This is a genomic window from Halomonas sp. ANAO-440, assembly GCF_019915905.1.
GTDB classification, from domain to species: domain Bacteria; phylum Pseudomonadota; class Gammaproteobacteria; order Pseudomonadales; family Halomonadaceae; genus Halomonas; species Halomonas chromatireducens.
Genome location: NZ_JAHXBV010000024.1, coordinates 1 through 57,671 on the forward strand (window position 1 = coordinate 1; position 57,671 = coordinate 57,671).

Below are 57,671 nucleotides of genomic sequence, written 5' to 3' on the forward strand. Positions count from 1 at the left end.
GCCGGCCATGGAATCGGGGGTATCTGGGCTACACGCTGACTCGGCACAAGCTGCCGAAGCTGGCGCTGGCCAAGGCCAGTTTGCAGCGCCTGATGCAGCGTGTCCGCGAGATCCTCAAGCGCGGCAGGGGACGCAACATTCGACGCGTCATCGAAGAACTGATCCCGGTCCTGCGGGGCTGGGCCAACTACTTCAGCCTCGTCGACGTGAAACGCCCCCTGGAAGTGCTGGATCAATGGATACGTCGCCGACTGCGCTGCGTAATCTGGCGGCAGTGGAAGCGCCCATGGACCCGACGCCGCAAGCTTCTGGCGCTGGGTCTGGACGAGCAGCGTGCCTGGAAATCAGCGGGGAATGGGCGAGGTCCCTGGTGGAATGCCGGCGCCTCGCACATGAACCAGGCCCTACCGCGGAAGGGGTTCGACCGGCTGGGTCTGATCTCGGTACTCGAAACGGTAAGAGGGGCTTAGTCGTTCTTCATGAACCGCCGTATACGGAACCGTACGTACGGTGGTGTGGGAGGGCGCCGGGGGTGACCCCGGCCCCTACCCGATTAATGGCAGAGGCACGAAGCCAGAGACCGGATTGACTCCCATAATGGGAGGTGCTAGGCTTCTCCCAAAAAGGGAGGTTGCATGAGGGTTATCGCAAAAAGGACTTTGCGTCAGTTTTGGCAGGGTCACTCCGATGCCGAAACGGCTCTCACTGAATGGTACAACATGATGCTGAAGGCATCCTGGGCTACGCCTCAAGAGCTGAAAGCGGAGATTCGCACGGCCAGTATCCTCAAGGGTGGTCGAGTCGTGTTCAATATCGGAGGAAACAAGTACCGGGTTATCGTAGCAATACGGTATGCACAGCAAATTGCCTGGATACGTTTCGTTGGCACTCATGCTCAGTACGATCAAGTGGATGCAGAGACGATATGAACATACAGCCTATTCACACCGAAGCGGACCTCGAGCGTGCTTTTGCCCGTATGGAAGCCCTATGGGGGGTTGAAGACGGTACGCCGGAGGCGGACGAGCTGGAAGTGCTCTCTATCCTGGTCGAGAAGTACGAAGATGCGCATTACCCTATCGGGCCGTCCGATCCCATCGAGGCGATCAAATTCCGCATGGAACAGCAGGGGCTGACACAGCGCGATCTTGAACCCTATATCGGCTCGAGCGGACGAGTCTCCGAGGTTCTCAACCGCAAGCGCAAGCTGAGCCTTCGCATGATCAAGCGGCTGCACGATGGCCTGAACATTCCTTATGAAAGCCTGATGGAGCAATCTGCAGCCTGATGCAGGACAGACAGCTGGCGGCCGTCGCTGAAACGGCGCAGCGCCCAAGCCTAAAGCTCTAGTCTTTCCGGCCGATAGATCCTCACCGGTGCCCATCGCGCCCGGAAGAGGGCAAACCCGTGGCCGTCATCAACACCAATATCCTATCCCTGATCGTGCAGGCCAACCTGCGCGGCAGCCAGCAGGCGATGCAAACCGCCATGCAGCGGCTGTCGTCGGGCCTGCGTATCAACAGTGCCAAGGACGATCCCGCCGGCCAGGCCATCGCCAACCGCATGACTGCCCAGATCAGCGGGCTCAACCAGGCGGCACGCAACGCCAACGACGGCATTTCCGTGGCGCAGACCGCCGAAGGGGCGCTGAACCAGGTCAACGACAACCTGCAGCGAATTCGCGAACTCGCCGTGCAGGCGGGCAACGGCACCCTGAGCCCGAGCGACCGCACCTCTATACAGAACGAGATCGACCAGCGTCTGGACGAGATCGATCGCATCACCGAACAGACGGCCTTCAATGGCATTCGCGTGCTGGGTGAAAACCGTGGGTTGCACATTCAGGTGGGTGCCAACGACGGCCAGACGATCCGCCTGGAGCTGCGGGCCATGGACCGGCATGCCCTTGGGCTGGGTGGCTTTCGTATCGCCGATGGCGACGAGGGCAGCGCCACGTCAGACCCGCTGACTGCCCTCGATGCGGCGCTGAACCGGGTCGACCGGCAGCGTAGTCAGCTCGGGGCGGTACAGAACCGCTTCGAGGATGTCATTACGAGCTTGCAGACTACGTCACTCAATCTCTCGGCGGCCCGGTCGCGGATCCAGGACGCAGACTACGCCCGGGAAGTCTCCAACATGGTGCGCGCCCAGATCCTACAGCAGGCGAGCTTCGCCATCCTGGCTCAGGCGAACCGAGTGCCGGAGACCGTGCTGGCGCTGCTGCGCTGAGGCGTTCTCCCTGCCTGCAGCCGCTTTCATCGCCTCGCCGGTCAACATCCGAAGAAAAATTTTTCGCCGTTTCCCTAAAGTCCTTCCGAAAGCGGCCGTTAATCAGGGTAACGGCCAACGGCGCCGTTGCGGCGGGTCCGGTAGACAGGACCGCAACACCAAGATCAGCGGGCCCGCCAATGGAGCCCCCAACACTAGGAAGGAACATCACATGTCCGTGATCAATACCAACATCACTTCCATGATTGGCCAGTCCAATCTTCAGAAGAGCCAGAACGCCCTGCAGACCTCCATGGAGCGTCTCTCCTCCGGCCTGCGTATCAACAGCGCCAAGGATGATGCGGCCGGTCAGGCCATCGCCAACCGTATGAGTTCTCAGATCAACGGTCTCAATCAGGCTCAGCGTAATGCCAACGACGGTATCTCCATTGCTCAGACCGCTGAAGGTTCGCTGAACCAGATCAACGATAACCTGCAGCGTATCCGCGAGTTGGCCGTCCAAGCGCAGAATGGCACCAATAGTCAAGCTGATCTGAACTCTATTCAGAACGAAATCGATCAGCGTATTACTGAAATTGATCGGATTTCTGAGCAGACTGACTTCAACGGCGTAAAAGTGTTGGATGATGGTGTAAAAGCAATTACCATACAGGTGGGGGCTAATGATGGTGAAACTATTTCAGTCAATCTCACGGCAATTAATTCAGAAACTCTGAACCTGGAAGATTTCAACGTTAATGGTCACGTCGGCGAGCTTGAGCAGGCTGTATCCGGTGGAACAGTTGCAGCAGGCGCAACATTTGAAGGATTGGTTGCTGCAAGTGGTGGTGCTACTGTCACTTTCTCCGATGGCCCGGATGGAGCACTGGCGGGTGCTGCGCTTCAAGTCGACGACAATGGAAACTACTTTGTTACAGATAGTGGTGGCGCTGTCTTTGCAGTTGATAATGTTCTCAAGGAAGTTAATAGTGATGGAGAACTCACTGGAGTAAGCGTTACTGTAGGCTCAGAAGTTCGAGGAGATGGTGATCGTTTCGGCAATCCAATGGCTAATTTGGATGCTGCACTAAATACAGTCGATAATTTACGATCCGAGTTGGGTGCTGTTCAAAATCGTTTTGAGGATGCAATCACCAACCTTCAAACTAACAGCACCAACCTTGCGTCAGCCCGTTCGCGGATTGAAGATGCCGACTACGCTGTGGAAGTGGCGAACATGACTCGCGCGCAGATCCTGCAGCAAGCTGGCACTTCCGTGCTGGCTCAGGCCAACCAGATTCCGCAGAACGTGCTGTCTCTGCTAGGCTAAGGTAAGACCTTAAGTCTGTACTTTGAAAGGCGACATTCCTTTTCGCAAGGCAATCGAACCGGCCCCCACTCATGGGGTCGGTTTTTTCATTAAGCCACATGCCATTCTAGAGTTTATACCTGATGATATTGCCTAGGCTCGATGGGTGATCAGCTTGAGGCGAAACCTTCAGTTCGCGAATGGGGTTCAGAATGTTTTCTGAAATTGCTCCATGTGATCGTTCAGTCGCTGAAAAAGACGCCAAAATACCAGTGCATTCCATCCTTTGCACTTGGCTCTTGCGAGGTAGGCTAGCCACATTGCCATTTTCCGCGTGAGCTGCTCATGTCCAAGACGTCACCCGCAACATCCTCTCAAAAGCGCAACCCCCGTCTACTGTGGGCCAATCCCTTCTGCCTGCTTGACAGTTCCAGTGGAGCCAGCATGACAGTGCGCCAGATGCTGCTGCAGCTGGCGGCTAGTGGCTACGAGGTGCAGGTGCTGGGTGCCACTATATTCGACGCCCCCAAGGGCATGGGAAACTTCAAGGAACAATTTCCAGATACAGGCCCGCACCTTCATCAGCTGATCAAGGCTGAGGATGGCCCGCTAACCCATCAGCTGGTGGTTACCTATAGTACCGCTCGTAGTCACATGACCACCCACGAGGAAGGCCTCTGGTACAGCCAGTACACCTACCTGCTCGATACATTCAAGCCTGATATCGTCTGGTTCTACGGTGGCCAGACCCTGGACATGCTAATTCCAGACGAGGCTCGCGTGCGCGGAATACCCTCGGCGTTCTATCTAGCCAATGGCAGTTACAAGGCGGTGCGGTGGTGTCGCGATATTGACTTGGTAATAACCGATAGTCAGGCAACGGCCGACATGTACCGAAAAACGGCTGGCTTTGCCGCCAAGCCGGTAGGCAAGTTCATTGATCCGAAAACTTTCGTCGCCGAACAGCATGAGCGCCGCAACCTGCTATTCGTCAATCCTAGTTGGGCCAAAGGTGCCAGCGTGGTGGTGCAACTGGTGGAAAAACTGGAGCGCGAGCGGCCTGATATCATGTTGGAAGTGGTGGAAGCCCGCGCCGACTGGTCGGAGGTGGTACGTGAAACCACCCGCCAGTTGGGCAAGCCGCGCGAAAATTTTAACAATGTGTGGGTCACCCCCAACACCAGCGATATGCGCGGCCCCTACAGTCGGGCTCGGGTACTGCTCGCTCCCAGCCTCTGGTGGGAAAGTTCTGGTCGGGTACTGGCGGAAGCTATGCTCAACGGCATACCGGCACTGATCACCAACCGCGGGGGCATGCCGGAAATGATTGATGATGCCGGTATAGCCTTCGACTTCCCCGAAAGCTGTTATGAAGAGCCACACCAGCACCTGCTCAGCGATGAAGTCCTGCAGTCGCTGTTCGACGCTGTGACAACTTTCTACGACGATGAAGTGTTGTATCAGGAATACGTGGAGCGAGCCAAACGCGTTGGTGAGCAGAAGCACAATATCGATCGAGCCACGGAGCGGCTGGTGACGGCTATGGCGCCCTTGGCCAAACAGCGCGCCGGCAACAAGGACTTTACCGTCAGCCTCAGGAAGCGTCATCGCCAGAACTTGTCCAGTAAATCGGTCAAACCCGAGTTCAAGGTTGATACCAGCTACTTGCACGTGGTGCAAACCAACCGTAACTTGCAGCAGCAGTCTCCATGCCTTCACACCCGAGGCTTTGACTGGCAGCTCAAAGGCAAGGTGATTGTTCTTGATAACCGCGCCAAATTGCTAAGGACAGGTGCTGCAGACGTGTTGGCCACCACCGGGGCCTTTGGCATTGTGGCATTCGATCCTGCTAGCGAAGTGATCAAGGCTAAGCAGTATGAAGGCAGTGAGGACATTCAAGTGTTCCAGCACGCCCTACTGGGAGACGGCCAGCCGGCTAACCTTCACGCGTGCATTGCTCCGGAAATGACTAGCACCTTGCCACCGCTGCCTACTGAGATGCTGCCCGAACACCACCGTCAAGGCACCCAGGTGATTGCTCAGCTGCCAATCAACACCATCGCTTTGGATAGCATTGAAGGGCTTGAAAACCTCGACTGGCTGATCCTCGATGAGCTGAGCGATTCTATGGCGGTGCTGGAAAATGGTAAGCAGGCGCTTAAGGAAACCCTGCTGATCCAAGCTCGTGTGGCCTTCTTGCCGACGCACGAACGTCAGCCCAGCCTGACCGAGCTGCAGTACTGGGCCAGCCGTAATGGTTTTCGCTTTTATCGATTTAATGATATTCACCATCACAGCCATATCCCAGACAACATCACCGCGAAGAAATGCCCTGCCACTGATCAAGAAAATGCTGATGTACTTTTTTTGCCGAATCAAGAACGCATTGCCAAGTTGGGCGATGAGCATAAAATAAAATTAGCGTTTGTTCTGAGTACAGTGTTTGAAGCAGATGATATGGCGTATAAATTACTCCTCTCCGTCGATCCACAGCGAGCCATGTTGTTCCTTGAATCGAAAGGGCTGCTTGCGAAAGATCCAGTTGGCCTAACAGCTCCTTCGAAACCTGATCTACCTTCGCCTTCCACTACTATTGCCTATGAGCCTGATAGTGTTGATGAAGGAAATGTGAAAAGCCATTTATTACTAGGTGACCTAGATGCCCCTAGCAACAAAAAGATTGTTCTAATGCTATCTTTTGGAAGGAGGCCTTGGATTGATAAAACATCTGAAGCGGCTAGGTTGTATGCGAAAAATATAGGTGCTGACTTTTTGTTAATTCAGGAGTCTCCTAGTGATGATCAATTAATGCTTCCTAGTTTTAAAGCTTCATATGGGCGTAAGAAGAAAGAGATTTATGCATATAAACTGTATTTCCCATGGCTATACATGACCAAGTATGGGTATGAAAGGGTGCTCTTGGTAGATGATTCTGCCGTGGTGTCGCCCAATTCTCCGGATATTTTCGCCGAAGTGCCAAAGGGGTATTCCGGGTATGCCTGGAGCCAGCCTGATGAGGCTCTTATTTCTCTTGCTGGTATCAGTGCTTGGCTTAGACACAAATGTGGTGCTGTAGGTCTCGCTATTGACTCATCCGAGTCTTTCTATAGATCAATAATCTTTGGAAGTATTGATTATTCGAAATTCAATAGTAAAATCAGGTTTTTAGATAATAATGATGTTTTAGAACTTGATGTGGGTCAGTATGCCAATACAGCTGTAATGATTTTTGACCGATCTTGTGTCGGGGCAATTTGCCCTGAAGAAATATGCAAAGCTAGCGAACTTTTGTATTCGGCTCAGCCAAATCAGACCTTATGGTGGTACTTGCTAAGCAAGCATAAAGCGCCAGTTTATAAGATAGACTCACGGTGGAATTGGCTGTTGGGCTGGGGGCTTTCGAGCAGTGAAAGAAGAGATATGTCACATGTCTCAGCCTGCCAAGGCAGTTCGAATGCTTATATTTCTCATGTGACATCTGCATACAAGAATCGAGATAAATTGATTGGTCAGCTAAGTGAAGCTGTATTGGGGCGGGATAAAAATGGCATCTTAAGAATTAATGATCCTGGCCTTTTTAAGCGTTTGATTTCTAAGGCGCTCCATTTATCAAAGTTGGTGTGTATCGTTCAGGTTGGTGCTAATGATGGAAAAATTAATGACCCTATATACGATTTGGTTATAAAGAATAAAGGTAAAACCAAAATTGCACTTATAGAGCCTCAAGTCGATGTTATTCCTTACCTGGAGTATAACTATAGGGCTCATCCTCAGGCTACAGTGTTTAATTGTGCTGTGGGCGAGCCTGGAACATTAATTCTTTTCAGACTTAAGCCGGAGTATTATGATGTGCTAGTTAGGACTTATTTAAAGGAGAGTCCAAGTTACAGGGTTCCTACCGGCTTCTCTTCTTTCGATAAGGGGCATGTAATAAAGCATGTGAGAGGTAAGTTGCCAGATAATTTGCGCATTGAGGATGCTATTGAGGCTATTGAAGTTCCTTGTGTTAATTTGGAGGAAATTGCTTCCAAGCTAGATTGGGAGGATGGTTATGATGTGCTTCAGATAGATACTGAGGGGATGGACGATGCTGTTATATATGCTTCCTCAATTGAGAAATTCAGGCCAAAAATTATTAATTTTGAGCATGTGCATTTGAGTCATGATTCTTATCGTGAGCTATGCGCCTACCTTGCCTCTTTGGGTTACACCTTGTATCGTTATAGTGGATCTGATACTTTGGCGACATTAGTCGGAGCTAGTGATAGGCAATTTGCAACCTGCTGAACATATTGGCGACTATTGTTAGGGTGATTGCCCGAGTACATGTATAGAAAAACTACTTTGGTGCTTTGGGAAGCCGCTTTGCGTTAGAGAATCGCTGAGCAATTTGTCGTTGGGCTTCTGATGGGCTCAGCGCTGCTAATTCAATGTCGCAGCGGCCATTTTCCGACCTATTCAAGTCGCTGATTTCTCTGCCAGCCGGGGTTTCCAGCTGGCAGGGCAAATTCAGGTCGCACTTGCCCCATCAACTCGGCCCTCGCATCGCCAGTCCCAACAGGCTGAATAACTGCGCCTTGTTCTTGGTCAGCCCCTTGTGGCGTACCTTTGGGTAGCCGAAGAGGTTCTTTTGATGACATGAAACGGTACTCGACCTTGGCGCGGATGCTGGCCTTGGTTTTCTTATAGTGGCATAGTGAATCTGGTCACATGATTTTGACTGTATGATCATTCACATAGACAGTCAGATGCAGATGATGACGAAGAAGAGAACGTGCAGTCCATAATTTCGCTTGGAGGCGGCCATGACGATAACTGAACACGAACGAGTCATCGGCGAACTGGAAAACCTGATCATCGAGACTCGCGCTACGCTTGCCCGCTTCGACGAGGCCGGCATGGACGAGCAGATGCCGGTCGATTACCAGCGACTCCATGATATCTATACCAAGGCCGTGAATGACCAGCGAGCCTATACGTTGGCGATGCTCGATCTTCCTGCGCCAATTCCGCAAACATTCCAGCGACAGGGGAGGGGGAATGAATGAACCTCAAAAGATCACATTGCATGAAGTGCTTTACGAGATCCTGCCGAAGCTGAAGGCGGCTGAGGAGATGGTCCAGAACACTCTGCTGGCGATACTCGAAGTGACCGAAGAGCCATTGGAGCAGGCGCGGCGCCGGGAACAGCAGGACGCGATGGAACTTGAGCTGTTTACCATTCGCCTGAATATCAAACACCTGCTTAATCGCTATTCGCAAGACGTTCAGGCGATGGGGGAAAGCGAGGAGAGTGGCGGGGCCATATGTGATGGGCCGGTGCTGACGCAGAATGACGGCGAGGCGCAGGCCATCGAGAAAGCGAAGCTGCTGCACGAGCGGTTACTCAGACGCTCCAAGCCGGACGGAAACGTTTCGGAGGCGTGATCGAAGGTTGATCATGAGCTGTGCCGAAACAACTTTTCCTTAAGAAATTGCTAAAGCTCAGCATCCTTTGGCCGATAAATGGAGCAATGACCCAAGGAACGGTGAGCTCCCCGCATGGCAAGCATCAATACCAACCTTCTTTCCCTCACTGGCCAGGCCAACCTTGGCCGTTCGCAGTCGTCGCTGGCTACCGCCATGGAGCGGCTCTCATCGGGGTTGCGCGTCAATAGCGCCAAGGACGATGCCGCAGGCCAGGCCATCGGCAACCGTTTGACGAGCCAGATCACCGGGAGGGCGATGGCACAGCGCAATGCCAACGATGGGGTTTCGCTCTCTAGAACCGCCGAGGGCGCCCTGGACGGGATCAACGAGAAGTTGCAACGAGTGCGAGAGCTCACTGTTCAGGGACTCAACGGTACGCTGAACCAGATTGACCGGGATGCCATCCAGGCGGAGATCAATCTCAACCTTATGGAGATCGATCGTATCAATGAGCAGGCCCGCTACAATGGCATACCGTTACTGGACGGGCAGGCCGGTGTGGTTAACCTGCAGGTAGGGGCTAACGATGCACAGACCCTGGGCATCGATTTGCGGCCCCCCGGCTTCAGTGTGAATGCGCTGGGCTTGGAAGAATTCAATATTTCAGGAATTCCCGGTAAGGTCAGCCCGGTCCATACCCTGGACAGGCTCTCCCAGAATATCGTTCTCACCAACGAGGGCACCACGGTAACCTACAGTCTTGACGGTTCCATCATGGCGGAAGGTAGCAAGCTCATGCGCCAAGGTAGTGCGGGCAGCTATTTTGTGCAGACGGAAGAAGACGGCAAGGCAATGCACTACCTGGCATCCAAGGAGGCACACAGCACCACCTTCACGCGATCCAGCACGGTAGATGTAACGGCTGACCCCAACATCTTCTACCGAGAAACCGAAACGGCCACCGGAAATAGTCTGAACAATGCGACCTATCTCGACAATAGTGGCAATTCGATCAGTGGTCAATTGGTCCTTGGGGCGGATAACGGCGACACCGATTTCTATCTGCGCACTGTAGAGGGTGGGGAGACCTTCTACTATCGTGCCGTTGTGACCAGTGAAAGCCAGCGTCAAGGCTTGTATCAAGCGGGTGATGAAGTTGTTGTGAGTATCGCTCAGGATGCCGAGCGGTTCTCGACGTTGGATTACAGCGGGATATCTGAGGTGAGAACGATTCCGCTGGCCGGAAATATCGATTTCGAGAATGCGGATGGTACTGCTTTCAATCTCGGAAGTTCGCCCGTTCTTGTAGAAGCCGATAATGGTTGTTTCGTTCGAGTCGAGGACGATGGCGGCTACCTCTACTATGCTGTCGTTACCGTAACTACGGTCCTGGAAGTTGATGAGGTAACAGTCAAGGTGGCCAGCGAGCATGCCCTGACCACCCGTTCCTTCTCGCCGCTGGACCCTGAGAATAGCGTCGATACTGATAGCTATGACCCTGACGAATATGATATCGAGGTGGCCTTCCTGAATGAGGAGGGGAGTGCGGTCACCGGCTGGACGCTTTTCGGGAGCGATGGCGAGTACTTCGTTCAGCCAGACGGTGAAAGCTTCTATTATCGTGCCACTGCGCCTGACGTCAGTAAAACGGCTGCTCCCGTCACTGACGACGAGGGAAACGTCACCCAGAAAGGCACCGTCACCGTAACGATACAGGCAAGCGACAGCCTGGCACGTCATACCGAGGAAGCTCCCAGCGGTACTATCTCTGAGCCGACGCATAGCCCAGTCATTGCCAGTGATGCCAATGGAATACGAGAAGACACAACGCTGGTGCAGGGCGCCGATAATCGCTATTATCTGTTGCGCGAAAACGCAGCACCCTCGTTCGATACCTATGAGCCTGTGAACTTGGTCACGGTGGTGGATAGCGATGGCAATCAAAGTATCAGCGTTACCAGCATTGGATCTGAGCGAGCCAGGTCCGATTTCGACACCGTCGACGAAATGACACGTACACCCGACGTCCTGCTTGCCAACGCCGAGGAAATTAACAATCTACTTGAAGACAGCGAGCTGGTGGTAGATCAGACCGGCCGCTATTACTTGCGTACCATCGAGAATGACAGCGCTGTCTTTCATTACGTCACCGTGACGACAACGCTACAGAGCAACGGTGAATATTCACTGGAGTTTTCCCCGGGGGATGTTGCCCGACGCCTTGATGATGTGCTGATGGTTGATGGCACCTCTACCGTGGCGCTTGACCCTGCTTCGCCTCCCAACGTGGAGGTGACTTATGTCGACGTCAGCGGTCGTGTACACAGCAATGTGTTGGGTCGAGATGACAACGGCAACTACATCATGCGTATCGCCGATGACGGGGCATCCGACTACAAGATAGCCACACTGGTGGAAATGGACGAGCTCGACGATACGCTGATCTCCACGGACGGCAACTATCTGATCAGGACCGTGAACGGGACGGGCGAGGTGATCATTTATTACGCCTTGAGCTTCAACAACATCATTACCCAGGCGGAAAATGACTACTACACACCTATTGTCATAACCGAAACCGGTGATGAAATCCGTCTGCGTACTCCCGAAGATCCCTTGGCTACCCTGGATCGGGCCATCGCTCGAGTTGATAAAAAGCGCAGCCATCTCGGTGCCATGGAGAATCGCCTAGGGTCGGTGATTGAGTCTCATGAAACAACTAATATCAACCTGGCGGCCGCACGCTCACGCATCATGGATACCGACTATGCGGTAGAGGTTGCCAACATAACCAAGTCTCAGATCCTGCAGCAGGCCGGCACGAGCATGCTTGCTCAGGCTAACCAGGTGCCGCAGAACGTGTTGTCTCTGCTGGATTAATCATACGCTTGTTTTATTGGAGCTGGCCGTGACGAGCCATGAATATAAGCAGGTCATCGGCGAATTGGAAAAGCTGATCCTCGAGACCCTCGCCACTCTTGCCCGCTTCGAGGAGTCCGGCATGGACGAGCAAATGCCGGCTGATTACCAGCAGCTTCACGACATCTATACCAAGGCCGTCAATGACCAGCGAGCCTATACGCTGGCGATGTTCGATCTTCTAGCACCAATTCCAGAAACATTCCAACAGTGGGAGGGGTAATGAATGAACCGCAGCGTATTACCTTGCGTGATGTGCTTTACGAGATTCTGCCGAAGCTGAAGGCGGCGGAGTCGATGATTCAGAATACCCTGCTGGCGATTCTCGAGGTGACGGAGGAGCCATTGGAGAAGGCGAGGCGCCGGGAACAGCAGGAGGAGATGGAACTCGAGCTATTTACCATTCGCCTGAATATCAAACACCTGCTTAATCGCTATTCGCAAGACGTTCAGGCGATGCGGGAAAGCGAGGAGACCGGTGCCGCAATCGGCGATGGGCCGATATTGGCACTGGATGACGGCGAGGCCCAGGCCATCGAGAAGGCCAAGATGTTGCACGAGCGCTTGGTTGCTATGCAGAAGGAATTGGCAAAGGGGTAAAGCTTTACGCCTTCCCGCTCAGCTTGCCGGTACCGCCGCTGGCGAAGGCGGCACGGGCTATGATGTCGTAGTTGGAGAGGGAGCTTTTGCTGGACTCGAGCGTGCCGCTACCACTGGCTTGTGTGCTGGCCGTTGCTTCCGTGGTATTGGGTTCGGGGCGCTCGGCGCCATGTCTTGCGCTGGCCTGCTGGGCCATTTCCAGTTGGGCGGTAAGCAGGTATTGGCGGGCCTGGGCGGCGACCTGGTGGTCCTTGGGTGAGGGGTCGGCCGGGGCGAGGGCCGCGCTGATCACCTGCTGCATCTTGCCGATGGTGGCGCGGGGGTCGCCGGGCACCGGGCCGTAGTCGATGGGGACTTCGCCGGCCACGGCATAGCGCTGGCCGTCCGGGCCGCGTTCGAACTGGTAGCTCACCGCACCGGTATACTGTCCGCCGGCGATCTGGTGGGCCAGTTCGTGCTGGCGCACTTCGCGGTCGGTGGTCTTGAGGTGTTCGAGGTGTCGCAACTCTTCCTGGCTCAGCGTTTCACCATTGGGCTTTTGTGCGGCATCGCCCTCGGCGACCTTGCCCTGGGCCGCATCCTCGGCGGCCCTGCCGGTTGCCTCGGCCTTGCCTGGTTCACCGACCCGCCGTGCGGCTTCGGCGTTGCCGACAAGGCCGGCGCCGGGCTGCCAACTGCTGGAAGAGAAGGGCACGGGGCCGATGACAGTGGATGCATGCATGGTGAATGTCCGTAGGGCGGGCCGAATTAGAGTAGAGTATTGGCGACTTTTGCGTTGACGGCAACAATGCCCAGTGGCCGATTGCGAGTGTGAATGACGAACCATGCCTACCATCGACGTGGTGATCGAGCTTTCCCATGATGCCTGCCTAGCCCATTACGAGGGCCGGGTAGGGCAGGTGCATACCCGCAGCCTGGATGGCAGAAAGGTGATCTTTCCCGCCGAGGCGCTGCGCCGCGTGGTGACCCGTGACGGGGTGCATGGCCGCTTCCGGCTGACCTTTTCCGAAGCGGGGCGATTTGTTTCGATACGGAAACTCTAGCCAGTTCATATGGCTTGATGCAGGTCAACAATACGTAACATTTTCCGCAGGCTACGCTGTTACAATTTGCACACTTGGGCACATTTTGTGCTGAATGGGCTGCTGGAGAAGCGCCTGCCAAACAGAGGTCATTCGATGCTCGTCGGTAAACTGAAGCTTAAGCGAGACTCGGAGCGCCGCACACGGCTGCTTGACAGGCTGGCCGAACCGCCCGAGGCGGGCCATGAGCTATTCGTCGGCTTCAGCTCGTTGCGCGATACCTTCAGTCGCCACCACCACTCCCGTGATTTCTCCTTCGCGCACGCCCGCTACCTGCGCAGCCGCGTGCTGGCATTGGGTATCATCTTCGCCATACTCTCCCCGCTGTGGATCGTGGTGGATGCCCTGGTGCTGCCCACCGAGCTGCTGAAGTACACCCTTGTCGGGCGGGTTGTGCTGATATTGGGCCTCGTGGCCGTGCTGCTGCTTGCGCTCTACAGTCAGGAGCGGATTCGTCGCATCCGCCTTTGTGCCGGCATGCTGCTGGCACTGCCCGCGGCGTTCTATACCCTCATCCTCGTCATGCTGCCGCCACATGAACTGCATAACCTGGTGGGGTACGGATTCATCCCCTTCCTGCTGGTGGCATCGCTCAGTGTTTTTCCCTTCACGATACTGGAGTCGCTGTTCGCCGGCATCGCCATGCTGGCCCTGCAGGTGTTTTCGCAGATGGTCGACGGCAGTTGGCTAACCGGGCGCGGTGCCGAAGCGTTCTGGCTGCTGTCGAGTCTGCTGGTGGTTTCCATGGCGGCCAACCATTTCCAGCTCAGCCTGTTGCTGCGTCTCTATCGTCAGGCCACACATGACCCGCTGACGGGGCTATTCAATCGCGGCGCACTGGAGGAACACCTGGCCAAGATCCAGGCCTGGCAGCGCGACACCGAGGGGCTGGACAGCGCCGGCAGCGTGCCCTGTTCGCTGCTGATGCTCGATATCGATCATTTCAAACAGATCAACGATACCTATGGCCACTCCGTGGGCGATGCCGTGCTATGTCAATTCGCCGAGCTGTTGATCGGGCAGACGCGCAAGCATGACTGTACGGCGCGCTATGGCGGCGAGGAGTTCGTGGTGCTGCTGCTCGGCAGCGGCCAGGCCAGGGCCATGGAGATAGCCGACCGTATCCGGTTTGCCGTGGAGACCTTCGAATTCCGCGACCGCGAGCGGCAGCGCATTTCGATTACGACCAGTATCGGTGTCACTCAGCTGATGCAGGATGAGCCCGCCCAGGAGGCACTCAAGCGGGCTGACGAGGCGCTTTACCTCGCCAAGCATGCCGGGCGCAACCGAGTCATTGCTGCCGCGCCACTCTCTCCGAGCTGACGGGTTCCCCCTGGCACCGTGTTCGGCTGGCTCTGTCGATTGGCGTCAGCCCCTTTTCTAGTGTCTCTTCACTTCTTCCCTGCTGCTTTCTATTTCCATGAAAGCCTCAAGAGTTTTGCCGAACGGCCGATAAGCCGACTATCAGGACTCATTCACGAGCAGGGGGCGATATGCCCAATAACACTCAGCAGGTGGCACTTCATACCTGGCTGATTCTGGTGCCGATATTGCTCATGGTCATGGGGGTGTTCAACGGCCTGGCGACCTGGCAGCTGCCGCTTGACTGGAACCCTTCCAAGGCAAGCCTGCCCTTGATGCTGCTTGTCGGCGGCGGTTTGCTCGCAACCATGTTGAATCGCCCCCGCTGGGCTCGGCTTTGCGGTGCCTTGCTGCTGCCTTTCGGGTTGTATGCGCCCATGCGAGCCCTGCTGCCGGAGGGGCATTGGAGCTCGCTGGAAATCTGGCCGGTGCCGGTGGCACTATCCACCAGCATTACCCTGCTGGCGGTGTCGGCGTGCCTGCTGGCTGGCAAGGCAACCCGGCGGGTACGCCTGGGCTGGGTGTTGGCAGGGCTGGTTGTGGTCTCCATCGGAGGCATCAGCCTGGCCGAGGCCCTATGGCCAGGCGTTATCATGCCCGGCCCCTGGGGTACGGCATTTACCACGCCTTTTACCGCCTTGCCGGCCCTGCTCACCGGGGTGGCCATGGTCCTTGTCGGTCGTCGCGCCTCGGCGCCGCCGGTACTCAGTCGCGTCATGGTGCTGGCGTTGGCGGGGGGGGTGATGGCGAGCGGACTCGCCTGGTATGCCCTGACCTGGCAGCAGTATGACGCCAAGCAGCGCCATGCAACGGAGCTGTTGGCCAACTTCAAGATCACGGCGGAACGAGCAATCGATACGCAGCAAGTGACGCTTCAGCGCATGTCGGAGCGCTGGGCCCACTTTGGCGGACGCCCGCCTATCCCTTTCCGCGAGACGGAATTCGACAGTTACTTTCGTGATATGCCTAGCCTGGTGTCGCTCTATTGGCAGGATGAGAGTGAGCGGTTCCGGTGGGGGCGTGACCGCAGCCATGAGCTGTTGTTTCATGGCTGGGTGCGACAGGATGACGCTTGGCTGCTGGATTGGTTGGCGGTGGGCGGCAGCTACCCGCGCTGGGTGATACCTGACCCCCTGAGCCCCGAGCTGGCAGTGGTTTCGCTGCCGCTACCCGGAGCGGGCTATGGTCAGCTGGTCAGCGTGCTGGATCTCGAGCGCCTGCTGGGGGAGGAGCTTAACGCCATCGTGACGCCCTTGATGCTCTCGCTGTACCGGCAGGACAGGCAGTTGGCTGCCAATCATGCCGCCGAGCGCGAGCTAGGCTTGAGGCTCCATCGGGGGCTGATCGTTCTGCCGGGCGGGGCCATCCTGGAAGCGCGGGTATATGACGCCGCCGTGGGGCCGTTGGCCTTCGGCGGCATGATGCCGCTGAACGTGGCGATCGGCGGGTTGATTCTCAGCTACCTGCTGGCCTTCAGCCTGGGTATGGCAAGCTTGAGCCGACGACGCTCGGTCTCCCTGGCGAGAACCCAGCGACACCTGCGCGCCCAGCAGCGTGTACAGACCCTGATCGCCCGTGATCAGCCGTTATCCGATACGCTCAGGGCGATCTGCCGAATGGTGGAGGCGCAGGCTCCCGGCTCCCTGTGCTCGATCATGCTCTGCGGTGACGACCACAACACGCTGGAGAGTATCCATTCGGTCAGTCTGCCCGAGAGCTACTGTGAAGCGGTGCGAGGGGTCGGCGTGGGACCGGAGGTGGGTACCTGTGGCCGAGCGGCTCATATTCGCGACTTTGTGGTCTGCGCCGACATCGCCCGCGATCCGCACTGGGCCGGCTATCATGACCTGGCCGCCGAACATGGGCTTCGCGCCTGCTGGTCCTACCCCGTGATTGCCAGCGATGGGCGCCTGTTGGGCGCCTTTGGCACCTACTTCAAGGAGCCGGGGGAACCGACCCGAGCCGATCGGCGACGCATCATCGAGTCGGCAGAGCTGGTCTCCCTGGCGGTGGAGCGGGAGCAGAACCGCCGTGCCCTGCGCGAGAACGAGCAGCGCTATCGTTCGCTGTTCACCTATCATCCGGATGCGGTCTTCTCGCTTGACCTGCAGGGCTATTTCCTGACCGCCAACGATGCCTGCTGCAAGATTACCGGCTATACCCTGGAGCGCCTGATCGGCTCGCACTTCTCCGACTTGATCGAGCCAAGTGAACAGGCGCGCATTGCTCAGCTCTATCAGGACGCCGGCAAGGGCGAGGCATTCCGCTATACGCTGGCTCTCAAGCGGCAGGATGGGAGTTCGGTCTACCTCGACTTGACCAACCTCCCCATCGTCGTCAACGAGCGGGTCATCGGCTTCTATGGCATCGCCAAGGATATGACCGAGCGCTATCGGCATGAAACCGAACTGCGCATCTTGCAGCGCAGCGTAGAGGCGAGCATCAACGGCGTGGTTATCGCCGACGCCCAGGCGAAGGGCATGCCCATCATCTATGCCAATGGGGCCTTCGAGCGCATGACCGGCTATACCCGCGAGGAGGTGCTGGGGCGCAACTGTCGTATCCTGCAAGGACGTGAGACCGACCCCGACTCGTTGGATCAGATTCGTCGTGCCCTGGCCGATTTCGAGGAGATAAACGTCACCCTGTGCAATTACCGCAAGGATGGCTCGCCTTTCTGGAACAACCTCTACCTGGCGCCGGTACGCGATACGGCAGGGGTGGTGACACACTTTGTCGGCGTGCAGCACGACATTTCCGAGCGCAAGGCCTACGAGGCGAAGCTCTCTTTCCATGCCAGCCATGATGCATTGACTGGCCTGGCCAACCGGTCGCTGTTCGAGGACCACCTGCTGCACGATGTGCAGCTGGCAAGAAGACACGGGAGGCACCTGGCGGTGCTGTTCCTCGATCTCGATGATTTCAAGCCGATCAACGACAGCCTGGGGCATGAAGTGGGGGACCAGGTGCTGATCGAGGTCGCCCAGCGCCTGGCCGATGAGCTGGACCCCGGCGATACGCTGGCACGGTTCGGCAGTGATGAGTACGTGATCCTGCTGCCGGAATTGAGCCGGGAAGAGGCGGCCTTGAGGCTCACTGAGCGCCTGCTGGCCTGCGTCGCCCGGCCGTTTCGTATCGCCGAAAACGAGCTCTATATCGGTGCCAGCGTGGGTGTCGCCTTCCTGTACGAGGGGCTTAAGAATCCGGTGGAACTGATCCAGCAGGCCGACATGGCGATGTACCGGGCCAAGCAGAAGGGGCGCAATGCCTGGGAGTGCTTTACCAGCGATCTCAATGACGAGGTGAGTTCTCGCATGGCCCTGCGCAATGACTTGCAGGAAGCCATCGAGGCAGAGAACTTCGAGCTGCACTACCAGCCGCTGCTGAATGCCGCCGATGGTAGCGTGGTTGGCTTCGAGGCGCTGGTACGCTGGAAGCATCCGGTCAGGGGCTATCTCTCTCCGGGGCTCTTTATCCCGCTGGCCGAGGACACCGGTCAGATCGGCCCGATCAGCGAGTGGGTGTTGAGACGCGCCTGTCTCGACATGTGCTTGCTGGCAGCCCAGGGCTACGGACACCACCGGGTTTCGGTCAATCTTTCGCCGCTGCAGTTCCATCGCCCCAACTTCATGACCAACCTCCAGCAGGCGCTATTGGAGACCGGCCTCGCGCCCGGCTATCTCGAGCTGGAGCTGACGGAAGGCATCCTGATGAACGACACCGCCGCGGCCATCGCCACGTTGCACAAGCTGCGGGATATGGGGATCGAAGTTTCCGTCGACGACTTCGGTACCGGCTATTCCAGCCTGAGTTACCTGAAGCAGTTGCCGATCGGCAAGATCAAGATCGATCGCAGCTTTATTCGCGATGTCACCACCAACCCCCATGACAGCGCCATCGTGCAGGGGATCATCTCCATGGCGCATCACCTGGGACTCATGGTGGTGGCTGAAGGGATCGAGGAGGAGGCCCAGCGTGACTTCCTCGCCGAACACGGCTGCGATGTCTTCCAGGGTTTCTATTTTGCCCGTCCCATGCCCCTGGATGGGCTCAAGCGTTACATGATCGAGCACCATCAGGTGGCTCCCGATGCTTCTGACCCACAGGCTGCGTCCCACTGATCGAGTGGAAGACGCAACGGGCAGGCAATAGGCGGACGTCATTATGCGGACGCTGTCCGTGTCACTCAGGCCTGAGCGTGGTCGGGCCGGTCGATTGACACATTGATACAGTCTTGGGCTGGCCCGGCTAGGAAGGGTTGGCCTGTACAGAAGAAGAGGCAAGGATGGCGAAGGCGCTAGATGACTTTGTTCGAGTCGGCAGTCCGGCAGAAATCGAATCGCTGCTGGAGTCGATGATTCAGCCGGGTGGAGCATCGCTGCTGCTTGACAAGCCCGAGAGTACACCGCTTCCGGTGGTGCTCATGGAGCAGGTGCCCGCGGAGTCGCTGATCGTGGATATCACCGCGGTGCGCGAAATCGGCGGTGAACTCAAGCGCGGGGTGGGATTTCGCCTGCTGGGCCAGGCTCACGGCAAGATCGTGCGCACCCCGTTGCTCAAGGTGGTGGATTCTGAAACCGTGGCCGGCAGGTTGGTCTGCCACTGCGAATATCCCCTCTATCTTGAAGAGATGCAGCGTCGAGAGGCATTCCGGGCCAGGCTGCGGTTGGGCATGGAAGTGGGTGCCATCCTGCGTGGCGATGGAGATGGCGAAGCGACCGTCCAGGGCGACCTCAAGGATCTCTCGCAGCAGGGGTGTCAGCTCGAACTGCCAGCCTCGGCCGCTTCACTGCTGTCGGCGACGCCGATGATCGAGATCGAACTCTGTTTTCCCAATGGCACACGCTTTGCGATCAAAGCGAGAGCCTGCCATACCGTGGCCGATAGCGATCGTCAAACCATACGCGTTGGTTTCAAGTTCGAGGATTGCAAGGCCGACCAGGAACGCAAGCTGTGGTTCTTCGTTCGCGAGATCGAACGGGAATCGTCTCGTCATGCGGAAGAGGCGGATGTCGGCCGCCTGCCCTCCATGCTCTTCCAGAGCCAGGCGGCTGCCTCGGCACCGGTGGGGCGGCGCAATCTGTTGAGCTATCCCACGCCCATGGCGCGCCGGCTGGCAAGGGTGGCCGGATACCTGGACGGCCAGCTGCTGGAATTGCAGCAGGGAGGGCGTATCGATGCGGTTCAGCTCTCCCGGCATGCGGATATGTTGCTGATGCTGGCCGATGAGGATATGGAGTCGCTGCTCTTCGCCACCCGCTGCCTGTCTCGGGAGCCACTGCTGGTGAGGCATGGGCTTTCGGTGGCCGCTCATATCCTGGCCCTTGCCGATGGCACCAAGATACAGCGGGATGTGCGCAAGGCGTTGGCAGCCAGTGCGATGGTGCATGACCTGGGCAAGGGGATGATACCCGGAAACCTGCTCTCGGCCACCTCGCTGGACGAGGGCGGTTACGCTCAGTTGAAGATGCATGTTGCGCTGCTTGGCAAAGCCATGAACGGATGCCAGTGGCTTTCGGCGGGCGTGGTCAAGGCGGTGGTGGGAGGAATCAACGAGCGTCTGGATGGCAGTGGCTATCCGGCCGGGCATGATGGCGACCATCTGCAGGAGCTATCCCGCATGAGTGCGGTGGTGGATGTGGTCGATGCCATGCGTCGCGACCGGCCCGACCGTCCGGCCTGGCGTATCGATGCCGTATACCGGCATCTGCTGAGCAGTCCCGGCCAGTTCGATCCGCGCTGGGTGAAGCGCTATATTCAGCATTTCGGCTTGCGCCCGATCGGTTCGCTGGTGCGCTTTGCCAGTGGCGACATGGCGTGGATACAGCGACTGGACCAGCAGGGCAAGCCATTTCAGGTGCAGCTGACCGAAGCCGTTGAACCCCCGGGCGAGGCGCTGGGCGAGGTGCTGCGCGGCAATGTGGTTGCCCGCCTGGGTGAGCCCGTCGAGGAGATTCCTGTCTCCACTTGATTCCGGCGTGGCCCTCGGGCGCCAGCTGCGGTGTGGAAATGGTGCCGGCAGCGGGATGGAAATTGGGATGCGGCCCGACACTAAAGTTATGCGCCGCTGAGCCGATACAGGGAAATAACCCCAAGGTCGCGGGCTTTTCGCCAGAACCCCTGGCGCCGGGCCTGTCAGAATAGCCGGGATGAAAAAGGAACCATCATGACCACAATCACGTCACTGGGTATCGGGTCAGGGCTCGACCTGAATGGCCTGCTGGATCAGCTCAATGCCGCTGAGCGGGGCAAGCTCGAGCCGATCAAGCTGCAGCAGAAAAGCCATCAGGCCAGAATCTCGGCGTATGGCAAGCTGCAGGGCGCCCTGTCGACCTTCCAGAGCGCGGCGGCCAAGCTCAACGACTCGAAGTTTTTCCAGAGCGTGGGCAGCAATGTGACGGGAAGTGGCGTGAAGGCGGCAGCTAGCGCCGCAGCCCAGCCCGGCCGCTTTGATGTTGCCGTCAAGGAGCTGGCGCGTGCCCAGAGCGTTGCGACGGGTGGTTTTGCCGAGGGCGCCAAGTTTGGCGGTGAACTGACGATGACCATCGGAACGGGTGACAAGGCGAAAGCAGTCTCTATTGATCTTGCACCGAACAGTTCGCTCTCCGATCTTCGTGATGCCATCAATGCCAAGAAAGCGGGAGTGACGGCCTCCATCGTCAATGACGGCGACCCTGACAGCCCCTATCGCCTGGTATTGACCGCCAATGCCACCGGTGAGAATGCGGCAATCCAGTCGGTTGCTCTGGGAGGCGAAAATGGCTTTAGCTTCGACCTTGGCGCCGAACCCGATGCAGCAGATACCATGTCTCAAGTCGTGGCAGCCCAGAATGCCGTGCTGGAAGTCAATGGTATCCGCATCACCAGCCAGTCAAACCAGGTAAAGGGCGCCATCCAGGGTGTGACGCTGGACCTTTCCGAAACGACTGCTGAAGGTTCCTCAGTCACCGTTGTTGTCGAGCGCAATACCCTGGCGATTCGCGAGGCAGTCAGCGGCTTCGTCAAGGCCTACAACGATATGCGCAGCACGATCAGCGGCTTGACGAAATTCAATGCCGATACCGGGGATGCGGGCGAGCTGCTGGGTGACAATACCCTGCGCACCGTTGAGAACCGCATGCGCAGCGTGCTGGCCGGCGGCGTGGGCGAAGGCGAGCTTCGCATGCTGTCGGATATCGGCATTTCACTGCAGCGTGACGGTAAGCTCAAGCTCGATGAGGATCGTCTGAGCAATATTGTCGCCAATCAGCCCGAGGCGCTGTCGGCCTTCTTCGCCGGGCAGAACAAGGCCGGGGGAATGGCCGGCAAGCTCAATGAATCCCTGGATCAGATGCTTGGTGATCGAGGCCTGCTGGACAATGCCAAGCGCGGCCTGGAGACACGTCTCAGCAGTTTGGCCGACCGCTTCGAGCGCATGGAGCGCAGCATCGAGAAAACCATCGATCGCTATCGGATTCAGTTCGGCCAGCTCGACAGCATGATCGCCACCATGAACCAGACCAGTGACTATCTGTTCCAGCAGTTCGACATGATGAACGCTCAGCTGGGCCGCAAGAAATAATTGGCTGGCGAGCCGGGGCACGATGCCCGGCAGGGCCGGTCTCGTGATACGACGGTCGACCACGACAGGAGAATGACTGCCATGAGTACCATGCGAGGAGCCGCCGCCTATGGCCGCGGGGCCGGAGCTTATGCCCGGGTTGGCGTGGAAAGCGGCGTGATGTCGGCAAGCCCGCATCAGCTGATCGTGATGCTGTTCGACGGTGCCCAGGGCGCTATTCGTGCCGCTCGCATCCATATGCAGGCCGGCAATGTGGCAGAGAAGGGCAAGTCCATCTCGAAGGCGCTGGATATCGTCAACAATGGCCTTCTGGCCGCCTTGGATACCGAGAAGGGCGGCGAGATCGCCGAGCGCCTCGGTTCGCTCTACGACTATGTCTCGCGACTGCTGTTGGCGGCGAATCTGCACAACGACCAGGAGAGTCTCGACCAGGCAGAGCAGCTGTTGGAGGACATCGCCTCGGCGTGGCGTGAGATCGGCGTCACGGGAGCGCAAGGCTGAATGGCCACCACCACTGCACGCGCTGTTCTGGAGGGTTATACCCAGCTCAGGCGCCAGGTCGCGATCATGCTCGAGCTGGCAAGAGCCGGAGAGTGGGACGTGCTGATTGAGCGTCAGTCCGGCTATCTCCAGTTGGCAGATCGTCTCCGGGAGCTCGACAAGTCGGCCGAGCTCGATGATGAGGGCGTTCAGCGCAAGGCCGAGCTGCTCGAGTCGATCCTGGCCGACGACCTGGCGATTCGAGAGCAGCTCCTTGCGCGTCGCAACGAGCTGGGACAGCTGATGGACAGTTCGCGTCGTCAGCGTGACCTGCACCGCAGCTACGGTAAGCAGGCATCCTCGGTGGTGAGCAGCGCGGATGACTTCGGCCAGGGAATCTCGTGAGTGGTATCACGCCGCTGCTGGATACCCTGCTCCATCAGGTGCTGGGCAAGCGCATCGATACCGCGCCGCCGCGTGACCTGAACGAACCGGTAAGGGCGGTGGACCCTGGCGAGGGGCCCAGGGCGCTGCATAGCGATTCACGGCTGGATGGCCGTCGCCCCGCCGCGGCTCCTCTGTCAGGCACCACGACTCCGTCACAGCGGGGCGATACACCTGCCGGCCAGACGGATACCGCCCGTTCGCCAGCCTCCATTCAGACCCACTTCAGCCCGTCGGCCCGTACCATTGCCGATCTGTTGGTGCGCTTCCCGGCGCCACCTTCGGTACTCACTGCCACATCACCGCTGATGGCGCTGGACGAAGCCCCAAGTGCCTCGACGCTGGCGAGCCGTCTGCAGGCTGGTGTGCGCGACAGCGGCCTTTTCTATGAATCCCACCTTTCGCGCTGGTATCGCGGAGAGGTCAGCCGCCAGCAGTTGGAGCGCGAGCCGCAGATGTGGCGAACCCTGCGCTTCTCTCCGGCATCTACGGCGCCTGGTGCAGCAGCACCGGATCCGCGAGCTGCCCCCGGGGCGACGGGGGCGGGCAGCCTGACGGCGGCAGCCGCTCCGGGTTCGCTGGCGCCTCCGCTGGCTGCCGGTAGCGGAACGCTCCAGGGCCAGGCGGCTCAGGCCGGCACATATTCCACCACCGCTGGGCTGCTGCCGGGTAGTGCAGGGGGCGGCCAAGGGGCCGGTGCTCAAGCGACAGCGCAAGGCGGAGGTGCCGCTGAGAGTTCGGCTGCTTCGCTGCGCGATACGCCGGCGCCCGGTCGTGGTGCCGCTAGCCCTCAGCAGGCTGCCGGTGATGCGGGAGCTGCTGTTCGGGAGCAGGGTGAGGGCCTGTCTCGGGCCCGGCCGGCTGGTGGCGAGGCCATCCACGAGAGTCTTCAGGGCCTGGTTCGGCACCAACTGGAGATGCTGGTGACGCCCATGCTGCGTTGGGAGGGCGATGTCTGGTCAGGCATCTTCATGGCCCTGATGGTGCAGCTGCCTGCTGGCGCCAAGCGCGAAGGTGAAGGCGAGCAGGGCGATGACGGACAGTCGGAGCAGGATACCTGGCACTCCGAGCTTCAGCTCAGGGTGCCCAGTCTAGGCGACATCCGTGTTGCGATGTGGCTGCGCGACACGGACGTCAGACTCGAGCTGAAAACGCATGATGAGGGCACCTTGGTGACGCTGCAGCGGGGTGTCGTAAGGCTCGAAGAGCGCTTGAAAGCGGCCGGCATGTCGACGGTGCTGATCGACGTTCGGCACTTGGGCGAGGAGGGACCCAGTGACGGAGAAAGGACCTGAGAAGCGTCGGCAGGCGATTGCCCTGGCGTACCGGGACGGTGATGACGCGCCCCGGGTCATGGCGAAAGGCTATGGCGATATGGCTGACCGTATTCTGGCCGAGGCGCAGCGGCAGGGAATCTATGTTCATGATGCCCCTGAACTGGTAGCGCTGCTGATGGGGCTGGACCTGGATGAACGCATTCCGCCGATGCTCTACCAGACCATTGCCGAACTGTTGGTGTGGGTCTATGAACTCTCCGACACAGCGCAAGAACGTTAAATAATGTAAAAAAATGTTACAGAATATTTTGTGAATTTTTGTTCGTCAATTTGTCAAGGGGGTTGCTGTTCTTTTTTTCCTTGGCTGGCCAAAGAGTTAACAAAAGGGTGGCAGAAGCTTATTTTTCTCATCCTCGATGTTGACATTCTAATGCTTTTGACTGGTTGGCAACGCTTTTTCAAAACGTCACAATGGAGGTCGCAGAAATAACGTCCCTTTTCGAGTGCTGTTTTGGCTTTTGCTGATGCACTATTTTTCGGCAGCCCTTGGCACTTAATGGACCAACATAAAAATATAAGGACACGCGGGCACCGCGTGCAGGGAAACGACATGAAAACCACGAATCACCTGGATGATATCCAGGAGCTCAACCTAGCTTATCTGTTGCTGGCCCAGCGCCTGCTCAACGACGACCGGCCTGCGGCGATATTTCGCCTGAAGCTCGATGATGAGACGGCAGATCTGATTCAGTCGCTGGGTGCCGCCCAGCTGACCCGCCTGGCCCGTACCAACCAGTTGCTTTGCCATTTCGGTCTCGATGGGGCCGAGCAGTTGCGTCAAGTCGTCGATAACCCCCGTGACAATGGATTGTCCCAGTTCCATGCTTCTCTGCTGATGGCAGGGCGTGGTGCGGCATCCATTGCGCGGGGGGGCGAGGCATGACACAACCGAAAAGCCTTGTTACTGAGATGCAGCAAGTCCAGCTGGCCATCGAGCTGATTGAGCTGGGTGCGCGTCTGCAGGTACTTGAAACCGAGACCGACCTGAGTCGGGCTCGTCTGATACGTCTCTTCAAGGAGGTGCGCGGCATGTCTCCCCCCAAGGGGATGCTGCCTTTCTCCACCGACTGGTTCATCACCTGGCTGCCGAATGTGCATGCCTCGCTGTTCTACAATATTTTCCGCAGCCTGCGGGAGGATCAGCAGTGCGAGCGGATGCAGGCCTTCGTTACCGCCTATCGACTCTACAGTGAGCAGGTGAGCATCGATCAGGTCGAGCCGGTACTGGGCTTGACCCGTGCCTGGACCCTGGTGCGCTTCTTCGAAAGCGACCTTTTGCAACAGTCATCCTGTACCCAGTGCAGCGGCCAATTCGTGGCTCATGCTCACTCTCCCGACCATGACTACGTCTGCGGTATCTGCATGCCGCCTTCCCGTGCCGGCAAGACCCGCAAGCGTCGCGAAAGAGAGGCGGCGCAGCTGGTACCGGTCGACCTGGAGCTGCCCGCCGCGGGTTGCGCCGGCTGACTGGGCAGTCTGAGCCCGGTTGGCGGCGGGTATTGCTCGAAAGCGGCTGCTTCAGGCCGCGCCCTGTTGTCACCGATCTTGGTCGGACTCTCTTCGCCGCCTCGGCCCTGTGCCGGGGCGGCGTTGTTTTTGTTCGCTCTTCTGTGCCTTTTTCGGGTTCTGCCCTCAAGTCGGGGCGAGCCTGGCCGATAACTGAAATATCGACAAGTCGCGTCCCTATTAAGGATATCGGTTGTGCTGATTCTGCTTGGCTACCTCGTTGTTACACTCTGCGTCTTCGGCGGCTTCGTGCTCGCCGGGGGCTTCCTGGGTCCGCTCTACCAGCCTACCGAGCTGCTGATGATCGGCGGGGCAGGAGTGGGCGCCTTCATCGCGGCGAACAATGGCAAGGCGATCAAGGCCACCTTCAAGATCTTTCCCAAGCTGAAGCGTACCAAGAACTACAACAAAGAGATGTACATGGAGCTGCTGGCGGTTCAGTTCAAACTGCTGAGCAAGATCCGCCGCGAGGGCATGCTGGGCATCGAGCGAGATATCGACACCCCCCAGGAGAGTGCCCTGTTTCAGGAGCATCCCAGGGTGCTGGCTGATCCGATGATCATGGATTTTCTGACCGATTATCTGCGCCTGATGGTCAGTGGCGGCATGGACCCCATGGAGATCGATGAGTTGATGCTCCATGAGATCGAGACCTTCGAACAGGAGGCGCATATTCCTGCGGATGCCATCGCCAAGGTGGGCGATGCCATGCCGGCATTCGGCATCGTCGCGGCGGTCATGGGCGTGGTCAAGGCTCTGACCTATGCCGATGCGGGCCCGGAGCAGATGGGTGAGATGATCGCCCACGCTCTGGTAGGTACTTTCCTCGGCATCCTGATGGGCTACGGCTTCATCAATCCGGTGGCCAGCAGTATCGAGCGCCAGATCAAGGAGGCCGAGAAGATGCTGCAGTGCATCCGCATCACGCTGCTGGCCAGCCTGCATGGCTATGCGCCGCAGCTGGCCGTGGAGTTCGGCCGCAAGGCGTTGCACACCGCCGAGCGCCCGGGCTTCACCGAGCTCGAGGAGTATGTCCGTAACGCCAAGGCGGGTGCGGTAGGCGAATGAGTGCCGCCGGCGACAAGCGCCCGATCATCATTCGGCGCAAGAAAGTGGTCCATGGCCACCATGGCGGCAGCTGGAAGATCGCCCTTGCCGACTTCATGACGGCCCTGATGGCGCTTTTCCTGGTGATGTGGATTCTGTCGGTGGCAAGCGAAGAGCAGCGCCAGGGTGTGGCTGATTACTTCAGTACGCCACTGACTACCGCTATCGGCGGCGGCGACCGGTCGGGTAGCACCCGTGTCATCCCGGGTGGCGGACCCGATCCGGTGCATAGCGAAGGTGAGCGAGCGCGGATCGATACTCGCAGCCAGACACGGCCCAGTGATCAGCAGCGGCGCTTCTTCATGGATCTGCAGCGTCGTATCGAGGCGGTGATCGAGGCGGACCCGGAACTGCGCGAGCTGCGCCAGCAGATGCGCTTTGATCTGACGCCGGAAGGGCTGAGGATCCAATTGCTGGATACCGAGCAGCGGCCCATGTTCAACATCGGTAGCGACCGCGTCGAGCCGTATATGCGAAACCTGCTGCGCACCATTGCGCCGTTGCTGAACGAGCTGCCCAACTATTTGAGCATCGGTGGGCATACCGACGGCCTGCCCTTTGCCGGCGGTTATCGCGGCTACAGCAATTGGGAGCTGTCCAGCGACCGGGCCAATGCCTCGCGGCGTGAGCTGGTCGCCGGCGGCTTCGACTCGGATAAGTTGCTGCGGGTGTCCGGTTTTGCCGACCGCGTACCGCTGCCGGATACCGACCCGTTTGACGCTGACAATCGACGGATAGAGCTGCTGGTCCTGCTGCCCGAAGTGGCGGAGTACATTCGGCGGCCCAGTGTACTCAATGGCCCTGGCGTACCCAGCCCCATGAGCTCGCGTCTGGAAGGCGAGGTGGAACTGGCACCAGTGGAACAATTTACGGAAAGCCTGCGCCGTTCGCTCAATCCGGAGTGAGCGGTGCTTGGAACACATTCTGACACCAGGTGGTAATGCGCATGGATATCACGGATTTCTATGACACTTTCTTCGAAGAAGCCGAAGAGCTGTTGGCCGACATGGAACGCTACCTCCTGGAGCTTGACGTGGACGAGCCGGATACCGAAGAGCTCAATGCCATCTTTCGTGCCGCTCATTCGATCAAGGGGGGGGCGGGTACCTTCGGCTTCGATGCGTTGCAGAAGACGACCCATCTGTTCGAGAACCTGCTCGATCATACCCGCAAGGGAGAGCTCACCCTGCGCCGGGATATCGTCGATACCTTTCTGGAAACCAAGGACATGCTCAGTGATCAGCTAGACGCCTACCGTAATGGCGACGAACCCGATCAGGAGGCCTTCGAGCGCATTTGCCAGACCCTTCAGCAGCTGGCACTCGAGGAGATCGGACAGGACCTGGACGAAGGGGGGGGTGCGGCACCGGCCGTGAAAGCCGAGCCCGAGCCCGCCGCCACGCCAACCTCTGTGCCGGAAGCGGAGACTGCCGCCGGTGCCGGGCAACGCATCGTGACCCTGCTCAATGTGGGGGAGAAAGATCGTCAACTGCTCGTCGAGGAACTGGGACAGCTGGGCGAGGTGGTCTCCCATCAGGGTGATGAGCAGCGCTACGAGGTGGTTCTCGCCTCCACCGACAGTGACGACGATATCGAAGCCGTCATGTGTTTCATCATCGATGCCGAGCAGTTTCAGATCAGGCCTGTCGATGCCGCTCAGCCGGATGTCCCGGCCGATTCGCGTGTCTCTGCTGAAGAGGGGCAGCGGGTCATCACGTTGCTGAACGTGGGAGAAAAGGATCGCCAGCTTCTCGTCGAGGAGTTGGGGCAACTGGGCGACGTGGTCTCCCAGCAGGGTGACGAAGCCCGCTACGAGGTCGTTCTGGCTTCCTCGGTCAGCAATGACGATATCGAGGCGGTGATGTGCTTCATCGTCGACGCCGATCAGCTGCAGATCACCACGGTTGGCGGGGCCGCCTCCCCCGTGGTGGATAAGGCAAAGGCAGGCGCGGCGACGGTCCCGGCTGAGGCCGCCCCCAAGGCGGAACACACGCCCAAGCCGGCCGCCAAGGCGCCGGCGAAAGCCAGCAAGCCCAAGGCCAAGGGCCCCGAGACCTCTTCCATCCGCGTTTCCGTCGACAAGGTCGACCAGATCATCAATCTGGTCGGTGAGCTGATCATTACCCAGTCGATGCTCGACCAGACGGTGAGCGACATGGATGCCGTTGCCGATAGCGCCCTGCTCAACGGCATGAGCCTGCTGCAGCGCAACGCCAGGGATCTTCAGGAATCGGTGATGTCGATTCGCATGATTCCCATGGATTTCGTTTTCAGCCGCTTCCCGAGGGTTGTTCGCGAGACAGCCGGCAAGCTGGGCAAGGAGATCGAACTGGTCACCGAAGGCGAGTCCACCGAGTTGGACAAGAGCCTGACCGAGCGGATCATCGATCCGCTGACGCACCTGGTACGAAACAGCCTCGATCATGGTATCGAGATGCCGGAGGATCGTGTGGCCGCGGGCAAGCCCCGTACCGGCCGACTTACCCTCTCGGCTCAGCATCAGGGCGGGAACATTCTCATTGAGGTGATCGATGACGGCGCCGGCCTGAATCGTGACCGACTGCTGGCCAAGGCGCGTGAGAACGGTCTGCCCGTCTCGGACTCCATGAGCGATGACGAAGTCTGGCAGTTGATCTTTGCGCCAGGCTTCTCGACTGCCAAGGCGGTCACTGACGTTTCCGGCCGCGGTGTAGGCATGGATGTGGTAAAGCGCAACATTCAGGGCATGGGCGGCCACGTCGAGATCATGTCCAAGGCCGGTGAGGGCACGCGAATTCGTATCGTGTTGCCGCTGACCTTGGCGATCCTCGACGGCATGTCGATCAAGGTGGGTGGCGAGATGTTCATCCTCCCGCTATCGGCGGTGCTTGAGTCACTGCAGCCAGCCAAGGAGGATCTCTATGCCATGGCGGGCGACGACGTCGTACTCAAGGTCCGCGATGAGTACCTGCCGGTGGTGGCCGTTCATGAAGCCCTCGACGTGCCCGATGCCAAGACGAAGCTGACCGAGACCATTGCGGTCATCGTTCAGGGCGAAGGGCGTCGCTATGCCCTGCTGGTCGATGATCTGGTCGGCCAGCAGCAGGTCGTGGTCAAGAACCTGGAAACCAACTATCGAAAGGTGCCGGGCGTATCGGCGGCAACCATCCTGGGTGACGGCAGCGTGGCCTTGATCCTGGATATCACCGGCCTGCATCGCCTCAGCCGTGCCAAGAAGGAGGTGCGCCGTCCCGAGCGTACCTATCAATCTCTCGAAGCCTTAACCGACAAAGAGCTGGAGACTTCCTCATGAACCAGACGACCGAAGCAGCCATGACTGCGGCCGAAGCCCACAACCGTGAATTCCTGGTGTTCTCGCTGGGCGAGGAGGAATACGCGGTCGATATCCTGAAAGTGCAGGAGATTCGTGGCTACGAAAACGTTACGCGAATCGCCAATGCGCCGGACTTCATCAAGGGTGTGACCAATCTGCGCGGCGTCATCGTGCCGATCGTCGATCTGCGCATCAAGTTCCACCTCGACAAGGTGGAATACGGCGGCCAGACCGTGGTGATCGTGGTCAACGTCGAGGATCGGGTCGTGGGCATCGTCGTCGATGGCGTTTCCGACGTGATGACGCTCTCGCCGGATCAGATCAAGCCGGCGCCGGAATTCGGCGTCACACTGTCCTCCGACTTCCTCAGCGGGCTCGGCAGTCTCGAGGATCGCATGTTGGTGATCGTGGATATCGACAAGCTGCTCACCAGCGATGAGATGGAACTCGTCGAGCGCGTGGCCGAATAGCCTTGACGCCACTCCAGTTTTTTCCATCTTGGCCGATAGCTCTTGATGAGACGGGGCTATCCGGGCGGCCTGGTTTGGCTTGCCAATAACGATAACCGGGCTTAGGCCCTGCCGATCACGAGGGAATGAAGTGAAGCTTCTCGACAACCTGACTGTGCGAGCCAGCTGGACTCTGGTGCTGCTGTTCTTCGGCGGCATGATCGTCGCTCTCAGCGCGTTGGGGCTGTATGCCCTGCAGCAGGGGCAAGCCGCGGTCACCGAGATGGCTCCCCATGCCGGTGAGTCTGGCGCCTTGCTGTTGCAGGGCTTCGACGTGGTGGCCGGCTGGATGCGTTTGGCCATCATGGCGGTACTGGTCGGCTCGGCGCTGGTGATGGCGGTTGTGATGTGGGGTATCACGGTCAATGTGCTGCAGCCGCTCGCCAGGCTGGTTGGCTATTTCGAGGGGCTGGCCCGGGGCGATCTCTCCCAGCCTGTGGAGAACCGTGGCAACAATGAGATCGGACGGTTGTTCACATCGCTCAAGCATATGCAGGATGGCCTCTCTGCCACAGTGGGGACCGTGCGCAGCAGCAGCGAAGGCATCTACCAGGGAGCCCATGAAATCGCCCGGGGTAATGGCGAACTCTCATCCCGCACCGAGCAGCAGGCTGCTTCGCTGGCCGAGACCGCTTCCAGCATGGAAGAGCTCGCCTCCACCGTGGAGCAGAACGCCGACAATGCGCGCCAGGCCAGTCAATTGGCGGCCGAAGCATCACGTACCGCTGCCCAGGGTGGCGAAGTGGTCAGCGATGTGGTGTCGACCATGCACGACATCAGCGCCAGCTCGCACAAGATGGCGGACATCATCAGTGTGATCGACAACATCGCCTTCCAGACCAATATCCTGGCCCTGAATGCCTCGGTCGAGGCAGCCAGGGCCGGTGAGCACGGTCGTGGATTCGCGGTGGTCGCCCAGGAGGTTCGCAGCCTTGCCGGTCGCAGTGCCTCTGCCTCTGGCGAGATTCGCGCCTTGATCCAAGCATCCCGCGAGAAAGTGGACGTGGGTACCGCTCGCGTCGACCAGGCCGGCCAGACCATGGAAGAAATCGTTGCCGCCGTTCAGCGTGTCAGCGACATCATGGATGAAATTGCCTCGGCGTCGCTGGAGCAGAGCAACGGCATAGGCCAGGTCAACCAGGCCGTTACCCAAATGGACCAGGTAACCCAACAGAATGCCACGCTAGTACAGAACGCAGCCGCCGAAGCCACACAGCTGGAAGCCGAGGCCGGTCGCCTGCGTGAAGCGGTACTGCGCTTCCGCTTGGCGGGAGAGTCGGGTGCTGCGGCGCAGCCTGCAAAGCCCGCTTCCAATAAGGAGCGCGCGGACAAGGTGCTTCCCTCCCCATCGGTGCGCGACCCCCTGCCAGCCTCTCGGCGCAATGCCCAAGCGCCGTCAACTCAGGCATCTCGTAAGACCACGTCACCAAAAGAGGAAGAGGAGTGGGCCTCCTTTTGATGGGGCGTGCCAAGAAGGTTGAACAGGTTCATTTCTGGGATTTAGGCAGTGGATTATGCACGAGGAGCTTGGACTCTCCGGGCGTGGCTAGGTGACAAGGGAAAATAACTATGCGCGACAATCAGCCGGTAACACAGCGTGAATACAAGCTGAGCGATCAGCACCTTTTGATCACTCGAACTGACCTCGAGGGGCGAATCACTTATGCCAATGCGGCATTCGTGGAGGTCAGTGGCTTCACCCATGAGGAACTGATTGGGGCGCACCATAATCTCGTCCGTCACCCCGATATGCCGCAGGAAGCCTTTGCCGACCTGTGGCAGACCCTCAAGCAGGGAGAAACCTGGCAGGGGGTGATAAAAAATCGTCGCAAGGGCGGCGATCATTACTGGGTGCAAGCCACTGTCACTCCGATTCTCGAAGAGGGGAAGTGTCTCGGCTACACCTCGGTACGCGTCAAGGCCGATCCGGCGACAGCCGAAAAGGCCGCGCACGATTACGCCCGCCTGCGCGAGGGGCGTGCAAGGCACCTGGCCTTCCGCCAGGGGCAGCTGGTTCGGCGCGGTCCGCTTGGGCTCATCGCACGGCTCAATCTGCATACCATCCGCGCCAAGCTGGTCATGATGACTCTGGTGCCCGTTCTGTTGCTTATGCTCAGCGGCGCGGCCGGTCTCTATGGCCTGCAGGTATCGGGGGACCGGGTTGCTCAGCTCAACAATAATGGCGTGCAGGATATCGCCGACCTCCAGCGTATCGATCAGCTGCTGAATCAGCTGATGATCGACCTGGAGCGTCCGGTGCGTAACCCGCGTGCGCTGCGTCTGGAGCAGATCCATGAGCTCGACGATGAGGTCAATGCCGTGGTCGAGCGTATTCAGAGCTCCTGGCAGAGCTTCCTGGAGGGCGAGGATGCCACCCAGCCGGAGATAGCCGCACTTGACGGCCAACTCGATACTGCCATCGAAGCGGGTATACGCCCGACCATGGTGGCGCTTATCGAGGGCAGCGGCTTTGCCGCCTATGAAGCTTTCAACGATGTGCTGAGAGCGGAAGTCGATCAAATTGGGCAAAGCATCAATGTGCTGGTGGAGGACAAGCTGCTCTTTGCCAACGAGCTGGCCGAAGAGGCAGCCCAGGGTCAGGCGCTGATGCTCAAGGGGCAGGTCATTGCCGTATCGCTCGGCGTTGCCTTCCTTATCATGCTGGGACTCTGGACCATGGCCTCCATTACCCGGCCGCTGCGTCGGGCCGTGGACTTCACCCTGCAGGTCGCCTCCGGCAACCTGGCGGTGCGCTCGCCGGAGCAGCGGCGCGACGAAGTCGGGATACTGCTCAAGGCGCTGAATATGATGCGCAAGAGCCTCTACACCACGACCCATAGCGTCCAGCAGGGCATTGATGTTGTGACACCGGCCTCGCGCTCCATCGCCCGCGGCAACGAGGATCTCTCGGCCCGAACCGAGCAGCAGGCTGCCTCGCTGCAGGAAACCGCCTCCAGCATGGAGGAGATGACCACTACCGTGCAGCAGAATACCGACAACGCCCGCCAGGCCAGCGGACTGGCCCTGGACAACGCCGGACGCGTGCGTGACACCGGCGAACTGATGCACGGCGTGGTCAAGACCATGGAGAGGATCACCGCCAGTTCCAACAAGATGACTGACATCATCAATGTCATTGACGGAATCGCCTTCCAGACCAATATTCTGGCCCTGAATGCCTCGGTGGAGGCGGCTCGGGCCGGTGAGCAGGGCCGCGGTTTCGCCGTGGTGGCCGGCGAGGTTCGCAGCCTGGCGGGACGCAGCGCGGATGCCGCCAAGGAGATCCGCCAGCTGATCGATGGCTCCTCCAGTGAAATCAAGGAGGGCGCGGCCCAGGTGCAGAAGGCAGAAAGTGCCATGGCGGAAGTGGTGTCCGCGTCCACGCGGGTCAACGACATCATGGGCGAGATCACCGCGGCCTCCGAGGAGCAGAGCAGTGGTATCGGCCAGATCAACCAGGCGATCACCGAGATGGACCAGGTGACCCAGCAGAATGCCGAGCGTGTCCAGCAGAGTGCCCGAGCGGCCAGTGACCTGCAGTATCAGGCAGAGCAGTTGGCCCAGGCAATCCGGGTGTTCCGCTTGCGAGGTGCAGGGCCTGAGCAGGTTGAGGCAATTGAATCGGTGCAGCCAGCGGCCAGGGCGGAAGCCCCCCGTGCCAATGTGCCGCCTCTGCAGCATGATCCCCGGCCGGTGAAGTCGTCACCATCGAAGCAGGGCAAGGCTGCGTCATCCATGGATGAAGAGTGGGAAACGTTTTGACGACAACAGAGCCAGGCTCCGGCGCAGACTCGGGTCAGTGGTCCGGTCTCGGTCAACTGGAGCGTGATTTGGTCCTGACCGACGAGGACTTCACCCAGATTCGCAAGTTGATCTATCAGCGAGCGGGCATCGTGTTGGCCGAGCACAAGCGCGAGATGGTCTACAGCCGTCTTGCAAAACGCTTGCGTCATCACGGCCTGACCCGCTTCAGCGATTATCTTGCCAGGCTGGCGCGCCAGCCTGATGCAAGGGAGTGGGAGGAGTTTACCAACGCCTTGACCACCAATCTCACCGCGTTCTTTCGGGAGATGCACCATTTTCCGCTACTGGCCGAGCATGTCCGCCAGTCCAGTGGGCCGGTGCGGCTCTGGAGTGCCGCTGCGTCATCGGGGGAGGAGCCTTACTCGCTTGCCATGACCCTGCTGGAGAGCCTTGGTCCGAAGGCAACCGATGCCCGCGTGGTGGCCACCGACATCGATACGGAAGCCCTTGCGAGGGCCAGGGCGGGGGTCTATCCCATCGAGCAGGTACGCAAGCTCGATGAGGCTAGAGTCAAGCGGTTCTTCCAGAAGGGCAAGGGTCGACATGAGGGGTTCGCCAGGATTCGGCCCGAAGTCTCGTCGCTGGTGGATTTTCAGTCGATGAATCTGCTGGCGCCCCAGTGGCCGGTCAAGGGCCCCTTCGATGCGATCTTCTGTCGTAACGTCATGATCTATTTCGACAAGGAGACCCAGGCGCGGATACTCGAGCGTTTTGCCCCTCTGCTCAAGCCCAACGGACTGCTGTTTGCCGGCCACTCCGAGAACTTCTCTTATATCAGCAAGGTTTTCCGGCTGCGGGGGCAGACTGTCTATACCCTGGCCAGCCACCCTTGAACTGTTGTCTCACCCTCAAAGCCTGCCAACGTTTGCTACCTGAGCGCTAAAGTTCTGGCTGGCGAGGCCGATGGTAGACCTATACGTCATTCGCCTTGGGTCGTGTCGAGCGGCCCTTGAAATTAAGGAGGCCTCCTCTTGGGATCGAACAGGATCAAAGTGCTGTGTGTCGATGATTCAGCCCTGATTCGCGACCTGCTGAGCGAGATCATCAACTCCCAGCCGGATATGGAAGTCGTGGCCGTGGCGCCGGATCCCTTGGTGGCACGTGATCTCATCAAACGTCACAATCCGGATGTGCTGACGCTGGACGTCGAGATGCCGCGCATGGACGGCCTCGATTTCCTCGAGCGCCTGATGCGCCTGAGGCCCATGCCGGTCCTGATGGTGTCTTCGCTGACACAGGCTGGGTCTGAAGTCACGCTTCGAGCCCTGGAGTTGGGGGCCGTTGACTTCGTCGCCAAGCCGGCGCTGGGGATTCGCAACGGCATGATGGATTATGCCAACGATATTGCCGAGAAGATTCGCGCCGCCGCCAAGTCACGACCAAGACAGGCCAGGCGACCGGAGGCGGCCACACGGCCAACGCTGAAGGCGCCGCTGGTTTCCAGTGAAAAGCTGATCATCATCGGGGCTTCGACGGGTGGCACCGAGGCGATACGCGCCGTACTGGAACCGCTGCCGGCCAACAGTCCTGCCATCCTGATCACCCAGCACATGCCGGGTGGCTTTACCCGTTCCTTCGCCGAACGGCTCGACCGGCTGTGCCAGATCACGGTCAAGGAGGCCAGCGACGGTGAACGCGTGCTACCGGGCCACGCCTATATCGCCCCGGGGGACTCCCACCTCAAGCTGGCTCGCAGTGGAGCCAACTATGTCGCTCGGCTGGACGACGGCCCTCCGGTCAACCGTCATCGTCCATCCGTGGACGTGCTCTTCCATTCCGCCTCGACCCAGGCGGGGCGCAATGCCATCGGTGTGATTCTGACCGGCATGGGCAAGGACGGTGCGGCCGGGCTGCTCGAGATGCGTCAGGCAGGGTCTGCCACGGTTGCCCAGGACGAGGCGAGCTGTGTTGTGTTTGGCATGCCGCGTGAGGCCATCGCCTTGGGTGGGGCAGCCGAGGTGCTCGGCCTTGACGACATACCGGAACGCTTGATGGCTCTGGTGGCGGCCTCTGGCCGTGCACAGCGGGTCTAATCATAACAATCAAGACTGAAGACACTAGCGTCACAGAGCGCGAGGAACTGCCGATATGAGTCGATTCATCCGCAACATCAGCATTCACGTATCCGTGATTGTCGCACTGATCAGCTTTGCCGTCTTGATTGGCCTGGTGGCGACGCTGTCGGCACTCTCGGATCGCCAGGCGGGCCTGATACTGGCCGATCTGGACCGGATCAACGTGCAGCAGCTCAATGAAATCAATCGGGCCGATGCATTGCTTAATCAGGCACGGGTGAGCCTCGAGATTGCCTCCAACCAGGTCATGCTGGGACGTATGGCCCAGGCCAACGAGCAGCTTGCCCAGGCGGACGATTATCTCAACCGCTCGGAGCGGCGCCTCAGCAACTTCGCTGACGCTCCCAAGTCCTCCCAGGGCGTGGCCCTCGCTGGTGAGGTGGAATCGAACTTCACCAACGTGCTGGAGCTGGTGCGTCAACAGCATGTTGCTCTCGATGAACTCAATACCCCGGAGTTCGGGAATCTGCGCGATGAGCTGATCGAGCCGGCAGAGGCCCTGAGCGCCAGCATGGCGGCTTTCGTCGCCTACGGGTTCGATAGCGCTTCAGCGATGGTGGCAGACTTCCAGCAGCAGGCGGATCGCTTCGAGCTGATCAAGCTTGGGGCTCTCCTGCTGGCCGCCGCGGTGCTGCTGCTTGTCTATCTGGGGCTGCGGGCAACGGTCGTCCGGCCCCTGAACACGGCGGTCCAGCACCTGCAGACCATTTCCAAGGCCGACCTGACCGGGAAGATCCCGCAGGGGAGCCAGAACGAGATCGGCAAGCTGTTCAACGCCATGCGCAATATGCAGCAGAGCCTGGTGCGTATCGTCGGGCAGGTGCGAGACAGCAGCGGGTCGATACATATCGGCACTCGCGAGATCGCCGGTGGTAACGCCGATCTCTCGTCGCGCACCGAGCAGCAGGCCGCATCGCTGCAGGAGACGGCGGCAAGCATGGAGGAGATCACCGCAACCGTTCGCCAGAACGCCGACAACGCCCGCCAGGCCAGCGGCCTGGCCCTGGATGCCTCAACCACCGCAGAGCGCGGCGGCGAGGTGGTCGATCGTGTCGTGCAGACCATGGGTGGTATCTCGGCCAGCTCGAAGAAGATCAGCGATATCACCAGCGTGATCGACTCCATCGCCTTCCAGACGAACATTCTGGCGCTGAATGCCTCCGTGGAAGCGGCAAGGGCCGGCGAACAGGGTCGAGGCTTTGCCGTGGTGGCCGGCGAGGTGCGCAATCTCGCCAGCCGCAGTGCCACTGCCGCCAAGGAGATCAAGGAGCTGATCGATGGTTCGGTCGCCCAGGTCAAGGAGGGCTCGACGCTGGCCGAACAGGCCGGGGAGACCATGGATGGGGTGGTGGCGGCGGTTCGTCGTGTCACCGACATCATGGATGAGATCTCCGCGGCCTCACAGGAGCAGAGTGACGGCATCGAGCAGGTCAGCCAGGCGGTGGGGCAGATGGATCAGGTGACTCAGCAGAACGCGTCGCTGGTCCAGCAGGCCACCGTGGCGGCTTCCTCACTGGAGGAGCAGGCCAGTCGACTGGAGCAGGCCGTGGCGGTATTCCGCCTGGCTGGAGACGCCCTTCAGGCCTCACACCAGACGCAACCGGCGGAGAATGCCAAGGTCGGTACGGACCAGAGCCGTGCCGACCTGGCGGCCCGCACCCGCGTGCCGGCACTGGCGCAGCCTGCACAGCGACAGGTCGCTGAGGTGGACCCCAAGCCGCAGCGCAAGGCACGCAACGAGCCTGTGGCCGAGGGCGAGTGGGAAGAATTCTGAACTATGGCGGCGGAGAGTCCCGCCGTCAGTCAACTATTGCATGACACAAATGAGGAATCCCGATGGCTGACAAGAACATGAGCTTTCTGGTGGTCGATGACTTCCCGACCATGCGGAGGATCGTTCGGAGCCTGCTCAAGGAACTGGGTTACACCAACGTCGAGGAAGCCGAGGATGGCCAGGAGGCGTTGAGCAAACTCCGTTCGGGTGGCTTTGAGTTCGTGGTGTCCGACTGGAACATGCCCAATCTCGACGGACTGGAGATGCTCAAGCAGATTCGTGCCGACGACGGTCTCAAGGAGCTGCCGGTACTGATGGTCACTGCCGAAGCCAAGAAGGAGAATATCATCGCCGCTGCCCAGGCAGGCGCCAGTGGCTATGTGGTCAAACCCTTCACGGCCGCAACCCTGGAAGAAAAACTCAACAAGATATTCGAGAAAATGGGCAAGTGATTGCCGGGGATAGTTACCTGGCGAAGGAGACGACAAGATGAGCGCAAACGAGCAGCCCGGTGAGGCGCAGCCGTCCAGCGCCGCCGGTGAAGACCTGGTGCAGCGTATTGGTCAACTGACGCGCATGCTCAGAGAGAGCATGCGCGAGCTGGGCTTGGACAAGGAGATTGAAAAGGCTGCGGAAGCCATACCCGACGCCCGGGATCGTCTCAGCTATGTGGCGACAATGACCGAGCAGGCCGCCGAGCGGGCGCTGAATGCCATCGACCGGGCGCAGCCGCTGCAGGATTCCCTCAGCGATGATGCCGGGGCGCTGGACAAGCGCTGGGCAGAGTGGTTCGCGGAGCCCAAGGAGCTCGATGAGGCGCGCGAGCTGGTCAACGAGACGCGTTCCTACCTTGCTGGCGTGCCTGACAAGACCCAGGCAACCCAGAAGGAGCTGCTCGAGATCATGATGGCCCAGGATTTCCAGGACCTGACGGGCCAGGTCATCAAGAAGATGATGGATGTGATTCGCGAGATCGAGCACCAGCTGGTGCAAGTGCTCATCGACGCCGTTCCCGAGAACATGGACCGGGAAACCATGCAGCAGAAGGCCAACGATCAGTGGGAAAACGACCGCAAGCGTGAGGAGAGCCTGCTCAACGGCCCTCAGATCAAGCCTGCGGCTGATATCGTCACCGATCAGGACCAGGTCGACGATCTGCTCGATCAGTTGGGGTTTTAGGAGCGGTCAAATCCGCTAGGCTCCTGGCGACTCCTGCCGCTTATATTTCTTCCGATAACGCTTCCGCGTCGAGGGTCATGGTCGATAAGGCCACGATCATCGGCGCTTTTTGGCGTATTACCCTTCCCTTGAAGCCCCCACAATAGCCAGCGTGCACACGAACGTCCGGATGCCATGGCTGACCAGAGCAGTGATCAGGAAAAGACCGAAGAGGCCACGCCTCGACGACTCCAGAAGTCGCGCGAGGAGGGGCAGGTTGCCCGATCCCGTGAATTGACCACGTTCATGCTGCTGTTGGGCGGTGTGGTGGGCATGTGGTCGATGGGTGCCATGCTCTATGACCAGTTGGGTCTGGTAATGGAACAGGCCTTTCTCTTCGAACGGCAGCAGGCTTTCGAAACCGGCCCCATGCTGGTCAACGTGCTGAACCTTGGGCAGCGCACGCTGTGGACGATGCTGCCGCTGTTCCTGCTGCTAGCCCTGATCGCCCTGGTGGCCCCGGCCCTGCTGGGTGGCTGGCTGATATCAGCCAAGTCGCTCAAGCCGCAGCTGTCGAAGCTGAACCTGTTCAAGGGCTTGAAGCGGATGTTCGGCGTGCAGGCCCTGGTCGAGCTGTTCAAGGCGATCGCCAAGTCGACGCTGATCGGTGGGGTGGGGATGGCATACCTTTATTTCAATCGGGGTGAGTACCTCTCGCTGCTCGATCAGCCAACGACACAGGCCCTGGCACGTGCCCTGATGATGGCGGCCCAGGCCTGCGGACTGATGGTGCTGACGCTGCTGGTGGTCATCCTGATCGACGTGCCTTATCAGCTATATAGCCATGCCAAGAAGCTGCGCATGTCCAAGGAGGAGGTCAAGCGGGAGCACAAGGAGAGCGAGGGCGACCCGCACGTCAAGGCCCGCATTCGCTCCCAGCAGCAGGCAATGGCCCGAGGCCGAATGATGAGCAAGGTGCCCGAAGCGGACGTCATCATTACCAACCCCACACACTACGCGGTGGCGTTGCAGTACGACGAGAAACAGATGGGCGCGCCACGTGTCGTGGCCAAGGGGGCTGACATGGTGGCAGCGCGTATCCGAGAAGTGGGCCAGGAAGCTGGTGTACCCCTGCTTGAGGCCCCACCGCTGGCGCGGGCTCTGTATCATCACGTGGATCTCGACAGGGAGATCCCATTGACTCTGTATACTGCCGTGGCGGAGGTGCTGGCCTGGGCCTTCCGCCTCAAGCATGTGTCACTTGAGGGGGGAGACGTGCCACCTACGCCCGAGGATCTACCCATACCGCCAGAGCTGGCCGTGCCCGGTGACAATGACGAGGCTGATCGAAATGCATCACAGCGCAATGATTCGACCGGGGGGCGTCAATGAAGTCCCTTAGTCATATTATCGGTCGCCGCGACTGGATGGGCGACGTGCGCATGAAGCTGCTGGCAGGGCCGATCCTGATCCTCATGATCCTGGCCATGATGATCCTGCCGCTGCCGCCTTTTGCGCTGGACATGCTGTTCACCTTCAACATCGCACTGGCCATCATGGTCCTGCTGGTCAGCATGTTCACCCAGAAACCGCTGGATTTCGCCGCCTTTCCGGCGGTGCTGCTCTTTACCACGCTGCTGCGGCTGTCGCTCAACGTGGCTTCTACCCGTGTCATCCTGATGGAGGGGCATCAGGGTGGCGATTCCGCCGGCAAGGTAATCGAGGCCTTCGGTACCTTCCTGGTGGGGGGTAACTTTGCCGTCGGCCTGGTGGTCTTCCTGATTCTCGTCATCATCAATTTCATGGTAATCACCAAGGGTGCCGGCCGGATTGCCGAGGTGGGCGCTCGCTTCATGCTCGACGCGATGCCGGGCAAGCAGATGGCCATCGATGCTGACCTGAATGCGGGGCTGATCGGCGAGGAGGATGCCCGTAAGCGGCGTGCCGAGGTTGCCCAGGAGGCGGACTTCTACGGCTCCATGGACGGCGCCAGCAAGTTCGTACGCGGCGATGCCATGGCTGGCCTGGTGATCATGGTGGTCAATATCATCGGCGGGCTGCTGATCGGCATGTTGCAACACGGCATGGGCTTCGGCGATGCGGCAAAGACCTATACGCTGATGACCATCGGCGACGGCCTGGTGGCGCAGATCCCTGCTCTGGTGATTTCCACCGCCGCTGGCGTTACCGTCTCCCGGGTAAATACCGAGGAGGATGTGGGTCAGCAGATGATCAGTCAGCTGTTCGTCAATCCTCAGGTGTTGATTCTGGCCGCGGTGGTCATGGGCCTTCTGGGCATGGTTCCGGGTATGCCCAACATGGTGTTCCTGCTCTTTACCGGCCTGCTGGCAGGCCTGGCCTGGATGCTGACCCGGCAGGCGGAGCAGCGCCTGGTCGAGCAGGAGATCAGCGCCGAACCGCCACCACCTCCCGAGGCCCCCGAGGCGAGTTGGGACGACGTGCAGCTGGTCGATACACTGGGGCTGGAAGTGGGGCACCGGCTGATCCCGCTGGTCGATCAGCGCCAGGCGGGCGAGCTACTGGGGCGCATCAAGAGTGTGCGCAAGAAATTTGCGCAGGAAGTGGGCTTCCTCCCGTCAGTCGTTCATATTCGTGACAACCTTGAGCTGGGTGCCAATACCTACGTGATTACGCTGAAGGGCGCAGAAATCGGCCGGGCCGAGGCATTCCCGGGCCAGTGGCTGGCCATTGATCCCGGCCAGGTGACGGGCCAGCTGCAAGGCACCCCCACTGAAGACCCGGCCTTCGGCTTGCCGGCGGTATGGATCGATTCCGGGCAGCGGGAGCATGCTCAGGTCTATGGGTATACGGTGGTCGATGCGGGGACCGTGGTGGCGACGCATCTCAACCACGTGCTGCACCGTCACGCTGCCGAGATGCTGGGGCGTCAGGAAGTCCAGAAACTTCTCGACAAGCTGGGCGAGGAGCAGAAGTCCCTGGTTGAGGACGTGGTGCCCAAGGCGATCAATTTGACCACGCTGCAACGTATCCTGCAGAACCTGCTGGAAGAGGACGTTTCGATTCGCGACATGCGTACTATTCTCGACACCTTGGCAGAGTATGCCCCTCAGCAGCAGGATGCCAATGAGCTGACCGCCCTTGTGCGAATCGCCCTGGGCCGGTCGATCACTCAGCAGTGGTTCCCGGGTCAGGACACGCTCAATGTCATTGGCCTGGAGGCACAGCTCGAGCAGGTACTGATGCAGGCGATGAACGGTAACGGTGCCCTTGAACCAGGGCTGGCGGAGACGTTGATGAGCCAGGCGGAGCAGGCATTGACTCGCCATGAAGCAAGCGGGGAGCCACCTGTCATGGTGGTGCAGCACAGCCTGCGGCCGCTGTTGTCTCGCTTCCTCCGTCGCCGGCTGCGTCATCTCGTGGTCATGTCACAGGCGGAGATTCCCGATGATAGGACACTGCGCGTCACGACGCTGGTGGGAGGTCGATAAGCGATGAGTGTCATGCGATTTACCGGCGTGAACAGCCGGGATGCCATGCGCCAGGTGCGCGAAGCGCTGGGCGATGAGGCCCTCATCCTGGCCAACCGGCGAGTAGATGACGGCGTCGAGATTCTGGCCATGGCCGAGTCGGCGGCGCCGGGTGGTAGCGACGATCCTCAACGGCACGCGCAGGCGAACGCTTCTGCGCCTCCGGCTGCTGGACAGGGTGCGTCGAGTGCCTTCGAAGCCATGAGTGCCAGGCTGCTCGAGGAGATGCAGGATATGCGTGCGCTGTTGTCGCGCGAGCAGGCGCCGGCGGCGCTCGGTGGCCTTCGCGAACAGCTTCAGCATCTTTTGCTTGAGGCCGGCTTCCGTCAGGAGTTGGCCGGTGAGGTGGTCTCGGCCTTGCCGGAAGAGCTGGTCGGCCAGGATATGGATGCACGTGCCATGAGCTGGCTGCACCGCCAGTTGGTCAACCGTCTGGAGGGCCTCGACGACGAGGACGCTTTCCTGGATCGTGCCGGCATCGTGGCCCTGATCGGACCGACAGGCATTGGCAAGACCACTACCACTGCCAAGCTGGCCGCTCGCTACGTCATGCGTCACGGTACCCGCCCGGTCGCCCTGGTGACCACCGACAGCTTTCGTATCGGCGCCCACGAGCAGTTGCGAATCTATTCGCGGCTGCTCGATGTCCCCATGTATGCACTGAATGCCGACCAGCCGGTCTCTGACCTGCTCGAGCGCATGCGCGGCAAGTCTTGGGTCATCATCGATACGGTTGGCATGAGCCAGCGTGACCATCGTGTCATTGAGCAGGTGGCACACCTGCGTGGTGGCGATGCCCCGGTGAGACTGGTGCTGCTGCTCAATGCGGCCAGTCAGCCCGAGACACTGGAAGAGGTGGTGATCCGCTATCGCCAGGCGGCACAAGCGGCGGGTGCTGAACTCAGCGACTGCATCATTACCAAGCAGGATGAAGCCGGGCGCCTGGCGCCGGTGCTGGATATCGTGATGCGCCATGGCCTGCGCCTGCTGTTCGTCTCCCATGGCCAGCGCGTGCCGGAGGATATGTCCGTGGCCGACGTGCCGGCACTGGTTGACCGCGCCCTGGAGGCCCGCGTTGCCATGGCGCAATCCACGCCCCGTCAGGGCGCCGTGGAAGCGCCGGCGCGCTCCCCCAGCCTGCTGGGGCAGGGGCGCCGCCTCTCCAGTACGCTGCTGGCCCTGCGGCAACGGCTGACGGGATTCCAGCAATTGGAAGCGGTCTGGGATCTGCTCGGCCTGCCGGCAGTCGTCCAGCAGCGTCGGCTGGAGTCACTGCTGTCCTCTTACCCGGAGCCCGAGCAGGCGCTGGGCATGCTGTGGAGCGAGCGTCGGCGAGTCAAGGGCGAGCGCTGGTCCATGCCGGATATCGCCATCGACCCGGAGGGGGGCTGGTTGGCGTTGCCACTGCTTCAGCACCGCCAGGTAGCTGGGCAACAGTCGCGACTGGAGGATGCATTGCAACGCTTGGCGGTCAGCGTGCATCTGCTACAGGGTTTGCCCGATGGCGAAGCGGCTGACTGGCTGGAGGAGAAGGCCATCACCTGGTGCAGCCAGGTGCGTGGCAGCCAGCGCGTCGAGCATGCCGGCGAGCGTCTGTCACTGTCGACGCTGGGTGAGCTGGCCGAGCCGCTGGGGGATGTGGCCTGTCGCTTCCGTGGGGCGCCGGGGCGCCTCGCCCTCTCGAGCCTGCCGGTGGCAGTGGCTCTCAAGGCAGGGAAGGGCGTGCAAGCGGTCTCGGTGCGAGCCTGGCTTGGCGACGTGCGTGATACGGAGAGCGGGCGCGTCCTGGCCAAGCGCTACTGGGTGACGCCGTCACGGCTGGGGCGTGATCCGCAATCGTTGCTGGTGGCGCAGCTTCAGGGCGATGCGCTGCCGCAGTTGACGCGGCGGGCCTGGCAGCGGCTGGCCCCTTCGGAACTGGGGGAGGTGAGGCCCGATGTGCGTCTGCTGATGGCAAGTGGTCTGGCGACAGTTGCGGCGCATCTGGACCTGGCCGAAGACGAAGCGGCCATGGACCTGCGCGCCGAACTGTTGGGCCTGTCTGGAGGGCGGCAGCGTCGCCGTGACGTGGCGCTGCTGGAATCCCTCATGCAACTGTTCATGGTACGTGATGCCATTCGGCATCTGGGTCTCGGTGAAAGGGAGTCAGGCTAGATGGGTATGGATCAGGCCGCCGGGCTACGCAAGTGGTCGAACATGACGCCAAGAGCTCCCCAGGAAGCGTGCCCCGATCACGTTGCTGCGATGCTGGTATCACTGGGAGGAGGCGCCGCTCCAGCTGGCCATGTCGGCTCGGCTCCCACGTCCTCTGCACAGGCCTCGGCGCAGCGCCCGAGGCGCCGTTTGGAATCGGACACGACTCTGATGGTATTGGGGCTTCCCGGCACCGGCGCGCATCATACCGGTAAGGTCACAGAGCTGTTCGAGGCCTGGGCCAACGAGGGTCGTGACTGGGTAGGCAATCCCCGGGCATGGCGGGTGGTGGCACTGCCTGCAGGCAGCCCGCATCTGCCGGTGCTTGCCGGCGAGCAGGCGCGTTGGGCGCTCTGGGTCGATGCAGATCCGGAGGCATTCCGTCGCGCCTATCGCGTGTTGAAGCAGGTAGCCGAGCGTGGTGGGCCGCAGCGCATGCTGCTGGTCCATCCGCCGAGCGTTGGACGACAGGGGCTGCTGAGTAATCTGCGTCATGCCGCGGCAAGCTATCTTGGTATCGAGCTGCTGGTATTGGCAAGATGAAGCTAATACAGCAGTCGTGGGCGAAACTGTTGCTGGGGCTGGGAGGCACACTCATTGCCAGCCTGGCACAGGCATCGGGCAGTTGGGTGGCCAGTGCCCCGGCAGTGCAGGTGGTCATGTCGGACCGGCAGGTCCAGTCTGCGGATATGGTGCCGCCTACGGCCGAACTGGCCCGGAATCAGGTCATGGGGCGGGTGAGCTGGCAGTTCCAGACCTCGTCCGGCGCCGAGGTGAATGCCCGGCTATGTCACGCGGGTGGCTGTGTCACGTTGGCAGGGCCGCGGGGACACACCGAAGCATTCGCAGGCATACCGGCGGACTCGGCGCTCTACTTCCAGTTTGCGCTGCGGGAGCGCGGACAGCGAGCCATGACGTTGCAGGGGCTGCAGGTCATCGTGAACCACCATGAACAGGAGCGTGCCGCAGCGGGTTCATATGACGGCAGTCGGCGGGGTAGCGGGCGTTGTGACAGTTAACGGTACTGAAGCAAGCGAAACCTGTTGAGTGAATCAGCACCCTTTGAAATGGGCTGGCAGCCACGAGAGCAAGCGTATGTACACAGCACGAGGCAAGATAGATCAGGGGGACATGCTGGCGGAGTATCTTCCGCTGGTCAGGCGACAGGCGCTCTCCCTTCAGGTGCGTCTACCGGCGAGCATCGAGCTGGATGACCTGATCCAGGCGGGCACGGTCGGGCTGCTTGAAGCCATGGGGCGTTTCGACTCCTCCCAGGGAGCAAGCTTCGCCACCTTTGCCAGCCAACGCATTCGTGGCGCCATGCTGGATGAGCTCAGAAGCCGGGACTGGCTGCCCCGCAGCGTGAGACGCAATGCCAGAGCGGTCGATGAGGTCGTCAGGCGGCTGGAGCAGCAGCTCGGGCGACATGCCGAAGAGACAGAGATTGCCGCTGAGCTGGACATGGATCTGGCGACGTATCGCCAATTGTTGAACGATACCAACAGCGGGCATTTGCTGCCGTTCGAGGCGTTGCTGGCGGAGGGCGTTGAGCCCGGTGTTGCAGACGCCACGGCGGATACGCCTTACAAGCAATTGATTGATCAGCAGAAGCGACAGCAGCTGGTGGAGGGTATCGAGGCGTTACCGGAGCGGGAAAAGCTGTTGATGGCGCTCTACTACCAGGAAGAGCTGAACCTCAAGGAGATTGGTGTCGTCATGGGCGTGACCGAGTCACGGGTCTGCCAGCTCCACAGCCAGGCAGTCAGCCGGCTTCGCAGCCGGCTGGGCGAACAGGAAGAGTAGCCGGCCCGTTGTCGATCGAGGCATGGCTCTACAGATTGTTCATCAAGGCGCGTGCGCTGGCCAAGGCATCCATGTAGCAACTGTGCAACTGGTCAGCCGGGATGTCGTTGATGGATTCCTCCACCTGGCGCTCATGATTCTCGCAGAGCGTCAGTACCGCCCCCAGGGGGCCTGCACGCTCCTTTAGTGCAGCCAGGATGTGAGGGTTGAGCGGTAGCTGCGCGAGCAAGGTGTCGCGATCTTCCTCGAGCAGGGCATCCATCATCGAAAAGAGGCCGGTGGTAAAGGCGTCTTCTGCATCCAGGATGGGGAAAGGGGCCGACAGGTTGCGGCACATGAATGCTCGGATCAGCGCCATGCGCAGGATGATCCTGGACGACGGCTGGAGGCTGGCGAGGGTCAGTGTAAGAATGAGCCGCCTTAGCTCGATCAGGCCGAGCACCTGCATCGCCCGATACAGATCGATCTCCTTTCCGCCACGGTTGTAGTAGTTCGAGTTGGCCCGCCTAAGTACTGCCACATGAAGGTGAGGTATCTGTACCACGAGTTCCTGAAGACGATGAATGTCACTGTCTTCCTCGTAGAGCGCCCGAATCAATCGTATCTGTGCTGCGCGGTTACCGTGTCTCCCCCGGGGAGGGGAGGCGATGAAGCTGGGGCGCGCCAGATAGTGCCCGTTAAAGTAAGCGCAGCCGATCTCGCGATAGCGTTCGAGCTCTTCACGGTCATCGATGTTTTCCACCAGCAGCTTGATGTTGCGGGCGGGGAGGCGTTCGAGAGTCTTGGCATCGATGTCATGGGGAGTCGTCACCAGAATGATGTCGGTTCTGGGGAGTAGCGCCTCGAGATACTGCATCACCAGGCTGGCGGGCAGGACGATGCGATAACCCCGTTCCCGCATGTCGTCCAGGCGGTCGAGAAGCTTCTCGTCCACCTCCGGCATATCGGCGATGCCGATGGCCATGCGCGGTGCCGGGGTAGGAAGCAGCTCCGGGCTGGCGAGCCATGCCATCGGCAGATCGACGAAGAGCGTTCGCTCAGCCAGAAGGCCGGCATCACCGAGTTCATAAACTGCGCTGGACAGTGCCCGGGCAGTGTCGGCCATCGTGTCATCGGATTCGTTCATTCCACTTTGCCGATAGACCAGGCGGTCCGCCACATGAGCGTGCTCCGTGTCGTGAATCGGATGAAGTGCAATGGTGCAAGGATTGAAATCCGCTTGCTCTGGCATGTTGCTGGGCTCCCTGCTGAGTGAGATCTCACTCAAGACTTTGTCATGATGCGACTTCTGCGCGTATTCGATCGATTGAGGGTCTTGCCACCCAGCTACAGTTCCTGTCTCAGGGTGTGAAGCCGGGGCTCCAGGCCGGTAACCAGGCTCGCCAGGCTGGGGCGGGCATAGTAGAAGCCTTGTTGATGCGTCAATCCGTTGCGCCCCAGCCACAGCGCCTCTTCACGGGTTTCCACGCCCTCGGCGATGAGAGAGATGCCCAGCTCACTGCCAAGCCCGACGATAGCGCGCAGGATGGCCTGCCGGCGTGGGTCGCTGTCGCAGCCATCCACCAGGACACGATCGATCTTGAGTCGGTCCGGGCGAAGGTCGGTGAGCAGGTCCAGGTTGGCGAAGCCATTGCCGAAGTCATCGAGGGCGGTGGCAAACCCCATGCTGCGGTAGGCCTCGATGATGCCACGGAGATGCTCCTGGCTGCGGACCTTCTCGGTCTCGGTGATTTCAAAGACCAGCCGGTCGGTCGGCCAGCCCACCTTGGCAGCGATGGCCAGGGTCGCCTGGATACAGGCGGAAGGTTCATAGACGGCATTGGGCAGGAAATTGATCGACAGGTCCTCGCTCATGCCCAGTTGGCTGGCGATCTCGATGGCCCTGACGCGGCAAGCCTGGTCGAAGCGGTAGAGCAGCTCGGGCGTGACCTGGGACAGGATGCTGTAGGCTGACTCGCCCGCTGGGCCGCGCACCAGGGCTTCATGGGTGGTGACGCGGGCGCTGGCAAGGTCCACGATCGGCTGGAAGGCCATGGTGAATTCGAACGGAAGCGGTCCGTCGCAGATGACGCAGCGTCCATCCTTTTCGGCGCATTGATGCATGGAGACTCCCATCGTCTCTGTCGGCTGTGGGGACCGGATTCCCCGTTACCTGTTACATCGGCAGACACGGCCGAAACTTGAGTCCCGTATCTGCCCATGCTGAACGCTGCATACTTTGGAGGGTCAGCGAATTGCTTGACATAGATCATGTGCGGCTCGCTTCTCGGCAGCTCGCACCTCAAGTTTCGGCCTATCCCGCCGATTGATGCCCTAGACTCGAAGCCCCTATCAGGAGCCTGCATGAATCCTTCAACCATCATCGGTATGTTCGCCAGCGTCATTCTGCTGGTCAGCGTACTCTTCTTCACCGCCGAGTCGCCACAGAGTTTTCTTAACCTTCCCGGGCTTGCCATCGTATTGGCCGGCACCATGGCGGCCACCTTCATCAGCTATCCGCTGAAGGAGGTCGTTCGGGTGGTTCGTCTGGTGGGGCTGGTGTTTCGGCGCGAGAACACCTACATGCGAGATGACATCAAGGAGCTGGTGGATATCTCGCGGCTGTGGTTCAAGGGGGATGTCCGAGCCGTGGAGGAGGCGCTGGAGAAGGCGCGCAACCCCTTCCTGCGTACCGGCATCCAACTGGTGATAGCCAACACCAAGGAAGACGAAATCTTCGATCTGCTGCGCTGGCGCATCGCCCGACTCAAGGCGCGCGAGCATGCCGAGGCGCAGATATTCCGCACAATGGCCACTTACGCACCGGCCTTCGGCATGATCGGCACCTTGGTGGGGCTGGTGAACATGCTGGAGGTCATGGAGGCCGGCGATCTCCACGTCATCGGCCCTCGCATGGCCATCGCCCTGCTCACGACCTTTTACGGCATCCTGCTGGCCAACCTCGTCTTCAAGCCTATTGCTGTGAAGCTGGAGCGACGCACAGAAGAGCGTCTCATCGCCATGAACATGGTCTTCGAGGGCATCTCGTTGATCACCAAGCGGCGCCTGCCCTCCTTCATTGAAGAGACGCTCAACTCCTTCGTTGCGAATTATCATGACGAGATTCGCGACCCCGTTGTCTCCGATCGTACGCGTGGAGAGGGCGAGGGGACCGGAAAAGGAAAGGGGCCCTCGGCAGGGAAGGGGCAGAATGCTTGATCGCAGTATGCGTGACATGCTCGCCCCGCCGACGGTAGAGGGCGATAGCGATGGCTGGCTGATGAGCTATCTCGATGTCCTTACGCTGCTCATCACCCTGTTTGTCTTGCTGCTCTCGCTGGCAGGGAACGGCCTGGCCATCCAGGGCAGCCGGCATGGCGGCGATAGCGCTGCATTCATCACCCCCCAGGCCGAAGCGGCGGCTCGCATGGTGGCAGGCTCCGGGCTCAAGCCGCGCCATGATGGCCTGCAGCCGCAATTCTCCGGACTCGATATCGAGGGCGTCAGCATGGCAGAGGGGCAGCAGGGCATCACGCTGCGCATCGATGACAACCTACTGTTTTCCAGCGGCCAGGCGGACCTGACGTCTCAGGGGCGCGAGGTCCTGGGTCGGCTGCGTGAGCTGCTGCAATCCTTCGATGGCGACGTCTCGGTGGAGGGGCATACCGACAGCATTCCCATTGCCACGGCACGCTTCCCCTCCAACTGGGAGCTCTCGTCGGCGCGGGCCATCGCCGTGCTGCGGTACCTGGCCGAACTGGGCGTCGATATCGAGCGCCTGCGCGCGGTGGGCTATGCCGAGACCCGTCCCCTGGCAAGCAACGAGACTGAGGAGGGGCGCGCCGAGAACCGCCGGGTGGAGCTCCTGCTCAAGCAGGAGCTGGGTGCGCAGTGACGGAGGGCGAGATGATCTTACGGGCCATCGAGCCATGATTCATGCGCGAAATCAGCAGCCGCGGCGGCGCTGGTCGGCATTGCAGGCCGCCATGATCTATACCATGGCGGTCACTCTAGTGCTGCTTGTCATCGTCTGGGCCTTGAAGGAGCGCCACGACCGCGAGCTGGATGCTGCCGAGGGTCGTGTGCTGGCACAGGCAGAGCTTATGGCGGAGTGGGCTTCCGGCACCTTCAACAGCACCGACAACACGCTCAGCGGCCTGGCCAACCTCTTTGCCCTCTCCATCGATGGCAATATCGATCAACGCTTCGCCAGGGCCTTTGAATCCCTGGTCTCTCAGCGCCAGCAGAGCCTGCCTTTCCTGGATGCGCTCGGCATCATCAGTCATACCGGTGAGACACTCTATACGATTGGAAACCCTGGGTTCCCGGGACATGACATGGAGGAGCGTGCCTTCATTCGCAGGTTTCTTCAGGACTACGACCAAAGCCACTCCGATAGCTATTGGAATCCGGAGTCGGGCGATCATCGCATGCTCTACCTGAGGCGCATGTTCGATGCCGACGGGTTTTTCCTCGGTGTCGCGGCGGCACGACTGGATCTCTTCTTCTTGACCCATGCGCTTCAGCGGCTGACGCTTGATCCTGGCGAGAGTATCGCTTTCATCGACGGCAACCTGCGCCTGATCGCCCGGCGGCCGGATCTGGAGAGCCTGCCCATGACACAGGCGCTGGGCATGCAGGTCGATGCTCCGGCAGTAGCTGAACTCATTGCCGGCGAGCGAAGTGGGGCCGTTACCATTCGCTCGCCATTGGCCGGGGACAGCCGGATCTTCGGTATCGGGCGAGTCGAGGGCATGCCGATCGTGGCCGCCGTGGGCTTCAGCGTACGCAGCGTGCTCGCTTCGTGGTATCAGCAAGTGGTGATACTGACCTTCGGCTGGCTACTGACTGCGGCACTCGGCCTGCTGATCTTGCTTCACTACCTGCGCCTTTCTCGCACGGAGGCAGAGCTTCAGTGCAGTGAACAGGCGCTGCGGCAGATCAACCACTCCCTGCAGGCGGAACTGCGCATCGCCGATATGGCGTTCGAGACGCACCTTGGCATGTTCATCACCGATGCCGACGGCATCATTCGCAAGGTCAATGTCACCTTCGAACGCATCACCGGTTACAGTGCCGATGAAGTGCTGGGTGAGAATCCGCGGCTGCTCAACTCCGGTCGCCATGATGCATCTTTCTACCGTGAGATGTGGGGCAGCATTCATGAGAAAGGCAGCTGGCAGGGTGAGGTCTGGAACCGGCGCAAGAACGGCGATACCTACCCGCAATGGGTCACCATCAGTGCGGTAAAGGATGTGCAGGGGGAGGTTACCCACTATGTGGCGACGATCAGCGACCTGACGCACCGCAAGGCGGCCGAGCAGGAGGCGCATCGGCTGGCCTTCTTTGATCCGCTGACGGGGTTGCCCAATCGTCGCATGTTGCTGGACAGGCTGGCAGAGGCGCTCGAAGCGTCACGGCAGAGCGAACAGCAGAGCGTCTTGCTGTTCATCGACCTGGATGGGTTCAAGCATATCAATGACAGCCTGGGCCATCAGCTTGGCGACGAACTCCTGCAGCTCATGGCCAGGCGCATCCAGGCGGTCAGTCGCGATGCCGACCTGGTGGCCCGCCTCGGGGGCGACGAGTTCGTGATCCTGGCGGAGGGCCTGGGCGAGACCATCGACGGAACCTCGCAGGCGGCGGAGCGCCTGGCAACCAAGCTGCTGGGCAAGCTGACACAGCCCTGCTGGTTGGGCGAGCGTCGGCACCTGCTCTCCGGCAGCATCGGCATCACCCTGCTCGGCGATGGTGTCGGGCGAGCGGAGGAGTGCCTGCAGCAGGCGGAGATGGCCATGTACCAGGCGAAGCAGGCGGGCCGCAATACGCTGCGTTTCTTCGATCCCGTGATGCAGGCGGTGGCGGTGCGACGCGCCATGATCGAGTCGGACCTGCGTCAGGCAGCCAGGCGCGATGAGCTGAAACTCTTCTATCAGATCCAGGTGGACGGCAAGTCGCAGGTGACCGGAGTCGAGGCGCTGCTGCGCTGGGAGCACCCGGAGCACGGCATGATTCCGCCGAATGATTTCATCCCGGTGGCTGAAGAGAGCTACCTGATTGTTTCCATCGGCAATTGGGTGCTGGAGACGGCCTGCCGACAGTTGGCGAGGTGGGCCAGTGATCCCCGAACTGCCGAGCTGACCATGGCAATCAATATCAGCCCGCTGCAGTTCCAGCAGCCGGATTTCGTGGCCAGTCTCTCAGCGGTACTCGAGACCACCGGTGCGCGGCCGGAGCGGTTGAAGCTGGAGCTGACCGAGACGCTGTTCATGGAGGAACCCGAGGCGGTGCGCGAGACGATGCGGCGGGTTCAGGCCATGGGGGTGTGCTTCTCGCTGGACGACTTCGGCACCGGCTACTCATCCCTTTCCTATCTCAGCTGCCTGCCGCTAGACCAGCTCAAGATCGATCAATCCTTCGTACGCACCCTGTTCCAGGATGTGTCGAATGAGATGATCTGCGCCACGATCATCAGCCTGGGGCGCAATCTGGGGCTGGAGGTCATCGCCGAGGGCGTGGAAACCCAGGCGCATCGCGACTGGCTGGAGGCCCACGGCTGCCATGCCTACCAGGGCTATCTCTATTCGCGGCCACTGCCCATCCATGCGTTGACAGGGCTGCTCGAGTCATCCACCTGTGCCGCCGGGCGCTGAGCCGGCGGCACAGGCGGGCCGGTCAGTCCTCCACCCGCCCCAGCAGCAGGAACTCGATCAATGCCTTCTGGGCATGCAGGCGATTGCCGGCTTCCTGCCATACCACGCTGCGCGGGTCATCTAGCAGGGTCTCGCTGATCTCTTCACCACGGTGGGCCGGCAGGCAGTGCAGGAACAGCACGTCGTGACCGGCGCGGTCGAGCAGGGCCTCGCTGACCTGGTAGCCGGCGAAGTCCGCTTCACGCTTGGCCTGTTCCTCCTCCTGACCCATGGAGGCCCAGACATCGGTGGTGATCAGGTCGGCATCGACAACGGCCTGCTGGGGGTCGTGCAGAACGCTGACGCGATCGCCGGCGGCATCGAGAATGTCCTGGCGTGGTTCATAACCTTCGGGGCAGCAGATGCGCAGTTGGAAATCGAACTGCCGCGCGGCGTTGATCCAGGAGTGGCACATGTTGTTGCCGTCGCCGACCCATACGGCGGTGCGTCCCTTGACACTGCCGCGCAGCTCGGTCCAGGTCATCACGTCGGCCAGCAATTGGCACGGATGGTAGTCGTCGGTGAGCGCATTGATGACCGGCACCGAACTGGCGGCAGCGAAAGCCTCCAGCCCCTCATGGGAGAAGGTGCGGATCATGACCGCATCGACCATTTCGGCCAGTACCCGTGCGGTATCCTCTATGGGTTCACCCCGGCCAAGCTGGGTATCGCGGGGAGAGAGGAACAGCGCGTGGCCGCCGAACTGCGCCATGGCGGTCTCGAAGGAGACGCGGGTGCGGGTCGAGGATTTCTCGAAAATCATCGCCAGGGTGCGGTTGGTGAAGGGTGAGTAAGTTGGCCCCTGGGCACGCAGGCGGTTCTTGATCGTGATGGCGCGTTGGATCAGGTAGTGGAGCTCTTCCGGGCTCAGGTCCAGCAGGGTCAGGAAATGGCGTGTCGCCATGGGGATCTCTCCGCGCGAAAAAACCCCCATCCTATCCAGCCCGTAGGGGATGCGCAATGCGCCCGTCATCAGTAGAATGAGGTCATGAGCAAAAGCTGAGCGTCGTGGTCGGGTATTTTGCGGCGCCGTCAGTACCATTGATCCAACAGGAGCGCACATGAGCACCACCCTCGAGAACATTCAGCGCCAGATCAGCGAAAACCCCATCCTGATCTACATGAAGGGCACCCCGCAGTTGCCCCAGTGCGGCTTCTCCGCCCAGACCGTACAGGCACTGATGGCCTGCGGAGAGCGTTTTGCCTTCGTCAATATCCTGGATAACCCGGATATTCGCACCGAGCTGCCCAAATATGCCAACTGGCCGACCTTCCCGCAGCTGTGGGTCGAAGGCGAGCTGGTCGGCGGTTGCGACATCGTCGGCGAGATGCACCAGAACGGTGAGCTGGAGACCCTGATCAAGGCCGCGGCGGCACGTGCCAAGGAGTAGGAAGAACAGGGCGGTAACGCCTGATCGGTTAGTGTCTTGGACAGTCGCTTGGGATAGTCGACAAGGACCCGCGAGGCGAACTCGCGGGTCCTTGTCGTTCCGGCCGGGCCTGTGTGGGCGCTTTCTCTGCACGCGCCCTACGTTGACGACCCGGGGATACGTACGCTCACCAGTTCAGTCAGCCGTGTCGTTCTGCCAGTTCACCTGGTTGCGACCTTGCTCCTTGGCCAGATAAAGCCCCCTATCGGCACGCTTGATTGCCGGCTTCAGTGAAGGCTCATCGGCCATCACCAACGTCACGCCCAAGGAGGCGGTGTAGTTGAGCTGCCTCCCTGCGTTGAGTTCGTGGTCAACCTCTACCGATGAGGTCTCAAGTGCCTGGCGGAGTCGCTCGGCTACGTGAATGGCCTGATGCTGGGTGGTGTCAGGGAGCAGGACGGCAAATTCCTCGCCGCCCATCCGGCACAGCACATCGCCCTCACGAAGCTGTTCCTTGGCCGTCCTGGCGAAAGCCTGCAGGACAATGTCCCCTACGTCATGGCCGTATTCGTCATTGATGCGCTTGAAGTGATCCAGATCGATGACGATCAAGCCAAGCGGAGCTCCACTGCGTCGTGCTCGGGCTATCTCCATGGCCGCCTGGTCTTGAAGAAAACGGCGGTTACCCAGCCCTGTCAGCGGGTCTGTCATGGCCTGTTGTGCCAGTGTCTCTTCCATCTGCTTGCGTTCGCTCAGGTCGAAGACCATTGCCCTGGAATGCACGAAGCCGTGGGCAGCGATGTACGCCGTGGCCTGGATGATAACGGGAAGCCGCTCCCCGCTGCGCGTGAGCAGCGCACATTCGGCCGATCCCTCCTGATCCGGACCCAGGACGCCCTGAAAGGCAGTGTCGAAGGCTTCGCGAGTCTCGGGAGTGATGAAATCCCGGTACAGTCGCTTGCCGATTACCTCAGCAGCGCTGTATCCCAGCCAATTGAGTTCGGTGCGATTGATTTTGACCACCCGGCCATCACTATCCAGTGAATGGTAGCCACAGGGCGCGTTCTCATAGAGATCTCTGACATCATGAGCATATTGGTGCGCCTCGTGGGAAAGCCGCTGCGTTCGGTGCCTCAGCCTTTGCTGCCGATGGTAGCTGATTGCCCAGAACACACCGAAGGTGATGGACAGAACGTAAAGCAGAAGGGTGATCAGTAGCGGTGTGACATCTTCCGCGAGAAGCTCGCCGAGGCTGGGCTTTTCAATGATGACACCGAGTTGCCAGGGATCCCGCCCCGGGTGGCTGACTACCATGCCGGCCAGGCTTTGGTAGTGGTAGGTGCGGGTATCGTACGCACTGAATATGACCAGTCGGTTGCTGAGTATTGTTTTGCCACGATGGCGTAACTGGAGGGCTTTCCAGACTTCGGGTGAGTCAGCCGCGAAGCTGCCGCCGAAGGAGAGCGGCCCCTTGGTCTCGGTAAGTAGCCATGTTCCCTCTGCGTCCACCATAAAGGGATGACCCCAAGCATCCATGGCCAGATTCTGTTCAATATCGGCGGCCAGGTACTCCCAATCCAGTGTGAATCGCAGAACACCTTTGCGAGTGCCCTCCGTATCGAAAACCGGCGTCGTGATATCCATCACAGGGATGCCAACCGCATGACCACTCTCATGTGGCAAATGACGGCGAGGTGGGGAAATGTAGAGGTCACGAGGTGCAAGTGTCATCGCCTCCCGGAAGAAGATAGCGGTGACATGGTTTTCTGCCTGGGCTATTGGATCCTGGCCGACGCGCAGCAATTCTCGCCCGTCGAGGTCCATCAAACTGAACTGGGTGTAGCGGACATAATGAGGCAACAACGTATCGAGCAAGGTGTGAAGTTGGGCTGCGGTGATCTGTTCCATCTCCTCCTGAAACGGAGACCGGGCGACTCCCACGCCATTGAGGTAACGCTTGAGCAATGGCATTTCGGCCGTTGCCAAAAGATGGTTGATGCTGGCGTTGACTTCTCTCTTCAATGATCTTTCGCCAGCTTCAATCTTGGCGTTGGCTATGGATATCGTACTATCGAGACGAGCATCAAGGTGTGCCTGGAAGATTGGATACAGGGTGGCCGTTACGAGAATCACTGGCACCGTGACAGCCATGATCAAGCGGGCGGCAA

At 60.0% G+C, this 57,671-nt stretch carries 48 protein-coding genes and 1 pseudogene (1 of these 49 running past the window's edge); 43 read left to right on the plus strand and 6 right to left on the minus strand.

Annotation, left to right across the window (positions count from 1 at the left end; all coding sequences use genetic code 11):
* From KZO25_RS15460 to KZO25_RS15485, 6 genes are all read left to right on the plus strand, one after another.
* On the plus strand, positions 1-470 hold a 470-nt coding region (locus KZO25_RS15460), incomplete at its 5' end, for a group II intron maturase-specific domain-containing protein (protein WP_316935713.1).
* A 165-nt stretch (positions 471-635) separates the two neighbouring features.
* Entirely contained in the window at positions 636-929 is a 294-nt protein-coding gene (locus KZO25_RS15465; protein WP_223137652.1) for a type II toxin-antitoxin system HigB family toxin, read from the plus strand.
* Positions 926-1,288: a type II toxin-antitoxin system HigA family antitoxin gene (locus KZO25_RS15470; protein ID WP_066450531.1), complete on the plus strand. Its 363-nt coding sequence runs from the start codon at positions 926-928 to the stop codon at positions 1,286-1,288. Before KZO25_RS15465 ends, KZO25_RS15470 begins: the two co-directional genes overlap by 4 nt.
* A 119-nt stretch (positions 1,289-1,407) precedes the next feature.
* Entirely contained in the window at positions 1,408-2,229 is an 822-nt protein-coding gene (locus tag KZO25_RS15475) for a flagellin (protein WP_223137653.1), read from the plus strand.
* Between the two features lie 211 nt (positions 2,230-2,440).
* On the plus strand, positions 2,441-3,538 hold the full coding sequence (locus tag KZO25_RS15480) for a FliC/FljB family flagellin (protein ID WP_223137654.1): 1,098 nt from the start codon (positions 2,441-2,443) through the stop codon (positions 3,536-3,538).
* Positions 3,539-3,961: 423 nt separating this feature from the next.
* Positions 3,962-7,804: a glycosyltransferase gene (locus KZO25_RS15485; protein WP_223137655.1), complete on the plus strand. Its 3,843-nt coding sequence runs from the start codon at positions 3,962-3,964 to the stop codon at positions 7,802-7,804.
* Positions 7,805-8,045: 241 nt separating this feature from the next.
* Here the strand turns inward: KZO25_RS15485 and KZO25_RS15490 are convergent.
* Positions 8,046-8,199 (minus strand): annotated as a pseudogene (locus KZO25_RS15490) (transposase); the annotation flags it as partial.
* Positions 8,200-8,322: 123 nt separating this feature from the next.
* Between KZO25_RS15490 and KZO25_RS15495 the strand changes: the two are divergent.
* From KZO25_RS15495 to KZO25_RS15515, 5 genes are all read left to right on the plus strand, one after another.
* Positions 8,323-8,565, plus strand: a complete 243-nt coding sequence (locus tag KZO25_RS15495) for a hypothetical protein (protein WP_223137656.1) — start codon at positions 8,323-8,325, stop codon at positions 8,563-8,565.
* Entirely contained in the window at positions 8,558-8,944 is a 387-nt protein-coding gene (locus tag KZO25_RS15500; RefSeq protein ID WP_223137657.1) for a hypothetical protein, read from the plus strand. Before KZO25_RS15495 ends, KZO25_RS15500 begins: the two co-directional genes overlap by 8 nt.
* Before the next feature lie 114 nt (positions 8,945-9,058).
* Positions 9,059-11,806 (plus strand): flagellin, encoded by a 2,748-nt coding sequence (locus KZO25_RS20180; protein WP_223137658.1) that lies wholly within the window; start codon positions 9,059-9,061, stop codon positions 11,804-11,806.
* Between the two features lie 28 nt (positions 11,807-11,834).
* Positions 11,835-12,068 (plus strand): hypothetical protein, encoded by a 234-nt coding sequence (locus KZO25_RS15510; RefSeq protein ID WP_223137659.1) that lies wholly within the window; start codon positions 11,835-11,837, stop codon positions 12,066-12,068.
* The gene (locus tag KZO25_RS15515; protein WP_223137660.1) at positions 12,068-12,445 is read left to right on the plus strand and encodes a hypothetical protein; all 378 of its coding nucleotides are present in this window, start codon (positions 12,068-12,070) and stop codon (positions 12,443-12,445) included. Before KZO25_RS15510 ends, KZO25_RS15515 begins: the two co-directional genes overlap by 1 nt.
* Before the next feature lie 4 nt (positions 12,446-12,449).
* On the opposite strand, the gene KZO25_RS15520 is transcribed toward KZO25_RS15515, so the two are convergent.
* A complete protein-coding gene (locus KZO25_RS15520; RefSeq protein WP_223137661.1) occupies positions 12,450-13,166 on the minus strand; it encodes a putative metalloprotease CJM1_0395 family protein in 717 nt (238 codons plus the stop codon).
* A gap of 103 nt (positions 13,167-13,269) precedes the next feature.
* On the opposite strand from KZO25_RS15520, the gene KZO25_RS15525 reads away from it, so the two are divergent.
* The 28 genes from KZO25_RS15525 (at position 13,270) to KZO25_RS15660 (ending at position 47,462) form a co-directional block, all read left to right on the plus strand.
* A complete protein-coding gene (locus KZO25_RS15525) occupies positions 13,270-13,488 on the plus strand; it encodes a DUF2835 domain-containing protein (protein WP_223137662.1) in 219 nt (72 codons plus the stop codon).
* Between the two features lie 135 nt (positions 13,489-13,623).
* Positions 13,624-14,850: a sensor domain-containing diguanylate cyclase gene (locus tag KZO25_RS15530; protein WP_223137663.1), complete on the plus strand. Its 1,227-nt coding sequence runs from the start codon at positions 13,624-13,626 to the stop codon at positions 14,848-14,850.
* A gap of 170 nt (positions 14,851-15,020) precedes the next feature.
* Positions 15,021-19,010: an EAL domain-containing protein gene (locus tag KZO25_RS15535; protein WP_262489066.1), complete on the plus strand. Its 3,990-nt coding sequence runs from the start codon at positions 15,021-15,023 to the stop codon at positions 19,008-19,010.
* Between the two features lie 164 nt (positions 19,011-19,174).
* Positions 19,175-20,860, plus strand: coding sequence for an HD domain-containing phosphohydrolase (locus tag KZO25_RS15540; RefSeq protein ID WP_223137664.1), 1,686 nt, complete (start codon positions 19,175-19,177; stop codon positions 20,858-20,860).
* Between the two features lie 195 nt (positions 20,861-21,055).
* Complete coding sequence (fliD, locus tag KZO25_RS15545; protein ID WP_223137665.1) at positions 21,056-22,450, plus strand: flagellar filament capping protein FliD; 1,395 nt, start codon at positions 21,056-21,058, stop codon at positions 22,448-22,450.
* Between the two features lie 81 nt (positions 22,451-22,531).
* Positions 22,532-22,951 (plus strand): flagellar export chaperone FliS, encoded by a 420-nt coding sequence (fliS, locus tag KZO25_RS15550; RefSeq protein ID WP_066450485.1) that lies wholly within the window; start codon positions 22,532-22,534, stop codon positions 22,949-22,951.
* Positions 22,952-23,335 carry a flagellar protein FliT gene (locus tag KZO25_RS15555; protein ID WP_223137666.1) on the plus strand — a complete coding sequence of 128 codons (384 nt, stop codon included), beginning with the start codon at positions 22,952-22,954 and terminating at the stop codon, positions 23,333-23,335.
* Positions 23,332-24,669 carry a flagellar hook-length control protein FliK gene (locus KZO25_RS20185; RefSeq protein WP_223137667.1) on the plus strand — a complete coding sequence of 446 codons (1,338 nt, stop codon included), beginning with the start codon at positions 23,332-23,334 and terminating at the stop codon, positions 24,667-24,669. Before KZO25_RS15555 ends, KZO25_RS20185 begins: the two co-directional genes overlap by 4 nt.
* On the plus strand, positions 24,650-24,931 hold the full coding sequence (locus tag KZO25_RS15565) for an EscU/YscU/HrcU family type III secretion system export apparatus switch protein (protein ID WP_223137668.1): 282 nt from the start codon (positions 24,650-24,652) through the stop codon (positions 24,929-24,931). Before KZO25_RS20185 ends, KZO25_RS15565 begins: the two co-directional genes overlap by 20 nt.
* A gap of 330 nt (positions 24,932-25,261) precedes the next feature.
* On the plus strand, positions 25,262-25,594 hold the full coding sequence (gene flhD, locus KZO25_RS15570) for a flagellar transcriptional regulator FlhD (protein WP_223137669.1): 333 nt from the start codon (positions 25,262-25,264) through the stop codon (positions 25,592-25,594).
* Complete coding sequence (gene flhC / locus KZO25_RS15575) at positions 25,591-26,178, plus strand: flagellar transcriptional regulator FlhC (RefSeq protein WP_223137670.1); 588 nt, start codon at positions 25,591-25,593, stop codon at positions 26,176-26,178. The genes flhD and flhC overlap by 4 nt, the downstream gene beginning before the upstream one ends.
* Before the next feature lie 234 nt (positions 26,179-26,412).
* Positions 26,413-27,285, plus strand: coding sequence for a flagellar motor stator protein MotA (gene motA / locus KZO25_RS15580; protein ID WP_223137671.1), 873 nt, complete (start codon positions 26,413-26,415; stop codon positions 27,283-27,285).
* Positions 27,282-28,229 (plus strand): flagellar motor protein MotB, encoded by a 948-nt coding sequence (gene motB / locus KZO25_RS15585; protein ID WP_223137672.1) that lies wholly within the window; start codon positions 27,282-27,284, stop codon positions 28,227-28,229. The genes motA and motB overlap by 4 nt, the downstream gene beginning before the upstream one ends.
* A 41-nt stretch (positions 28,230-28,270) precedes the next feature.
* Positions 28,271-30,616, plus strand: a complete 2,346-nt coding sequence (locus KZO25_RS15590) for a chemotaxis protein CheW (protein ID WP_262489067.1) — start codon at positions 28,271-28,273, stop codon at positions 30,614-30,616.
* Positions 30,613-31,107, plus strand: coding sequence for a chemotaxis protein CheW (locus tag KZO25_RS15595; RefSeq protein WP_066450461.1), 495 nt, complete (start codon positions 30,613-30,615; stop codon positions 31,105-31,107). Before KZO25_RS15590 ends, KZO25_RS15595 begins: the two co-directional genes overlap by 4 nt.
* 130 nt (positions 31,108-31,237) lie before the next feature.
* On the plus strand, positions 31,238-32,605 hold the full coding sequence (locus tag KZO25_RS15600) for a methyl-accepting chemotaxis protein (RefSeq protein ID WP_223137674.1): 1,368 nt from the start codon (positions 31,238-31,240) through the stop codon (positions 32,603-32,605).
* Between the two features lie 110 nt (positions 32,606-32,715).
* Complete coding sequence (locus KZO25_RS15605) at positions 32,716-34,908, plus strand: methyl-accepting chemotaxis protein (RefSeq protein WP_223137675.1); 2,193 nt, start codon at positions 32,716-32,718, stop codon at positions 34,906-34,908.
* Positions 34,905-35,783, plus strand: coding sequence for a CheR family methyltransferase (locus tag KZO25_RS15610; RefSeq protein ID WP_262489068.1), 879 nt, complete (start codon positions 34,905-34,907; stop codon positions 35,781-35,783). Before KZO25_RS15605 ends, KZO25_RS15610 begins: the two co-directional genes overlap by 4 nt.
* 138 nt (positions 35,784-35,921) lie before the next feature.
* Positions 35,922-36,983, plus strand: coding sequence for a chemotaxis response regulator protein-glutamate methylesterase (locus KZO25_RS15615; RefSeq protein WP_066450448.1), 1,062 nt, complete (start codon positions 35,922-35,924; stop codon positions 36,981-36,983).
* Positions 36,984-37,038: 55 nt separating this feature from the next.
* Positions 37,039-38,799 carry a methyl-accepting chemotaxis protein gene (locus tag KZO25_RS15620; protein ID WP_066450447.1) on the plus strand — a complete coding sequence of 587 codons (1,761 nt, stop codon included), beginning with the start codon at positions 37,039-37,041 and terminating at the stop codon, positions 38,797-38,799.
* Positions 38,800-38,861: 62 nt separating this feature from the next.
* Entirely contained in the window at positions 38,862-39,251 is a 390-nt protein-coding gene (gene cheY, locus KZO25_RS15625; protein WP_043514138.1) for a chemotaxis response regulator CheY, read from the plus strand.
* 37 nt (positions 39,252-39,288) lie between these two features.
* A complete protein-coding gene (gene cheZ, locus KZO25_RS15630; RefSeq protein ID WP_223137676.1) occupies positions 39,289-39,978 on the plus strand; it encodes a protein phosphatase CheZ in 690 nt (229 codons plus the stop codon).
* Positions 39,979-40,152: 174 nt separating this feature from the next.
* Complete coding sequence (flhB, locus tag KZO25_RS15635; RefSeq protein WP_066450432.1) at positions 40,153-41,349, plus strand: flagellar biosynthesis protein FlhB; 1,197 nt, start codon at positions 40,153-40,155, stop codon at positions 41,347-41,349.
* Positions 41,346-43,427: a flagellar biosynthesis protein FlhA gene (gene flhA / locus KZO25_RS15640; protein ID WP_066450430.1), complete on the plus strand. Its 2,082-nt coding sequence runs from the start codon at positions 41,346-41,348 to the stop codon at positions 43,425-43,427. The genes flhB and flhA overlap by 4 nt, the downstream gene beginning before the upstream one ends.
* A 3-nt stretch (positions 43,428-43,430) precedes the next feature.
* Positions 43,431-45,620, plus strand: coding sequence for a flagellar biosynthesis protein FlhF (flhF, locus tag KZO25_RS15645; protein ID WP_223137677.1), 2,190 nt, complete (start codon positions 43,431-43,433; stop codon positions 45,618-45,620).
* Positions 45,621-46,202 (plus strand): hypothetical protein, encoded by a 582-nt coding sequence (locus KZO25_RS15650; RefSeq protein ID WP_223137678.1) that lies wholly within the window; start codon positions 45,621-45,623, stop codon positions 46,200-46,202. It abuts the gene before it with no gap.
* Entirely contained in the window at positions 46,199-46,678 is a 480-nt protein-coding gene (locus KZO25_RS15655) for a flagellar protein FlhE (protein WP_223137679.1), read from the plus strand. The genes KZO25_RS15650 and KZO25_RS15655 overlap by 4 nt, the downstream gene beginning before the upstream one ends.
* 76 nt (positions 46,679-46,754) lie before the next feature.
* Positions 46,755-47,462 (plus strand): RNA polymerase sigma factor FliA, encoded by a 708-nt coding sequence (locus KZO25_RS15660; protein WP_223137680.1) that lies wholly within the window; start codon positions 46,755-46,757, stop codon positions 47,460-47,462.
* 28 nt (positions 47,463-47,490) lie between these two features.
* Here KZO25_RS15660 and KZO25_RS15665 read toward each other — a convergent pair whose 3' ends face one another.
* Both KZO25_RS15665 and KZO25_RS15670 read right to left on the minus strand, forming a co-directional pair.
* Positions 47,491-48,693 (minus strand): EAL and HDOD domain-containing protein, encoded by a 1,203-nt coding sequence (locus KZO25_RS15665; protein ID WP_223137681.1) that lies wholly within the window; start codon positions 48,691-48,693, stop codon positions 47,491-47,493.
* Between the two features lie 95 nt (positions 48,694-48,788).
* Positions 48,789-49,565 (minus strand): EAL domain-containing protein, encoded by a 777-nt coding sequence (locus KZO25_RS15670; protein ID WP_223137682.1) that lies wholly within the window; start codon positions 49,563-49,565, stop codon positions 48,789-48,791.
* Positions 49,566-49,805: 240 nt separating this feature from the next.
* Here KZO25_RS15670 and KZO25_RS15675 point away from each other — a divergent pair, with 240 nt between their 5' ends.
* The 3 genes from KZO25_RS15675 to KZO25_RS15685 are packed head-to-tail and all read left to right on the plus strand — an operon-like array spanning position 49,806 to position 54,094.
* Complete coding sequence (locus tag KZO25_RS15675; protein WP_262489069.1) at positions 49,806-50,660, plus strand: motility protein A; 855 nt, start codon at positions 49,806-49,808, stop codon at positions 50,658-50,660.
* On the plus strand, positions 50,653-51,336 hold the full coding sequence (locus KZO25_RS15680) for a flagellar motor protein MotB (protein ID WP_223137683.1): 684 nt from the start codon (positions 50,653-50,655) through the stop codon (positions 51,334-51,336). Before KZO25_RS15675 ends, KZO25_RS15680 begins: the two co-directional genes overlap by 8 nt.
* A gap of 34 nt (positions 51,337-51,370) precedes the next feature.
* Complete coding sequence (locus KZO25_RS15685) at positions 51,371-54,094, plus strand: EAL domain-containing protein (protein WP_223137684.1); 2,724 nt, start codon at positions 51,371-51,373, stop codon at positions 54,092-54,094.
* Between the two features lie 22 nt (positions 54,095-54,116).
* Here KZO25_RS15685 and argF read toward each other — a convergent pair whose 3' ends face one another.
* Positions 54,117-55,037 (minus strand): ornithine carbamoyltransferase, encoded by a 921-nt coding sequence (gene argF / locus KZO25_RS15690; RefSeq protein ID WP_223137685.1) that lies wholly within the window; start codon positions 55,035-55,037, stop codon positions 54,117-54,119.
* A gap of 157 nt (positions 55,038-55,194) precedes the next feature.
* Here argF and grxD point away from each other — a divergent pair, with 157 nt between their 5' ends.
* A complete protein-coding gene (grxD, locus tag KZO25_RS15695) occupies positions 55,195-55,524 on the plus strand; it encodes a Grx4 family monothiol glutaredoxin (protein ID WP_223137686.1) in 330 nt (109 codons plus the stop codon).
* A 174-nt stretch (positions 55,525-55,698) separates the two neighbouring features.
* Here the strand turns inward: grxD and KZO25_RS15700 are convergent, their stop codons facing one another.
* A protein-coding gene (locus KZO25_RS15700; RefSeq protein ID WP_316935714.1) for a diguanylate cyclase crosses the window boundary here: on the minus strand, positions 55,699-57,671 show its 3' portion. It continues 16 nt past the right edge of the window; the window shows 1,973 of its 1,989 coding nt (coding positions 17-1,989); its start codon lies beyond the right edge, outside the window; it ends in the stop codon at positions 55,699-55,701.

Bases quoted from the DNA above. Each gene is read 5' to 3' on its own strand.
- KZO25_RS15465 (WP_223137652.1), top strand. From the start codon at position 636: ATGAGGGTTATCGCAAAAAGGACTTTGCGTCAGTTTTGGCAGGGTCAC.
- KZO25_RS15470 (WP_066450531.1), top strand. From the start codon at position 926: ATGAACATACAGCCTATTCACACCGAAGCGGACCTCGAGCGTGCTTTT.
- KZO25_RS15480 (WP_223137654.1), top strand. From the start codon at position 2,441: ATGTCCGTGATCAATACCAACATCACTTCCATGATTGGCCAGTCCAAT.
- KZO25_RS15485 (WP_223137655.1), top strand. From the start codon at position 3,962: ATGACAGTGCGCCAGATGCTGCTGCAGCTGGCGGCTAGTGGCTACGAG.
- KZO25_RS15495 (WP_223137656.1), top strand. From the start codon at position 8,323: ATGACGATAACTGAACACGAACGAGTCATCGGCGAACTGGAAAACCTG.
- KZO25_RS15500 (WP_223137657.1), top strand. From the start codon at position 8,558: ATGAATGAACCTCAAAAGATCACATTGCATGAAGTGCTTTACGAGATC.
- KZO25_RS20180 (WP_223137658.1), top strand. From the start codon at position 9,059: ATGGCAAGCATCAATACCAACCTTCTTTCCCTCACTGGCCAGGCCAAC.
- KZO25_RS15515 (WP_223137660.1), top strand. From the start codon at position 12,068: ATGAATGAACCGCAGCGTATTACCTTGCGTGATGTGCTTTACGAGATT.
- KZO25_RS15520 (WP_223137661.1), bottom strand. From the start codon at position 13,166: ATGCATGCATCCACTGTCATCGGCCCCGTGCCCTTCTCTTCCAGCAGT.
- KZO25_RS15525 (WP_223137662.1), top strand. From the start codon at position 13,270: ATGCCTACCATCGACGTGGTGATCGAGCTTTCCCATGATGCCTGCCTA.
- KZO25_RS15530 (WP_223137663.1), top strand. From the start codon at position 13,624: ATGCTCGTCGGTAAACTGAAGCTTAAGCGAGACTCGGAGCGCCGCACA.
- KZO25_RS15535 (WP_262489066.1), top strand. From the start codon at position 15,021: ATGCCCAATAACACTCAGCAGGTGGCACTTCATACCTGGCTGATTCTG.
- KZO25_RS15540 (WP_223137664.1), top strand. From the start codon at position 19,175: ATGGCGAAGGCGCTAGATGACTTTGTTCGAGTCGGCAGTCCGGCAGAA.
- fliD (WP_223137665.1), top strand. From the start codon at position 21,056: ATGACCACAATCACGTCACTGGGTATCGGGTCAGGGCTCGACCTGAAT.
- fliS (WP_066450485.1), top strand. From the start codon at position 22,532: ATGAGTACCATGCGAGGAGCCGCCGCCTATGGCCGCGGGGCCGGAGCT.
- KZO25_RS15555 (WP_223137666.1), top strand. From the start codon at position 22,952: ATGGCCACCACCACTGCACGCGCTGTTCTGGAGGGTTATACCCAGCTC.
- flhD (WP_223137669.1), top strand. From the start codon at position 25,262: ATGAAAACCACGAATCACCTGGATGATATCCAGGAGCTCAACCTAGCT.
- flhC (WP_223137670.1), top strand. From the start codon at position 25,591: ATGACACAACCGAAAAGCCTTGTTACTGAGATGCAGCAAGTCCAGCTG.
- motB (WP_223137672.1), top strand. From the start codon at position 27,282: ATGAGTGCCGCCGGCGACAAGCGCCCGATCATCATTCGGCGCAAGAAA.
- KZO25_RS15590 (WP_262489067.1), top strand. From the start codon at position 28,271: ATGGATATCACGGATTTCTATGACACTTTCTTCGAAGAAGCCGAAGAG.
- KZO25_RS15595 (WP_066450461.1), top strand. From the start codon at position 30,613: ATGAACCAGACGACCGAAGCAGCCATGACTGCGGCCGAAGCCCACAAC.
- KZO25_RS15605 (WP_223137675.1), top strand. From the start codon at position 32,716: ATGCGCGACAATCAGCCGGTAACACAGCGTGAATACAAGCTGAGCGAT.
- KZO25_RS15620 (WP_066450447.1), top strand. From the start codon at position 37,039: ATGAGTCGATTCATCCGCAACATCAGCATTCACGTATCCGTGATTGTC.
- cheY (WP_043514138.1), top strand. From the start codon at position 38,862: ATGGCTGACAAGAACATGAGCTTTCTGGTGGTCGATGACTTCCCGACC.
- cheZ (WP_223137676.1), top strand. From the start codon at position 39,289: ATGAGCGCAAACGAGCAGCCCGGTGAGGCGCAGCCGTCCAGCGCCGCC.
- flhB (WP_066450432.1), top strand. From the start codon at position 40,153: ATGGCTGACCAGAGCAGTGATCAGGAAAAGACCGAAGAGGCCACGCCT.
- flhA (WP_066450430.1), top strand. From the start codon at position 41,346: ATGAAGTCCCTTAGTCATATTATCGGTCGCCGCGACTGGATGGGCGAC.
- flhF (WP_223137677.1), top strand. From the start codon at position 43,431: ATGAGTGTCATGCGATTTACCGGCGTGAACAGCCGGGATGCCATGCGC.
- KZO25_RS15650 (WP_223137678.1), top strand. From the start codon at position 45,621: ATGGGTATGGATCAGGCCGCCGGGCTACGCAAGTGGTCGAACATGACG.
- KZO25_RS15655 (WP_223137679.1), top strand. From the start codon at position 46,199: ATGAAGCTAATACAGCAGTCGTGGGCGAAACTGTTGCTGGGGCTGGGA.
- KZO25_RS15660 (WP_223137680.1), top strand. From the start codon at position 46,755: ATGTACACAGCACGAGGCAAGATAGATCAGGGGGACATGCTGGCGGAG.
- KZO25_RS15665 (WP_223137681.1), bottom strand. From the start codon at position 48,693: ATGCCAGAGCAAGCGGATTTCAATCCTTGCACCATTGCACTTCATCCG.
- KZO25_RS15670 (WP_223137682.1), bottom strand. From the start codon at position 49,565: ATGCATCAATGCGCCGAAAAGGATGGACGCTGCGTCATCTGCGACGGA.
- KZO25_RS15675 (WP_262489069.1), top strand. From the start codon at position 49,806: ATGAATCCTTCAACCATCATCGGTATGTTCGCCAGCGTCATTCTGCTG.
- KZO25_RS15680 (WP_223137683.1), top strand. From the start codon at position 50,653: ATGCTTGATCGCAGTATGCGTGACATGCTCGCCCCGCCGACGGTAGAG.
- KZO25_RS15685 (WP_223137684.1), top strand. From the start codon at position 51,371: ATGATTCATGCGCGAAATCAGCAGCCGCGGCGGCGCTGGTCGGCATTG.
- argF (WP_223137685.1), bottom strand. From the start codon at position 55,037: ATGGCGACACGCCATTTCCTGACCCTGCTGGACCTGAGCCCGGAAGAG.
- grxD (WP_223137686.1), top strand. From the start codon at position 55,195: ATGAGCACCACCCTCGAGAACATTCAGCGCCAGATCAGCGAAAACCCC.